Origin of the sequence: Chroogloeocystis siderophila 5.2 s.c.1, from assembly GCF_001904655.1 — a bacterium.
GTDB classification, from domain to species: Bacteria; Cyanobacteriota; Cyanobacteriia; order Cyanobacteriales; family Chroococcidiopsidaceae; genus Chroogloeocystis; species Chroogloeocystis siderophila.
Genome location: NZ_MRCC01000010.1, coordinates 1 through 57,671 on the forward strand (window position 1 = coordinate 1; position 57,671 = coordinate 57,671).

Genomic DNA, 57,671 nt, shown 5'->3' on the forward strand with positions numbered 1-57,671 from the left:
GGCTGCTGGTGACGCGACTCCTGTTGCTTTCACTGCTCCTACCATCCATGGCTAATTCGATAATCGAATAACAGTCAACAAAAAGCGCTCCTTTTCGCAAGGGGCGTTTTTCTTTTTATCGTGGTCACAGATCGCCTAGAACAGATAGGATAGTGGTAGAGTGACCAAGGAGAATAACAACGGTTTACGCACGTCCTTTAGCGCGTTTAATAGAACAACTACAGCGCTTGCCTGGAGTTGGTCCTAAAACTGCCCAGCGCTTGGCTTTACATATTTTAAAAAGATCAGAAACGGAAGTACAGGCTTTAGCACAAGCTTTAATTGATGCAAAGCAGCAAGTAGGTCTATGTTCTGTCTGTTTTCATTTATCGGCTGAACCAGTGTGTGAAATTTGTCGAAATACTAACCGTGACAATCATACTATTTGTGTGGTGAGTGATTCTCGAGATGTGATCGCTTTAGAAAAGACGAGAGAATATCACGGCAAGTACCACGTTTTGGGTGGTGTAATTTCTCCAATGGATGGTATTGGTCCAGAACAGTTGACAATTCAATCACTTGTACGACGAGTCAACCAGCAACAACCTAAAGAGGTGATTTTGGCGATTAGTCCCAGTGTAGAAGGAGAGACGACCACCTTATATTTAGGTCAGTTATTGAAGCCATTTACGCGGGTTACGCGGATTGCTTTTGGTTTACCTGTAGGTGGCGATTTAGAGTATGCAGATGAGGTTACACTTGCAAGAGCACTTGAAGGTAGACGAGAACTAGATTAGCTGCAAAGATTCAATATTTTATAAAAATTATCATATTGTTTCTATAGATGCTTCTACATAGTTAGAGCATCTTTTTTTTGAGAATTGGCACAAAGTGTACAGCAAAGCGCAGACTTAATCTCTATACTGCTGATTGTGAGAAGCGTTGAGCAAGCTTTTTATACTTTCATCTTACTTAGATATTTCTATCGGCTACGGTAGAAAAACTTCTAGCTGCATTAAATCAGTGTTAATTTTGTAACCAAAACTTTGCTGCACGTATAACATTTATCGTTTTGCATAAAGCGAATCAAACCTACGTAGAAAAACTGATTTCCTCTGCTCTAGAATTGAGGATACTGTAAGTGTCAACACTACTTAAGTGAGCACTGATTTAGCCAAAAGAGCTTGTATGATTTTTCAAAATATTGAGACGAATAGCGACGAACGTTGACCGCGATTAGGCAAAATGTAAGCTTTTGGGGCAGTAATAGCTTGTTAATGTAATGTTTTGAGGAACACATATCTTGAGTTAAATAGTGATTACCAGGGAGTTTGAGTGTTAGTTTTTTGCAATTGATGATCTCTACATTGTACAAAGCAGAAAGTTCTCAGGTGAACCATTTTGATTCAGAGCCACCGAAAATTTTAGTCGTGGACGACCACGCAGCAAGCCGGATGACCGCTGTTGCTCTTTTAGCAGTAGAGGGGTACGAGGTTTTAGAAGCGGATAGCGGGGCAGCAGCGTTAGAGCTAGTGATACGCAGTCAGCCGGATTTGATTTTACTCGATGTTATGATGCCTGGCATGGATGGGTTTGAAGTGTGTCGCCGACTCAAACAGGACGAACAAACTCGATTGATTCCTGTTATTTTTATCACAGCGCTAAACGATCGGCGATCGCGTATTAGTGGAATCGAAGCCGGCGGCGATGACTTTCTCACCAAACCTTTCGATCGGCTAGAGTTAGCGGCGCGTGTTAAATCGCTAGTCCGACAAAAATGTTTAAACGAAGATTTAGATCATGCTGAACAAGTTTTATTTTCGATTGCGCAAGCGATTGAAAGCCGCGACCCTAACACAGGAAATCATTGTGAAAGATTGATGGATTTAAGCACAGCTTTTGGTGAATTCCTTCAGCTTTCGCGGACGCAAATGCGCAATTTACAGTGGGGAAGCTATCTGCACGACATTGGTAAAGTTGGTATTCCTGACGCAGTACTGCTGAAAGCCGGAAAATTAACACCACACGAATGGGATACAATGCGCCAGCACGTTTTAATTGGTGAAAAAATTTGCTTACCTTTACGTACAATGCGCGGCGTAATTCCCATTATTCGCCATCATCACGAACGCTGGGATGGTTCGGGCTATCCTGATGGACTAGTAGGAGATCAAATTCCCTATCTTGCGCAGGTATTTCAAGTTATTGATATTTATGATGCGCTGACGAGCGAACGCCCTTATAAACGCGCATTATCAAGTACAGAAGCACTTCAAGTTATTGCAGAAGAAAGCACAAAAGGCTGGCGCAATCCTACACTTGTCAAGCAGTTTATGGAATTTATTCACTCGCGTGACGAATAATAGCGGTCATTTCTGGCGAACTTGCGCCAAGAAGACACAATCTCAAGCGGCACTTGGAGCAATTAGCTGATATTATTAACCCGACGAAAGCTCGATAGCTGATTATGGTAGCGGTAGCAATTTTAGCAGCAGGACGCGGCACGCGAATGAAATCCTCTTTGCCTAAGGTGTTACATCCTTTGGGAGGAAGATCGATTGTTGAACAGGTTCTTCAAAGTTTACATAAAATTTCACCAACGCGGTGTTTGGTGATCATTGGCTATCAGGCAGAGCAAGTCAAAGCATCGCTTACCGAGGTAGCATCTAAGCTGACGATTCCTTTAGAGTTTGTTGAACAAACCGAACAACTAGGAACAGGTCACGCGATTCAACAAGTCATACCGTATTTAGAGGACTTTACGGATGATTTACTCGTTCTCAACGGTGATGTTCCCTTATTACGACCAGAAACGCTACAAGATTTGCTGCAAACGCATAAGGAACGTCAAAACGCTGCAACAATCCTGACCGCGCAGTTACCAAATCCACAGGGCTACGGGCGTGTATTTTGTGATGAACATAATATTGTTCAGCAAATTGTTGAAGATCGCGACTGCTCGACAGCGCAGAAACAAAACTGTCGCATTAATGCTGGAGTTTATTGCTTTCGCTGGTCAGATTTAGCTGAGGTATTACCACGATTGCAACCAAATAATACCCAGAAAGAATACTATTTGACTGATACCGTCAATTTTTTAGAGCCTGTCATGGCGGTTGATGTAGAAGATTACCAAGAAATTCTGGGGATCAATGACCGACAACAACTTGCGACTGCCTATAGTATTTTGCAAGCACGAATCAAGTCGCAGTGGATGGCTGCGGGTGTCACGCTGATCGATCCTGCAAGTATTACGATTGACGATACTGTGCAAATCGAGCCTGATGTGATTATCGAACCGCAAACGCATTTACGCGGACAGACAGTGATTCAGTCAGGGTGTCGTATTGGACCTGGTAGTTTGGTTGAAAACAGCTGTATAGCTGAGAATGTGAGCGTGCTGTATTCGGTTGTAACCGATAGTAGCGTTGCAGCAAATACGCGGATTGGTCCTTATGCGCATTTACGCGGTCATGCGGTCGTAGGTGCAGGGTGTAAGATTGGTAATTTTGTTGAGTTGAAAAATAGTCAGCTAGGCGATCGCACGAATGTAGCGCATTTATCGTATCTTGGAGATGCTACGCTCGGAACGCAAGTTAATGTAGGTGCGGGCACGATTACTGCGAATTATGACGGCGTACAAAAGCATCCGACAAAAATCGGTGATCGCTCTAAAACAGGGGCAAATAGTGTTCTAGTTGCGCCGTTAACAATTGGTAATGATGTCACTATTGCAGCAGGTTCAGCAGTCACAGAAGATGCTCCTGATAATTGTTTGGTTATTGGTCGGGCGCGTCAAGTGATCAAACCAGGTTGGCGGTTGAAAGGAAGAGATCAGGAATTATAGGGGCATTGCCTTGCTCTCAGAAATTAGCAATGAAATGCCTCTAGTTTAGAGTAGTAGTAAAGCCATAAGCTGTCTATTTGAAATGGAAGAACTACTAGAGCTTCGGGAACTGCTACAGCAAGGTAAGGTTGATGAAGCTTTGCTGTTGGTGGATGAATTAGAAGACATGAGTCTGAGTGACAAAATCAATAAAATTGATAGCTATGGCGTGGTCTTACTCGTTCATCTTATTAAACAGCAGGCAGAAAAACGCTCAACCCGCTCGTGGGAAATTTCTATTGAAAATGCGGCGCGAGAAATTAGAAAACTCAATAAACGCCGCAAAGCAGGTGGCTGTTATTTATCGTCAGCCCAACTGCTCGAGATCCTCGAAGAAGGATATCAAATTGCACTCAAACGAGCTTCTGCTGAAGCATTGGAAGGGCGTTTTGAGGCTGAAGAACTTGCAAGCATCGTAGACAAGCAAACGATTTTGTCGCAGGCGATCGCGTTGATTCAGCAGTAACTCGTTAATTCCTCACTCGTCCATTCCAACGTATCGCCAACTTTTTCGCCGGTATGATAGGCAGCAAGTAGTACTTCGCTTGTTTTTCCCCAAGCGATCGCACCAGTTGCGTCAATTGCAATTGCGCCTAAATCGCGTTTGCGGTTGTATGCTTCGGTAAACGAGCGTTGCATCGCTTCTGGTAAAGCTAAACCATCGGTGACACGGACAACGATTCGCGCCGCTAAACACTCGTCAATAATATCTTCACCAATTCCGGTACAACTGACTGCTGCATCGGCTGTGGCATAATTGCCAGCAGGCATTGCAGAATCACTTACCCGCCCGATACGTTCAAAACCTTTACCGCCCGTTGAAGTTCCAACTGCTAAATGTCCTTGTGTGTCGAGGGCAACAACGCCAATTGTACCGCGTCCGGCATTGCTCGATTCAACCAACTCTTTTTCGGCAACGACACCCGCCATTTTTTTCTCAAAATTATCTTGTCGTTCCTGAAGCCACTCTTGCAACCGCAACTCAGTCAAAGCATCGTAACTAGGAATTTGCAATTCGCGTAACAACTCGGCTGCACCATAATCGGATAATACGCGATCTGCGGAAGTTTGCAGATTTTGTGCCAGATCAATCGGATGCTGTACCCGCGAGACGTTAATTACACCACTAAAGCGCTGGCAAACACCATCCATGAGTGACGCACTCATGCGAATTTGACCATCAGATTGCAGCACTGAACCTGTTCCAGCATTAAAGCGCGGATCGTCTTCTAATAATTGACAGCCATGAACGACAGCCTCAGCAGCTGTTGCACCTGCAAGTAATAGTGCATAGACTTCTTCGATAACTGAGTAGAGCGATCGCCGAATGATTTCTACTCCACCTTTACTTTTGAGGGAACTACCAGCCCCGCCATGAATAATTAACTTTGGTTGCACTCGTCATCCTAGAATTTTAGACTTGTGATTTTAGATTTTAGATTATCTACAAAAACGATTTAGTAATATATGGTAGATATTGCTCAATTTTTCTAGCTATGTGGCTTGGTAATTGGTAAATGATAAATGCTTTTACGACCTATTCCATTGCCATATTTATCTGTATTTGAGCGCCGCCGCCGACAGCGTTCAGAGCAATACTTTACATCATCCCAACAATCTGCCCATTTTTTTCGCCAAGTGAAGGGACGCTGACAAACTGGACAAATTTTTGTCGGTAAGTCTGATTTAGCGCGAGCTCGTGCCATGTTGAGTAAGTAATAGATGAGTAGTCTAATTTTAAGAAATATTGCGAGAAAAAAGTGATGGTAGAAACCGCCTTAACTGGAATACGAATAGTTTTAGTCGAACCAGCAGGGGCTTTGAATGTTGGCGCGATCGCCCGTGTGATGAAAAATTCAGGGCTAGAAAATCTTGTGTTAGTCAATCCGCAGTGCGATCCGCTGTCTGGGGAAGCGCAACTAATGGCGGTTCATGCAGTGGATATTTTAGAAAATGCAATCCAAGTTGCAACATTACCAGAAGCGCTAGTAAACTGTACGCGCGCGATCGCGACCACCGCCCGTGATCGCGACACGGGGATTACACTCGAACATCCACGTACTGCACTTCCGTGGTTAATCGAGCAAAACACTGCGCTGATTTTTGGACCCGAATATCGCGGTTTGAGTAATGAAGAATTAAAATATGCACAACGCTTTGTCCGCATTCCGACAAGCGATCGCTACCCGTCACTGAATCTTGCTGCATCTGTTGCAATCTGCGCTTATGAACTGTTTCAATGTGCAACGCAAACAGAAACTGCTTCGACGATCAATTCTGATGTAGCTTCGCTTGATATTTTAGAAGGCTATTATCAGCAATTAGAGCAAATATTACTCGACATTGGTTATCTTTACCCGCACACGGCTGCCAGTCGGATGCAAAAGTTTCGCCAAGTGTTCAATCGCACGCAGCTAACTACTTCTGAAGTCGCTATGTTGCGAGGCGTTCTGTCTCAAATACAATGGGCATTGCAGCAGAAAACCAAGGAACAAAGTTAATTCTCCGCCGATATCAGTACAAATGAACTATTTTGCATTATTTTAAGCTGTAATTGATCGCCATTTCTTCGTAGATTGGTATAAACTAAGTTGCCAACGCCACATATTTCCCAAAAAGTAAAGCGCAATTTTAGGGTGCTTGAGGAGTTAGACGTGAAACAGCTGTCTGCTACAGAGTTAAAGGTATCAAAAACCCCAGTTTCCGAGGGTAAAACTACAGCACGACGGGAAAGTCGCCTTTCGGATAGCAGCCAGCAAAAAGTACAAAATAAAAGTAGAAATCCATCGATATCGAGATCAGCATCAACTGCTAACGGGAAAGTACGTAAAAAGGTTGACTTACCCTTAAATCCGCAGGTTGTTAATCGAAATGCTAGGGCAAATCAGCCAAATTACACCAACAAAAACGCACCTCAAAATAATGTGGAACGCGAACCGTTAAGGCGGGTGCAACTACCTCAGGAAGCAACTGAGAAGCAACGTATTATTGAGCGCACTGTGATTGCACCGCGTCCGCAGCGCGAAAAACGCCGTAATCATCGAATCAATACCTTGACAAAATCACTGTTATATGCGTCAAGGGTATTAATTTTCGGGGTGGGAATTGCAGCGATCGCCGGAACTGTGTTGTCGGTATTAGATCCTACCAATCGCATCAAAGCCGAAGATGCGCAAACTCCAGTAGCACAGGAGGAAGTGACAGAAGTCGCAGTCGTTCCAGGTTCGGCGTTGCAGATGACGCAAGAAATGAGTTCGTTAAAAACAACGGTAGAACAGTTAGCGGCGAAACAAAAAAATCTCCTTCCAGGCGTCTTTTTCTTGGATCTAGACACAGGAGCGTATTTGGAAATTAATGGGAACTCAACTTTTGCTTCGGCAAGTATGATTAAAGTGCCAGTGTTGGTTGCGTTTTTCCAAGATGTCGATGCGGGTAAAATTCGCTTGGATGAACGGCTGACGCTGAAAAAAGAGTTGGTAGGCGGCGGTTCGGGAGATATGCAATACAAGCCCTTAGGAACAAAATTCACTGCACTGGAAACAGCCACCAAGATGATTACGATCAGCGATAACACCGCGACGAATTTACTCATTGAGCGCATGGGTGGTGCTGCTGCATTGAATGAGCGGTTTCTGAGTTGGGGATTACCAGCGACACAAATTCGGAACCTACTACCAGATTTAGAAGGAACAAATACGACAAGCCCTAGAGATTTAGCGCAATTGATGGCGTTAATCGATGATGGCAAGTTGATGTCGTTGCGATCGCGCGATCGCCTGTTAGATATCATGCGAGGTACCGTGACGAATACCTTGCTACCACGCGGTTTAGGTGAAGGAGCGAGAATAGCCCATAAAACGGGTGACATCGGCTCTTTAGTCGGTGATGTGGGCTTAGTGGATATGCCGAGTGGTAAGCGCTATATTGCTGTCGCAATGGTAAAACGTCCTCATAATGATGGTCGCGCTCAAGAACTCATTCGGCAAATTTCGCGTGCGGCTTATCAAGAATTGAGCAAACCGAACGTCGATCAAATTATGCGGACAACACCTTTTGTGACAACAAACCCGCCAGCAGGCAATTCAGCAACGACTAGCAACCCACAATCGACAACGAATTAGTAAATTAAAGTTGCTGCTGTGGGTGGGCTTGTTATTCAAGATTTATATCGCGACAATTTGTTTGTTACTTCAGGATAGTTTGGAAATGACTTGGTGACATTATTTGTCGCCTTCCCTATTTTAGTTATAGCTCTAATACTATCTGCGCGAGGTTCGCAGCGATCGCAACTTGTGTGGTTAGGAATGGTGAACTACACGCTTTATAACTTTGCATTCCACCTGTTTGGCACAGCTTACAATCGCTTCTTTCTCATTTATGTAGGACTATTCACGCTATCCATTTTTGCGTTGATTTTTGGGTTGGTGGGGCTTGATGTGAAGGAAATTAGCCAGAAGTTTCGAGCCAAAACACCTGTTAAATCGATCAGCACGTATATGCTGTTTGTTGCGATCACGCTTGGTAGTTTCTGGATTTTGCAATCGTTGAATTTTGTATTGACTGGGCAAGTTCCTGAAATCATTATTACTGTAGATGGCTACACTAACATTATTGCGGCTTTAGATTTGTCAATGGTGGTGTCGGTGTTCGCCTTAGGTGGAATATGGCTTTGGCAGCGTCTTCCTTGGGGATATGTGCTTGGTGCGATCGCAAATATCAAAGGTGCTACTTATACTTTGGCATTGACAGCAGCGACAATATCTGCGAATCAAGCTGGCGTAGGAGATACAATGCTCATTCCTGTGTGGGCGTTTTTGTCACTAGGTAGCCTAATTTCCAGCTTGCTATTGCTGGGAAATATGAATCCTACTACAAGCTAGTTATAGCAGGGGTCAGGGTTAAACTCCTCTCAGGGAAATCACTAGTGAGTGACTTCTTGCCCAACAGGAGTATCTAAGATAGACCAAATTTGCTGTAGTAGTGGTTCTAACCCTTGGTGAGTCGCTGCTGAAATTAGAAACGGTTTACTACTATGACGCTGGGCAAGTTCCTGGGCGATCGCGGCAATTGTTGCTTCATCAACAGCATCAATCTTATTCAACGCCAAAATTTGTGGGCGATCGGGTAATCCGCGTCCGTAGGCGTGTAACTCTTGCTGAATCGTTTGATAGTCAGCAACGGGATCTGTGGCGGTAGCGTCTACTAAATGCAACAGCAAACGAGTACGTTCGATATGACGCAAGAAATCATGTCCTAACCCTGCGCCCTGATGCGCACCAGCGATTAAACCAGGAATATCGGCAAAAACTGTACCATCACCCGTTGGTTTACGCACAACGCCTAAATTAGGGATAAGTGTTGTAAAAGGATAATCGGCGACTTTGGGACGGGCTGCGGAAAGCGCAGAAATGAGCGTTGATTTACCCGCGTTCGGAAGTCCAATAATACCAACTTCGGCTAAGAGTTTTAATTCGAGGCGTAGCAGGCGTTGTTCTCCAGGTAAGCCAGGAAGTGCATATTCAGGGGCGCGATTGCGGTTACTCAAAAAATATTTATTTCCCAGTCCGCCTTTACCACCAGCGGCGACGCACAACGTCTGTCCTGGTGCAACTAAATCGCCCAGAAGTTCATTCGTTTGGGCATCGTAAACAACTGTACCGCAGGGAACTTCGATTATGCGATCGCTTCCTGCAGCACCTGTGCGATTATTTGGTCCACCACGCGAGCCATTTTCTGCTTGAAAACGGTGCGCATACCGAAAGTCTAATAGCGTTTGTAAATTTTCTACTGCAACTAAAATGACTGAACCACCACGTCCGCCATTTCCGCCAGAAGGTCCCCCCGCTGGCACGTATTTTTCGCGGCGGAAGGCTACAATTCCATCACCTCCTGAACCTGCTTCAACTTCTATTTCTGCTTGGTCGATAAATTGCATAGTTTTTGGGAATGGGTAATGGGTAATGGGTAATGGCACAGCACTTAGCGTTTCTTCTGTTAGCATTTAGCAGTCAAATAAAAGCTAATAGCTAATAGGCAATAGCTAATCACTATGTTAATGACCAATTACCAGTTACCAGTATTAATGATTAACAATATTCGGTGACATCTTCATGACACTCATCAGCAAGATAGGACAACGCACGGAAGCGCAATCCGACAAGTTGCTCGTAAAGTGGGTTGAGCTTACACAGTGGGGGAATGTGAACTATCTTCTTGCCAAAGAGCGTAACGTCGCGCTCAAATGGACACTGCGGCGGAATCATTTTGCACAAAAAGCGGGCAACTTTGGGATCGTGAATGTCGAGTCCATCAAGCCAGTCGCGTACAGGATGCAAAACGTCGATCTGTGGTTGTTCGTCGGTGGGTAAAGTCGTTGTATCAGCAGCGGTAGGAACGTCACACAACGTTTGGCGCAGTGCCACAAGTGCTGTTTCTTGTAACCCCAAAGCTTGGCAGAATTGATGTATAATTTCATCTTCTACTGAGGAATACGTACCATCGGCGATCGCCACCATCACCGCAGTCCGTAAAAAGTTTTCTGCGGCAACAGTATCGTCTTTGAAAACGCTTGCTAGTTCTTGCGGGGTAATTTTTTCAAACGATGCTAAATCAGAATCAATAGTAAGTTCGTGCGTTAAAGCTGCAATGATTTCTTGCTCTTGAGGATCGAAGTTCCCATCCGCCCAAGCGATCGCGAGTAATCCTCGCAACCAAGCGACGACTTGTTCGTTGGTGTAAGGAGATTTGACAACGCTTGTCATAGTAATCAATACTTATAAATTAATTTTCCGAGACTATCCTAGCGCTGGTAGTAGCCTCACTGGCTGTAAACTAGAAAACCGAGTTGCTTGATTTTAGGCATAAATTTGTGACGCTACCAGAGTTTGGATTATTTCTCATTTCAATCCTAGCGAGCGTGGCTGGGCAATGGCTGCTCAAAGCGGGTGCATTAAAGCTAGGTAGAGTAGATGCGAGTAATTTTGTGAGTCATGTGTTAGGCATGATTACGATTCCAGAATTACTTGCTGGATTGACGTGTTATGCCTTGGGTGCGATTGTTTATATTTTGGTGCTAACGCGGGTTAAACTTAGCGTTGCGGGACCAGCGGTGGCATTAGTTTATGTTTTTTCGTTGCTGATTGGATACTTTATTTTTCGCGAAGCTATTCCTACTAGTCGATTAGTTGGCTTGGGGCTAATTATCTGTGGTGTTATTCTCGTGATTTGGAAAAGTTAGAGATAGCGCGCGAGAACTTCAGCGGTCGCTTGTCCTGTTTTTGCCCAGTTGAAATTATTTGCCCTGACACGACTTTGTTCAGAAAGCCGCGATCGCAATCCTGATTCGGTTGCAACCGCTTGCATGGCGGCGGTTATTTCTGCGGTGTTGTAAGGATCGACTAATAGCGCGGCGTCGCCTGCAACTTCGGGTAACGAAGAAACATTCGAGGTAATTACTGGAGTTCCACACGCCATCGCTTCTAATACAGGTAATCCGAATCCTTCCCACAAGCTAGGAAACACCAGCGCGATCGCTTGATTGATAATTGTCGGCAAATCTTGATATTTCACATAGTCAAGAATTTTGACGCGATCGCTGATGTTGAGTTCGGCTGCTACTGTTTGTAATGCAGGAGTATAACGCGGATCGAATGGGCCTGCTAGCCATAATTCGTAGTCGCGTGGCAATGCTGCAAAAGCAGTAATTACCCGCTGCAAGTTTTTGTAAGGATCGTGGCGTCCAATGTAGAGGAAATAGTTACTTGTTGGTAAATCGAGAAAGCGAAAGTGGTTAGCATCGTGCGCTAATAAGATTGACGTAATTTTATCTGGCTTGATGTTGTAAAAGTGTGTGAGGTCCTTCGCAGTGGCAGTGGAAATGCAGAGAATATGTTCAGCTTGCGCTAGCACTTGAGGAACGTAATAGCGAAAGTAAAGCGTCAGCGGAGAACGTGAGGGAAAGTGTAAAGGAATCAAGTCGTTGACGTTGACAATGTAACGACAATTCGTCTGTAGCGGGGCTTCGGGTACGGGGGAAAATAGAAGACGCGATCGCAGTTCTTTATATATTTTGGGAATTTGCAGTTGCGTCCACAACAAACGACGAAAATGACCCAAGCTGCCATAATCTGGAGTGAGATTTGGTGGAACTGGGTAGTACTCAGCTTTTAAAGCTTTTGGGCGCGCCTCTGAGGAAATCAGTAGCGTGGGTTGGAGTGGCTGTAAATGTGGAAATAGGTTAGCCGCGTAGGTTGTTATTCCTGTTGGTTTTTGGGCAAGAAACGATAGGTTCACTAATAAGGAATTTTGCAAAATGATAGCAAGTATCTTAAATAAAGTATTGTTCCGTATATTTTACCAAACGCTACTTGCGGTTTTACAAAAATTAGTATAAAAGCATAGAAAATCAAACGCATTAATCTTAGAAAAAGAGTGAAACAATTTGTATATTTTTCTATGGTTATTAAATAACTATATGTACTATATTTAATCTTGTTAAATATATTTTTATTTGTAATTGAAGATGGTTGATGAATGACTTGAAATAGTTTTGTAACTGCAACAATATGCCCTTGTTGCGCGTATCTTTGGCAAAGTTCAAAGTCTTCGTAATAAAGGAAATATCTTGAATCAAATTGCGGACATTCACTAAAATTGTTACAATTAAGAATCAAACTACAGCCAGAAACCCAATCACACTGAACGTAGGCTGCGTCTGAATTACTTAAAATGTCTTGAGTTGAAATAGTGCCAGTAGCGCGACGAAAACAACCACCAGCAAACCAAATGTCATTGTTGGGCGTGTAAATAATTGTACCGAGTATTGAAACTTCTGGATAGGTTGCAAAAAAACAATTCGCTTTTTCCTGAATGTTTTCTATAAAATAAGCATCAGGATTAATAATCCAAACAATGGCATTTTGATTCTGAGAATAAATCCATTGCAATCCTAGGTTACAAGCTTTTCCAAAACCAATATTTCCCCCTGGTTCAAGGATAGTAATATCTTGCGATTGGAGAGAACGAATAGCAATATCGTCAACTGAATTATTGACAATTACTACTTTACTGAGCGTATTAGAATTATTAGGAATTGATGCAATTAACTTCGTTATAAGCGATGTTGAATAATAATTAACAGTTAGAAAATAGATCACGCTAGTTCAATTTGGCAGTCATCACCGACTAGAAAACGCAAGGCTTTAGGGCGTCTTGCTGCTACCGTTAGTTGTGCGCGCTGCCCAATAACACTATCAATAATACGTTGGTGAATGCGGTCAATTTTTGCTCCTTGTAGAACAACACTATGTTCGATATCTGTCTCGATAATTGTGGCTTGGTCGGCAATACTACTGTAGGGACCAATAAAACAGTTTTCTAAATAGCAATTACTACCAATGACGACAGGACCGCGTATTGTACAGTTAAGGACTTTGGAACCAGAACCAATTTGCACACGCCCAATAACTTGACTGTATGAATCGACCTCACCAAGATTAGAAGTTTTCAGATAGGTATCGAGAATCAGGCGATTCGCTTCTAAAAGATCATCTTTTTTTCCGGTATCCAGCCACCAGCCTTCGAGTTGACACGCTGAGACTTGCTTTTGTTGATTAATTAAGCACTGAATCGCGTCGGTAATTTCTAATTCTCCTCTAGCAGAAGGTTGAATACACGCGATCGCTTCATGAATTGTGTGAGAAAAGAAGTAAACACCGACTAAAGCAAGATTTGAAGGGGGAACTTGTGGCTTTTCAATTAACTCTAAAACGCGCCCGTATTCATCGACTTTGGCAACACCAAAAGCACTAGGATTCGATACAGGACGCAATAAAATTAAGGCATCGTGCTGTTTTTGGGTAAACTGCTGGAGAAAATAACTTAAATCTCCTTGCTGAATTAAGTTATCACCCAAATACATGATAAAAGGATCGTCTTTCAAGAAAGGTTGGGCAATTTGAACCGCATGAGCCAAACCAGCAGGTTTATCTTGGAGGATATATGTAATATTGGCGCCAAAGCGATCGCCGGTTCCGGTTTTATTCTTGACTTCGCGTCCTGTTTCTGGACTAATGATAATCCCAATATCAGTAATTCCAGCGGCAACGATTTCTTCAATACCGTACCAAAGAATTGGTTTGTTGGCGACGGGTACAAGTTGTTTAGCACCAGTATACGTTAGGGGACGCAAGCGAGTCCCTTTACCGCCGGAGAGAATCAGCGCTTTCATAGCTATTTGTGTAAAGTTCTGCCAGCATTTTCCTAAGTCCTTGTCGCCAGTGAGGCGATGGAGTTCCCAAAACTTTGGTTATTTTCTCACACGCGAGAACCGAATATGAGGGTCGTTGCGTTAACGTCGGATATTCAGGCGTTGTAATCGGAATTACGTGCTGAATTTTGAGAGGAAAGCTTAATTTCTGCGCTTCTTCAAAAATTGCGATCGCAAAATCGTACCAGCTAGCAACACCACTGTTGGTATAGTGATAAATTCCGGTTGGGATTGGGTTGATTTCGAGTAATTGCGCGATCGCACGAGTTATATCGCCTGTCCATGTTGGATTTCCGATTTGATCGGCGACGACACGAATTTCTTTGCGATCTGCACCGAGTCGCAGCATCGTTTTGACAAAGTTATTACCGTGACTACCGTATACCCAAGCTGTTCGTAAGATAATGTAGCGATCACAGTTATCTTGAATTGCTTGTTCGCCAGCAAGTTTTGATCGTCCATAAACCCCTAAGGGGTTTGTCGCATCAGTTTCTTGGTATGGATGACTTTGACAACCATCGAATACGTAATCTGTAGAAATATGAATTAGGTGCAAATTTGATTGTTGTGCTTCTGCGGCGAGAATACCAGGGGCGATCGCGTTAATCGCGGTTGCGAGTTCCGGTTCGGTTTCGGCTTTGTCTACCGCTGTGTATGCTGCGGCGTTGATAATGATTTGAGGCTGGACTTTATGGATAATCTGACGCAGGCTATCAGGTTGGGTTAAGTCAATCGTTGGACGTCCCACCGCAGTGACATCTGCAATCGGTGCAAGATAGCGTTGTAGTTCTTGACCTAATTGACCTGTGTTACCAATCAGTAAAATTGACGGTCTCATGCAGTTAATTTACAACAGTCTGGCAATGCGGATATCATAGCGGATTGTGTAGGAACTTATGGCAATCCTCAATTATTTATGAGAATCTCTCTTTGTGTTTACCTTGCAAGAAGGCTACGCCAATGTGGTTCGTTCCAAAAAAGAACGTACAATCAAGCAAAGACTTCAGCTTTATGAAATAGTTGACCTGCTTGGTCTTTCTGTGAAAGTATAGGTGGAGTAGAAATAGTCCAATCAATTGCCAGATCTGGGTCATTCCACAAAATACAACGTTCGTGCTGTGGTGCGTAGTAGTCTGTCGTTTTGTAAAGAACTTCAGCGCTAGGAGAAAGAACTAGAAAGCCGTGGGCAAAACCTGGAGGTATCCACAATTGACGTTTATTTTCAGCACTCAAGATACAACTAATCCATTGACCAAAAGTTGGAGAACTTTTGCGGATATCTAACGCGACATCCAGAATTTCGCCAGTGATTGCGCGAACCAGCTTACCTTGTGGCTGCTGAATTTGATAGTGTAGTCCCCGCAGGACGTTTTGTTGCGATCGCGAATGGTTATCTTGGACAAAGTGCAGTGACACTCCCACTTTCTCAGCAAAAGCTTTCTCGTTGTAGCTTTCAAAAAAGAAGCCGCGATCGTCACCAAAGATTCGAGGCTCAATAATTAAAACATCAGGTATCTCAGTCGGCAATATATTCATCTTCTTGCACTTTTTACAGACAGACCAACCCAGCTAAATACGCCATAGATTCCTGCAATGAGAATAACTATGATATGCATTACAATACCAGCAGTCAGCGTGTGATAGGAATCATATCCTAATAAAGTAAAACCAAATACCCAACCAGCCTCTAGTGTTCCGATGTTACCCAGTGTACTTACTGGTAGTAGCTGAGTTAAATTAGCTAAGCTTGAACCTAATATGACTTCTGATAAAGACATTGAGAAGCCAAGCGACTGTAGAACTACCCAAAATAAAATAAATATTGTCAACCACAATAAGATTGAGTAGCTAAAAAGTTTTAAGTGAAGTGAAATTTGGCGATAAATAATTAACTCATCGTAAAAGTTTTTGATAAGAGTTTTCAATTTTAAAAATAAGCTACCTATTTTCCTAGATTGAGTTATTCCTCGCCAAGCTTGGGCAATTTGCTGATTTTGTTGAATGAGTACAGTTAATAAACCTACAAGTAGAGCGATCGCCAGTAACACTAAAACTAACAAAGTGACCCAATAGCTAGCTATTCTTTTCTGTGCTACAGCAAATCCTATACCCAAACATACTATAGTTCCCAATGCTAAAGCATCATGAATTCGCGTTAATAATAGTGAGGCTACAGAGCTAATATAAGGATAGTTTGAATAACGTTTAAGTAAAATAGGTAAACTTAGTTCACCTGATCGCACTGGTAAGATATGATTAAGAAATTGGTATATACAAGTAATCTCAAAAATAAGCAAGGATGAAATTCTTGCTTTAATTGAAAGCAGTTCTAGAAAGCGCAATGCTCTTAATGCTTGGGTAATTCCTACTAGTAGAAATATTTTTGATACACCTAATACACCAACTTGAGACAACGCAGATAAAATATCAGAAGGATTTAGGATAGTCCCCAACAAAGCTATTAAGAAGATAGTAAAAACTATACTCCATGCTTTTTTACTACGGACTAGACGATCGACCATTTTGTTATTTAGTTTGCGCTAGAATCACAGTCCAAGGCAATAGTGCTTTCACAGTTAAAATCTTAAACTTTGCTTCTACCAGTTTGATAAAACCTCGACGCGACCAGTGTTGAATATGTCCTGGACTGTTACCAAATTCAGTTAAATAAGCACCGCGTAAAAAATTCAGTGTTCTAAATATCGGTTCTCTTGGAACACTAAGAATACAGTAAGGTGTGGCAACGCAAGCAAGCTTTTCTAAGCCGAGTTGGGGATGTTCCAAATGTTCTAACACTTCACAGCATACAACTAAATCAGCTTGATCTAGATCATGCAAGTTGTATATACTTTTTTTCTCAAAAGATATCCGAGAATAATTGACTCGACTTCTTGCAATGTCAAGAATTTTATCTGAAATATCGACGCAATGTAATGATGCGTTTGTTTGACTCAGTATTTGAGTAACGTGACCTTCACCGCAGCCAACTTCAAGAATAGTTTGAGGGTTTATTTTGCTGACAAGTTCTGTAATAGCTTGATCGAACTGGTACAGTAAATATTTTCCTACAGGATTTCGCATTTCATACTTATTCGAGCCAGTACCAACAACGATACCATCCTCAACGAGGGGAAAATGGCGATTTTGCTTCATGTTCAACCGTTTGAATACTAACGAGATAATTGCAAATTTTCGTCGATCACTTCAGCAACTTGTTGTTCTAAGCAGTCTGAGTGCGAGTATCGTGTTAATAACTCTGCTAGTATTCCTAAAGAAATTAATTGAACTGCTAGAATTGTGGATAGTATGCCGAAAAATAAAAGTGGTCGATTACCGATTGGACCTAAACCCAAAAACCATAAAATGACGAGATAGATAAGAACTCCACTGCCTAAAAAACCAAAAAACAAGCCTAATTTACCGAATAAGTGTCCTGGTTTATACAAGTAACGAGTAATCACAAGTACGGTTAATAAATCAATTAAACCGCGCGAATAACGTTCCCATCCATATTTGGACTTTCCATATTGTCTACTAAAGTGACAAACAGCAACTTCTCCGACTCGAAAACCTAAACTATGTGCAAGTACTGGAATATATCTGTGGAGTTCGCCATAGAGTTTGATACAGTCTAAAACTTCCTTGCGATAGACTTTAAAACCACAGTTAAAATCATGCAAAGGAATCCCCGCAATTTTTGCAGTGACTTTGTTGTATATTTGCGAAGGTAGAGTTTTTGAGATGGGGTCGTTTCGGCGTTGACGCCAGCCCGAAACGAGATCAAAGCCTTCTTCTAATTTGTTTAAAAATTTAGGAACCTCAGCCGGATCGTCTTGGAGATCAGCATCAATTGTAAAAATAATTTTTCCTTTCGCTCGCTTGAATCCAGCAAAAAGTGCAGCGGATTTACCAAAATTTTTGCGGAGTTTAATCGCCTTAATTTGTGTAGGATATTGATGCACTAAATCTTTAATATAAAACCAAGAATCGTCACTACTTCCATCGTCTATAAAGATAATTTCGTATTTACTTAGTCTTTCCTTTGTCATGACTTTTTGAATTTTTTCTGACAAAGGAACAACGGTCGCTTCTTCATTACATACAGGAATTACAAAGCTAATACCAATTGACATATTAATTTAGTTTGAATGGGGTTCATTGAGCTTGTAAACGTTTTGTAACCTGATCCAGTCTTTTTGGTTTGCACTCGTATACGCAAACAAGGTTTCATCTTCTGGGGAGAGGTGAACGTATCCTTTCCAGCCAGAAAATGCGTAAGACGTTCCTAGGGATTGAGCAACGTCTGGACGAGGAAACCCTGTGAGCGCAAAACCACGTATGATGTTATCTTGATTTAAGATGGCAATGCAGTTGAGACGACGATGATTGCGATCGCCTACCCAGCCTTCAACTTTGGCAATGTCGGGTGTCAGCTGAGTCAAGCGATCAAAAAAACCTGGTAATGTCCTTAGTACTGGAGATTTGGGTACTTGGGAACCCAGATACGGGTTGACTGTACAAAAGCTGTTATGGAAAGGTTGATGAAATGGAACGAAACCGTGTTGTTTGAGCGCAGTTGTTAAATTGAGGAATTGTTCAGGAGAGGGTGTAATAACGTGCTGAACAATATCTGTATCAGCAACACCGAGTTGAACTGACAGAGTTACCAATGGTTGTAAGGAAGCTGTGCGGGCAATCATTTGAGCGGCTTCAGTTCCAACTCTGTACATCGACAGAATCAAAATGGTTAATCCTGCGAATAAAGTTATTAGTAGTTGCCAATAACTATTATCATTTAGTCGAAATTTTTGCAACCCTGTGAGGACAATCACAGTCCAACTTAACCAAAATAGACTAGGCAACGAAGCATAGCGCGAAACAGTTGCAGATTCTAGCCCAAATCCAGAACGACTCATCGCCGCCATCAACGCAGTGCCAAGAACATAACCTTGTAAAGCAAGCCAAGGTAGCCATGACGTCCGAACCCATTTTGCTTGCGGTGTTAGCCAATAGCCTGTACAGCAAATTGCGATCGCACAACCAACAACACCGATAATAAAGGCTGTATGAATATTCAGCGTAAAAATCGCGCCTAAATACGTTGGAATGTATGCAAAGAGATCGCGAATACTCAGCGACAACGGTGGATGGTAGTATGGCGTTTTGTAACTCAGGACATAAGTACCACCGATAGCGATCGCCGCGACAAAGTATAATACCACTACCCGCAGCGGTAAACGCATCAATACTACAGCAGTACATAAAACTGGCAATACCGCAAGCGCAGTACTATACGTTAACGCACCAAGGGCAGCAAAAAATAGGCTAATAATTGCCCATAATATCTTTTGCGAGCGAACTAGCTTTGATAGACAAAAGATCGCGGCGGTAACAAACAGATTTGCTCCTATCCAAGCCACACCACTAAAGCCTCGCATCCAATTGTGTGCGGCTGCGGGGGTAAAGCAAAAGACTGAGATACAAAAAATTAAGCTGACAAACAAAAACCGCGATCGCAGTAGCTTTTTTGGAAGCAGCGCCACTAAAAATATGGCTTGTATGCACGCAAACAAAAAAGTGATGCACGACAACCCGATATTTGAACCTTTTGTCGCCATCATGTTGATAGCGTAAATGATTGCTGGAATGAAAACTACGTGTTCATTCGCACGTACTAACCAGTCGGTAGGATGTGGGGAAAAGCCATTGATTGAATAAAAATGACTAATAATATTCCAGTAATCATAGGTAGAAATTTCGCCCGACTGCGTAATCCAATAAAAAATATAAGCAACTGGTAGAAAAATAACGATCAAGGCAACAGCGCGAGTAAGTTTATGTTTGTAAGGCATACGATTGTTCCTCGTAGCTGCTGAAAAAATATAGGATGTTATGCGATCATTTTTAATAGCTTACCGTGGATTCTCATTGAACTATTTAATGCTTAGAGTATATTGCTTAAAAGTAATACCACTGATTGTCTCAAGAGTAGAACAAATAATAGGTTATAATCTTTACAAGTGTGTCAAAGATGCGGTAGATTAGCATAAACATTGCTCTATTGTGCTAAACAATTTTTTATTAAGTTATTATCGCGTTATCACTACTTCGCGGGTAGTTGTTAATTGTGTAGCTTCTCTTGCTTCCGAATCGTAAGCCCACGCTTTAAGCATTAGCGATCCCTCTGGTAATGTAGAAGCATCAAAATTTATATTCCAGCCAGAATTAGCGAACGCAGAATTATTTAAAACTTTGGCGACATCTGGTCTTTCTACATTCACTGGAGCAACGGCAACAACAGCATTGTTGTCTCCATATGTAATAATGACGTTATCTGCTGGTCTTCCTTTATTGGTAAGAATTGCCCACCCGTAGACATTTATTGGCTCAGTTCCAGACACTTCTATGCGCGGAGCATTGGAACCATTAACACCATCAAAGAAGCCTTGAGCACCTGTGGAAGTTGTTCTAAAATTAATTTCTCCTACATTAGTGACTCCAGGAATACTGACACCAGCGGGTAGTTCCGTTGTTTGTGGAGGTGTTGTGGTAGTTTGATTAGCAGGAGCGCAAGCAGCTAAGATAATTGTTGCGATCGCGCTTAAAGAGGTTGTCTGTAGAAACTTTTGAATTCTCATAATTTCCTTTTCTACCTAGCAAATTGGTTATGGCTATGAATTATGATGCTCCGAATCATTTTTGCAAGCCACCAACGTTGATAAGGTAGGTATGCAAAAAGTGCTTTTGGTTTTAGATTGCTAAAAAGTTTACTACATAACTTGCTAAGATTCTCTTTTCGCACACAAAATAAGATATATTTATTATTTTGAATACCTATGCGATTGATTTGCGAATAATGACAATAAATTCCATTTGATTTTTTTGCAGCAATTCGAGTTCAATTGGTAAAGATAAAGAATTTCGGCAGTATAGTAGTAATTCTAAAAATTCTATTTGTGTCCAAACATGAAAATGTATGCTGTAATTGATGTCAAGTAAATTCTTTGCTCTAGTCGCAACGTCGCTATCCGCAGCTTTTTCAACAAGTCTCGCCCATTCTTCGTAGTGGAATTGCTCTGACCAGCTTCCGCCTTCTTCATAGTCGCGAATAATGTGTTCGAGTGGAGTTATGGGTCGATCGCAGTCGAATGTATAACGTTTATCTGGTACAGCAATATATAAAACTCCATCAACTTTTAAGACTCTTAACCAATTTTCTAAAGAAAATATTGGGTTCTGACAATGTTCGATAACATGATTAGCAATGACAAAATCTAGCGATGTGTCGGGTATTGAAGTCAGCTGTTCGCCGTCATCGATAATATCTGGCTCAACGAATTTATAGGCGGTTAACTCTGGATACTGTTGTCTTAATTGCTCAATGGTAATTCTATCGACGTAATGAATGTCTATATCATCGGGAACAGGTAAAGGTGAATGTAAAGCACCTATTTCAATACCTGTACCTGTTAAATATTTAGCAGCAATTTGGCGACGTAAATCCTTGTCTACACTAGCGGGATCGCTTGATTTTTTATTTGAGAAAAGGAAGTTAAGCTTACGTACTAATGTAGTAACCGAGCTATTCACTGCCTTCAATTTCATTGATGACTCGACTTTGTTGAGTATTTAGCATAGAGACTGCTACCAAGTAAGATAACTGAAATTGACATTTAATTTTGTCTATGTGTTTACATTACATAGCTATACATTAAGACTGTAGTCTTCGCGATCGCGTGTTAAGTTAGGGCTATAACAAGGATCGTTATCGATGATTTTTCGCCATTTACTCAGAAGATAATCCGCCTCTTTGCGGAGTCTAGCCATTTTTTCGGGAGTATCTTCATAACCTCTACTTTTAGATTCGTAGTGGTATAAAACGACGTGCGGTAGATAAACATTTTTGTAGCCTAAATTGCTCATTTTTAGACATAGATCGATATCGTTGTAAGCAACAGCTAAAGTTTCATCAAATCCACCAATTTCTGCAAAAACTTCGCGCCGACACATTAAACACGCGCCAGTAATCGCCGAATAGTTATTAACAGTTTTTACCTGACATACGTAACCTGGTGTTGTTGCTGGAAAGTGACGATGACTATGCGCCGCAACACCGCCTAACCCTAATACGACACCAGCGTGTTGAATCGAATTATCTGGATACAACAATAGCACCCCTACTGCGCCAATGGATGCTCTTTGAGCTTGTTCTACCATCGCTTCGATCCAGTCGGGTGTAACGACTTCAGTATCGTTATTTAAAAATAGTAAGTAATCTCCTTCGGCTTTACCCGCAGCGTAGTTATTCAGATGAGAATAGTTAAAAGGAATATCGAGCGGATAACATTTGAAACGTTCTGGCTGTCGCTCTAACCATTGCGAAATGATGTTTAAGGTTTTTTCTTCAGTGCTACCGTTATCTATGACGATAACCTCGTAGTTAGGATAGGTGCTTTTTTGAAAAATTGATTCTAGGCATTTATTCAAAATCGTGCCGAGGTTGCGCGTGGGAATAATAATACTAACTCGCTTGTAGTGAGAAATTTCGTACCGCACGCTATAGTTTCCAGGAAATTCAGGAATTCCAGTTACTCTCCCTGGTTCATGACGTCGCGTTAACGCTTCGGCGATCGCTTTTTCGGCGGCAATATGTGCATAGGATTTGACACTCGCCACACCGGCGGCGGTTGATTCAGGATGAACTCGCCAGTGATAAAGGATTTTAGGTATGTGAAAGATGTTCGTGGTTTTTTCCGTTAGCCGTAAAACCAAATCATAATCTTGGCTACCTTCGTAACCGACGCGAAAACCACCAATTTGCTCGACTAGCGATCGCCTGTAAGTTCCCAAATGACACGTATACATTCGTGATAGAAACGAATCAGGACACCAATCAGGCTTGAAGAATGGATCTTGAAGGCAATTTTGTTGATCGATCTTATCTTCATCTGAGTAAATCATATCGGCTTCGGGATGCCGGTTGAGCAGCAAAGCCATTTCATATAAAGCATCTGGCGTCAGACAATCATCGTGATCGAGTAATGCGACAAATTCTCCTGACGCTAACTCTAAGGCAGAATTAGAAGCACGCGAGATATGACCATTTTCTTCGCGAAACACAACTTTTATTCGCGGATCTTGACGCGCATACTCTTCTAACACTGACTTCACATACGGTTTAGTCGAAGCATCATCAGCAATACATAATTCCCAGTAAGGATATACTTGCTCTAACACCGAAGCGATCGCTGCCCGCAAAAATTGTTCTGGCGGATTGAATACGGGCATAATTACGCTGATGATAGGCTTGTAGGGAAAGATTTCCACCGTTTCAGCCATTTTTTTTAAATCGGCTTCTCTAGGAAAATTCTTGCTTAACCAGCGCGCGTATTGTTCTTGATGGGGCGCAGCGATCATCCCGACTTCAACAGTTGCGGGTGAAGTATCAAGCTTGTAGTAGATTTTCTTAGCGGCTTGTGAGAGGGCGTACCGCGTACCTTTGACACGCAACACTGCATAATAATGTTTGAGCCGTGATAACAAACTGATTGGTTTAACTTTGGCACTCGCAAAGCTTAGTAATGTCGCTTCGTGACGCGCCGCATTGTATGCCCAGGCTTGAAGCTGAATTTTTCCGCTTGGGAAATCTGCAAGATTAAGCGTTGCACTCCAACCTGATTTTTGGTAAGCAGGGTTACTGAAAGCTTGCGCGACATCTGGTCTTTCGGAATTAACCAAAGCAACTGCAACTAACTGACGATTTTTACCGTAGGTGATGATGACGCAATCTGCGACTTTTTCTTCATCCGGCAAAATTGCCCAGCCTCTTGCAATGACGGGCGTTTCCTTAGGGACTTTGAGCGCGGTAGGGTTGACACCATCAATGCTATCAAAGCAGCCATTTAACGTTTTTGGCGCGGTGTTGAATTTAATTTCTTTGAGATTGAGATGGAAATCGTCAGTACTATTAACTGGTGCTGGTGTGATAGATTTTTGCATGGTTGATAGACGATCGGTGCGGATGAATTGCTTGAAGCCAAGCCACAGATTACGCAATCTCCAGAATTTACTACTCTCTATTGCCTGAATATGTGACCGCGATCGCACCAGATCAGCTTGTGTTTGTTTTAGCTGTGATTGTGAGTGTTCTAATTCCGTTTTTATTTGCGCAAGTTGTAGCTGTGCGTGTTCTAATTCTTCGTGCTTTTGCTGCAATTGCGATCGCACGAACGCTGATTCGGCTTGTAAGTGCTCGATTTGCCATTGCGATGTTTCTAGTTGAACTTGTGTTTTTTGCCGTTGAATTTGGAATTGTTCAACTTCTGATTGCGCTTGTTCTAATTGCGATCGTGAACTTTCTAGTTCCTCCTGAATATGCTGTATTTGCGATTGCGAATTCTCTAGTTCTACTTGCATATGTTGCAGTTGTACTTGCGTTAGATCCAATTGCACAACAAGTTGCGAATATTGTTCACTTAACTCTGTGTATTTGCTTTTATGATCGCCTGGATAAGCGCGTAAGATAAATTGCAGCGTTTCCGTTTCTGCTTCTTGTTCTAATTTTTGAATAAGTTCGTTACTAAAATCTGCTTTGTTTAACTGCGGAATTAATGGTGCATCTGCAAAGATTGGCAGTTTTGTTCGCTCTAAGACATCGATAACATAACCTGTCTTTTCAAATAAATCTTCTACCGTTTTTTTCGTAAAAAAGCGTAAATGAGTGTTGTCTAAAATTCCTAATTCTGTATATTCAAATTTACCTTGCAGCAAAGCCAATCGAATTGATCCGTGCGCAATGTTAGGAATAGAAGCAACAACAAATCCGTCAGGGCTTAACAAATGCTGAGTTTCTTTTAGCACTCTCCACGGATCGCGCAAGTGTTCTAAAACATCACCAAAGATTGCAACATCAAAACTTTGTGGCGGTAAAATTTCAGCAAGGTGAACGATATCTAAATCAGCAACAACAACTTGCTTGCAGTAGTGTTCGGCGATTTTTGCCGCTTCTGGATTGATTTCAACGCCTGTAACTTCACACCCCTGCTGTTGTAGTAAGCGTGCTAGATACCCTGTAGCACAACCAAAATCGATAACTCGCTTGTTTTCTCCAACTAAATAGTATATTTTTTTTAAACTATGGTTGTCATCTAAACTTTCTAAAGTGATATTTTCAGCGGCAGGATAGTTTTTATGACTAAAATTCATACATTTTTCATGCCTGTACTTGCACGGCGGACACGTTAGAGATGCGGCTTACCTCAACTGACATCGGTAAATCGACTAACGCATGAATGTTCTTACCTGTATCTGGGGGTAACACTTGAAAAACAAGGGCATTGTCGATCCAATCAAAAGTCACCGAAGTATAATCTTCTGAACCAGCAACGGTCACACTGTAGGAAACAGGTCTTAACGGTAGTTTAAATTTAAATTGCACTGTGAATTTCTCGCCTGGAGATAACTTGCCAATTTGCAAATTTTCCTCCCACGTGTTACTGCCAATAATTTCGTTACCATTTTTATCGCACACAAAAAAGCCGACAATGCATCCTTGTAACGGCTCATAAACTACCAAATCTACGACGAGCGTTACCTCTTCATTAAAGTTAAAAACTAAATTGTCTCTAGAATATTCTCCTAAAGAGTTTAAAATCTTCACATCTTGAATCAAAGCCTTGCGGTTTCCGCGTCGATGTGGCTTCTTACTGTTGTTACCTTTACGATCGCCGATGCTGCGTGTAAATTCGGGTAGTTCTCCCTTAAGGCGATCGCTTGTATCAAAAGCATCGTGTCTTTCTACCAGCGTTGGCTGTTCAGCATCATTAAGTAATCCTAGTTCTTCTTGTGTGACGAGTTTCATGTACTCGATAATCACCGCATTTGGGGAACCTGTCGTGTAAATTCTGCCTTCATGCAGCATCACGGCGGAGTTACACAACGTTTTGACTGCACCCGAATCGTGCGAAACAAACAACGTTGTCACGCCAGAATCCATCAAAGCGCGCATCCGGCGCATACAGCGATGCTGAAAAACAACATCACCAACTGCCAAAGCTTCGTCCACAATCAAGACTTCAGGATAAACATTCACTGCAACCGCAAACGCTAAGCGAACGAACATTCCGCTAGAGTAAGTTTTAACTGGTTGGTCGATAAAATCTCCAATATCAGCAAAACCAGCAATTTCATCAAATTTTGCTGCAATTTCTTGATGGCTCAAACCCAACAAGCGCCCGTTAAAAAAGACATTCTGTCTTCCAGTAAATTCTGGATTGAAGCCACTTCCTAGTTCTAGGAGCGCTGAAATTCGTCCATTAACACTGACTTGACCGGTCGTCGGTTGAAGTGTACCAGCAAGAATCTGAAGTAATGTACTTTTTCCCGAACCATTGCGCCCCACAATGCCCAAGGTTTGTCCTTTTGGGACTTCTAAGTTAATGTCGCGTAATGCCCAAAATTCATCAGCTGAACTTTGATGCGGAAGCAAGATTTCCTTCAAACGATCAACTGGGCGTGGGTACCGTTTAAAGCATTTGGAGACATTATTTAGCGAAATTGCGATTTCACCCATGATATTTATGCCCAAAATGGCAACGAAAACAGTCAATGACGATTGTGTTTGTTTCTAGGATATTAGAGCACATCCGCAAACGCTGGGCGTAGTCGCCGATAGACAGCAAAGCCAAAACAAAAAACGACGATAGAAGCGATCGCCGCAACGCTTAATTCGCCTCCGTGTCTTAATTCGCCAACTAAAACCAAATCGCGATAGGCCTCAACGATCGCCGTCATCGGATTTAGCCAAAAAATCCAGCCGCGCCACGCTTCGGGAATCAACGATGCTGGATAGATAATCGGCGTAGCATAAAACCACACATTAATTAATAATCCGAGAGTTTGCGGGACATCTCTTAAAAAGACAGTCAAACCCGCTGCAAGATATCCTAAACCAGCGGTGAGTAGTAACTGTGGTAGCCAAACAATCGGCAATAGCCACAGCGTGCTATGAACGGTTTGTGATGCGATTCCCACTAATAAAATTAAAACAACAAGTCCCAGCGAACTTTCGATAAAAGCCGAACAAATTGGCACTAAAGGTAACAATGATAAAGGAAAGACAACTTTTTTAACTAAGTTTTGCTGCGCGATCACCGAGGTAGCAGCTGGAAAAAAACCATTGAGGAAAGCTGTCCAAGGTAATAACCCTGCAAACAACCACAAACCAAAAGTAATATTATTTTCGGGCAAGCCTTGAACACTCAGCTTGACACGCAGCACAATTGAGAAAACGTAGGTATAAATGAGTAACTGCGATAATTGATTTAACAAAGGCCATAAGTTACCTAATACAGAACCTTTGTATTTCGCATCAAGATCTCGCTGGACAAGCGATCGCAGTAAGTCTAACTTTGCCCACCATTGCTTACTAACCGAGAATAAGCTTCTAGCGCCCGCTTTTCGGACAACGCCTTTGATTGTTTGTCGCAATTTTCACATCCTCGCCCACTACCGACACACCGTATTTGACACTAGGCTATCGAGCCACGTTTTGAAACGATTTTGATTTAGCTTACCTCTCATCCTAAATAAATCAGGTAGTTCGCTTAGGTGCTACTAAGCACAAGATTGTATCGGAAATTTTGGATAACGCAATACTTCGTTAAGATATCTAGCGCTTGAAAAGGGTCAGGGGTCGGAGGTCGGGGTTTAGGAGAAGTATTAATATTTTGGCAAATGCTGACGTACTTAGGGGTAAAACGATCAAAATCTAGCGATGAACAGCGCTTGTCACCTAAGTTTTCGCTACACTGAGTCATGGTTCACTTGCGTTGTAAGTTGGAATGGAAATCGGACAACAAGTTAAGGTCTGCCGTTTAAGAGATCGAGTATCACCGCTGATTGTCAAACGTTTAGGTAAAATTGGTACGGTTAAAGGCTTCAAAATGCTTGATGGAAGTAGCGTTGGTGTCGTCGTTCAATTTGAAGACCAGTTTGCGACTTGGTTTTTTGAAGACGAACTCAAAGTTATGCAGTAGGGGTGATACTGGGGGTAGCTGTCCCTAGCTATACATAACTAAAAGTTAACCTCCTCAAAGAAAAACTGCTAAGGAAACATTGTAATGGCGCTGATACTGACCTTTTTAGGCAAAAGTGGCAGCGATCGCCAAAAAATTGCGATCGCTGCTGCCAAAAAATTCGCAACCGAAGGCAAACGCGTCCTCTTAACCGGACGAGATACCGGTCCTGGGTTGAGTTTACTTCTCAATGCCTCGATGAGTTCAACACCGCAGCAAGTATTTCCCAATCTGGAAGCGGTGCAACTTAAAACCTCTAGCTTGCTAGAACGTAGCTGGGAAGAGGTCAAAAAACTAGAGGCGCAATACCTGCGGACACCGATCCTCAAAGATGTCTACGGGCAAGAATTGCCAGTTTTACCAGGAATGGACAGCGCTTTGGAACTCAATGCGTTGCGCGAATACGATGCTAGCGGCAAATACGACGTTATCATCTACGACAGCAGTGGCGACTCGACCACGCTGCGGATGCTAGGAATGGCAGAAAGCTTGAGTTGGTATGTACGACGTTTTCGGCAATTATTTGCGAATTCTGATTTGGGTAAAGCGATCGCGGACTCGCCGTTTATTCAACCGTTGATTAGCAGTTTTTTCAACGTCAACTGGACAGCAGATAACTTTGCGCAACCTACCAACCAAATTAATAACATCCTCGACCAGGGTAAAGCCGCGCTTGCTGACCCCAAACGCGTTGCAGCGTTTTTGGTAACAACAAATGACCCGCTAGACATTGCAAATGTGCGTTATTTGTGGGGTAGTGCGCAACAAATTGGTTTAATTGTAGGTGGCGTTATACTGCATTCGGCGGATACGACGCTTGCGAGTTTATCAAATGAATTTGACCCCTTACCTGTTACGGTTGTCACTGGCAGTGCTTTTGATGACGAGCAACTGATGAACGCCTTGCCAGATTTTGCACAGCAGGCACAGCAAGCTCCTAAACCGATCGAAATTGACGTTGCTACTGGTCAAGTCCGCTTATTTTTGCCTGGCTTTGATAAAAAACAAGTCAAACTGACACAATCAGGACCAGAAGTTACCGTAGAAGCAGGCGATCAGCGGCGGAATATCTTTCTACCTCCTGGTTTGAGTGGCAAACAAATTGCTGGTGCCAAATTTCAAAACAACTATTTGACAATATCTTTCTAGAAGCTGTCAAGTAAATTATTATGTCTAACTCAACTCCTCCACCGTTTCAGCCTGCTGATGAGGCACTCAACAAAACTCCAGATGCTGTAGATATTAATCCTAGTACCGCAGCACCGAGCGCACCTGCTAATCGTAGCGCCAAAACACGGCAACTACTAGGGATGAAAGGTGCAGCGCCAGGAGAAACATCGATTTGGAAAATCCGCTTGCAACTGATGAAGCCGATTACTTGGATTCCCCTGATTTGGGGTGTCGTTTGTGGCGCGGCTTCGTCGGGAGAATACACCTGGACGTTAGAAAATGTCTTGAAAGCAGCAACGTGTATGTTACTGGCAGGACCTTTACTGACGGGTTACACGCAAACACTCAATGATTTTTACGATCGCGAAATTGACGCGATTAACGAACCCTATCGCCCGATTCCTTCAGGGGCAATTTCTGTCCCGCAAGTTGTGAGTCAAATCTTGCTATTACTCGCTGCGGGAATTGGTTTAGCGTTTGTTCTTGATCGCTGGGTTGGTCACGAGTTCCCAACAATTACACTGCTAGCACTAGGCGGTGCGTTCTTAGCCTATATCTATTCTGCACCACCGTTGAAACTCAAGCGCAATGGTTGGCTGGGTAATTATGCCTTGGGTGCTAGCTACATTGCTTTACCGTGGTGGACAGGTCATGCTTTGTTTGGGGATTTGAATTGGACGATCGCGATTCTTACCTTGATTTACAGCATGGCTGGCTTGGGAATTGCGGTTGTGAACGACTTCAAGAGTGTCGAAGGCGATCGCCAGTTGGGACTCAAGTCGCTGCCTGTGATGTTTGGCGTTAACACCGCTGCGTGGATTTGTGTCGCCATGATTGATTTATTCCAAGCAGGAATTGCTGCTTATTTAATTGGCATTGGCGAAAATCTTTACGGCGCAATTCTACTATTGTTGTTGATTCCGCAGATCACGTTTCAGGATATGTATTTCTTGCGCGATCCGATCCAAAATGACGTCAAATATCAAGCCAGCGCGCAACCCTTCCTTGTTTTAGGAATGCTTGTAGCTGGGTTGGCGTTGGGTCATGCTGGGGTGTAGAAGAGGTCAGGAGCGAGGAAGTCCCGCTCCTAATCTTCGTGACGTAACTGCCATGCAGCACCAAATGCTGCACCTGCACCTGCAATAAAGCCAGTACTGATTCCTTGTAGCGTATTTGTTATAGGATCTTGAGTTAAACACTCAGTTGTGACTTGAGGCGCTTTTAAACACTGTTTGCTTTCTGCCCAACTTGCAGTTCCTCCCAAAATGACTCCTGATGCACTGCAAGAAACAACTAATAATAAGAGGCGCTTGGCTTTTCTATCCATAGATAGATACTAAAAGTAATAAATTGTTGTAGCTTCTCCTTAATTTACCACTGAAATTTGTAATTTCAATCTATTTCTAAATCAAAAAGTAAGCGAGCGTAGACATTCAAAGGATCGTTTATGGCGTGTAAGACGGCAATTTCTTCTTGAAGTTTCTGTAATTCGGATTTTAGCGGGGCTGGAAGAAAGGATCGCTCTAAAGGATAATCTTGCACCATTAGGCGAATTGGGCTGGCTAGCTGTGCCAAAAGTCTGGCTTCAAAAGTTCGTACTTCAGGATACTCTTGCAATTGCCAATCATCGCCTAGCTTGGCTTGTGCGGCTGCGTATTGAATTGCGGTATCAATTCCACCGATTTCATCAACTAAGCCAATTTCTTTGGCGGCGACACCTGACCAAACTCGTCCTTGAGCTATTTCTGCGACTTTTGGTAACGGGAGTTTGCGGGCTTTGGCGACTCGATTCAGGAATATATCATATAATCGTTCGGCTGTGCGCTGCGATCGCGTGAGTTCTTGATTTGATAGCGGACGCGCGATTGTTTGGCTATCAGCGTAGCGACCTGTTTTAACGCTATCCCAAGTGATACCATTATCATTAGCTAGCTGTTGAATATTAAAGCGCAGCCCAAAGACACCAATAGAACCTGTGACAGTGTTCGGTTCAGCAAAGATGCGGTTAGCATCCGTCGCAATCCAGTAACCGCCAGAAGCTGCATAATCGCCCATTGAGACGACAACAGGTTTAACTTGGCGGGTGAGTTGCAACTCGCGCTGAATTTCCTCAGCAGCTGTTGCGCTTCCACCACGACTATTTACCCGTAAGACAACAGCTTTGACTTGATTATCTTGACGCAGCGTGCGGATAATTCGGGCAAAGCGATCACTTCCTACTTGTCCGGCGCTTCCTTGTCCATTAACAATAGCCCCTTCAGCATAAACAACCGCAATTTTGTTGCGCGAGTTGCGTGCGGTGCGCGTTTTCTCATCTAACTGCGCATAACTTGGTAAGCTGATTTGCCGAAACGTGCGGCTTTCTTGCGATTCCCCAGTTAATTGCTTTAATCGCTGTAAGACTTCATCAAAATAGGCAACTTGATCGACTAAACCACTTTTTTGCGCTTCATCGGGTAACAAAATACCTTGATTATCGGCGATCGCTTGCAGTTGTGACGTACTTACGTTGCGGCTATTACTCACTGCATTTAGCCATTCTGTCCATAGATCGCCTAATAGGCGCTGTAATTGTTCTCGGTTTTCGGGGCTTAGCTGCGATCGCGTAAATGGTTCAACCGAACCCTTAAATCTACCAACCCGAATGACTTGGACGCCAACACCATACTTCTCTAAAGCCCCAGCAAAGAAAACAGGTTGATTGCTCAATCCGCTGAGTTCCATCGCCCCTAAAGGATTCACAATGACTGTATTCGCGACCGAACTGAGGTAATAGTCTTTTTGTCGCCAGTCTGTATTGTAAGCAACAATTGTTTTTCCTGATGCACGGAAACGTTCTAGTGCTTGACGCACTTCCTTAAGCGTCGCAAAGCCAGCACTACTACTTGCTGTGGTACTGCGACTGCCATCGAGATACACGCCAACGATCCGACTATCTTGCTGCGCTTTTTCTAAAACATCTAGCACTGTGCGTAAACTAACGCGATTGCTTTCTTCACTGGATAACGCTCGTTGTAAAATTGCACCAGGACTCGCATTTGGTGGCGCGTCAGTAATATTTAAAGATAAATCAAAAACAAGGACAGATTGCTCTTTGAGTTGTGGTCCAGTATCTCGCGATGCGACTGCCACAAGTAACAACAGCAACCCACCAGTACTGATACCAACAAAGATTAATAATCCTAGTATGGTTCCTACGATACTGGCAAAGGTTTGTTTAAAAAAGTTGCGCATTAAAGAGGGGTCAGGGATAGAGAAAAACCTGAATCTAAACGGGTTGGATACTTTATTGAGTACCCTAGCAAAGACCGAACTTATTTTAACGAAGAAATTGGGAATTAGGGTGATTTTCCGATCTTGGTCTGATCCCTGACCTCTTTTAATTTAGCTCCTATCAGATTCTTGTTGCGGCGTTTGAGCGGTTTTTAACGCTTCTACGAGCTTCGTTAAAGCGTATTCCAACTCAAAGCCAGGATCGCTTGCTACCCAGCCATCGGGTGTTAAATGCCGCGTTTCAAAGTGTAAATGCGGTCCTGTGGAATTCCCTGTGCTTCCGACAAGTCCGATGACGGTTCCTTGTTTGACCCGTTCGCCTGGCTGGACAAAGATTTCGGATAAGTGACCGTAGAGCGTTTGTTGTGGAATATCCCAAGGTGTTTTGTCAGAACTCTTTGTGGGTTTTTCATGTTCGAGGACAACAGTTAAACCGTAGCCGCCTAAAAAGTTAGCGATCGCAACACTTCCTGTATACGCAGCTAAGACGGGTGTTCCTGTGGGCGCGCCTAAATCAGTTCCGGTATGAAAACGGCGATCACCTGTAATCGGATGAATGCGCCAACCGAATAACGAGGTAATCGGCGCAGGGATGGTTAGCGGAAAGAGTAAACCCGTATTGCGAGTCTTCACTCCTTGCTGCATTCGATTGTAGTAAGCTTGCGTGCTAGGCGAGACACTTTGATTCACAAGTGCGATCGCTTGTTGAATGTATGCTGGTGGTTCTTTGGTACCACTTTTTGTATAACTCGCGCTACTACCACGCACTGGCGATACACTTGCAATTTGAGTGCTTTTTGGTATTTGTGTCAACGCGTTACGCGATCGCGGGTTACGAATGGCAACATTAATACGTTGAGGTGCGGTCTGACAAACACTTGCAGCACCTTGCCCGTTGCGGACAACGGCGCGACATCCTGTAGAGCGTTCTGATAGCACAACCGCACTAGGCGGTTCATAAGTTCTCGTCGCACCAATACTATAGTTTGTGGAGTCGATATGCGATCTACTAAAGTCTGGTGTAGGGTTAGTCGCATTTTGGCTAGTAGTTCGCGGTTTTTGTGCTGTGGGTGCAGTTGGTAGAATTGTCTGCGGGCGTTTTTGAGGAGTAGATGCGCGCGGAACCGCTGGAGTAGCAAGTTTTTGGCGTAATCTTTCTACTCTGGTTTGATGCGCAGCTGCTGAATTGGTTGGGAAAGCGGTTGTATCTTCCTTGATAGGTACAACAATGCTATCAATACTTGCTTGTGCCGATGCGGGTTGTTGACTCAGGAGGCTAACTATACCAAGACAGGTCAAGCTTGGTAATAGCAGCGAACGCCGCCCAAAATAGGATGAAGGCGCGCTGGCGTTTTCGTTTCCCTGTTTCATTCATTCCTCTCAGTTGCTGTTAGTTCGCCTTGGTGGAAAATTATACTGGTTTGTCTTGTGTCAGGAAAGAGGGTAAGGTGTAAAGTCTTGATGCTGCGTTGTCTGTAGCTGTTAGAATAGCTTGAACTGTAGCTGATTTAAACTTACTTTGATGTTGGGTGATAGGTAATGGGGAGTTACTCGTTAAGAGTGTTGAGTTATGAGTTACTTTCCTCAATTCAAAACTTTTCTGACCCAATTACCAGTTACTAATGACCAGCCTTTCGATGACGTTAATTTTCACGTATTTACTTATTATCGATGCATACTTGGCACTGGCAAACTTGGCAAGGCTTACCATATCTCACTTGTAGTCTTTTGGAACCGTGGTTGCATGGTTTTTTTACTCAGCATTTTTGGTCGCGATCTCCCGCAGAACTCGTTAAGGTTCTGCACCCAACCGCAGCAGCTTATCGGGTAAAACAAGTTCACGGCAATATTGTTTTAACGCCTTCACAAATCAAAGAAGCAATGAACGCAGAAAATGACTTGCTACCACCGGCTGATGGTGTCGTCACAGAACAAGCTTTGCAATCAGTTTGGGTAGCCAGTGCTGATTGTACTCCGGTGTTGATTGCAGATTCTCAAACTGGGCAAGTTGCGGCGGTACACGCAGGGTGGCGCGGTACAGCAGCTAAGATTGTGCCAGTGGCGATCGCGCGTTTGCAAGCGCAGGGGAGTCAGTTAGTCGATTTGCGTATTGCTTTAGGACCTGCGATTGCGGGTGCAGTTTATCAAGTTTCGACTCAAGTAGCGGCGCAAGTCGGAGCAAGTATTTATGCTGCTAGCGCTGAGGAATTGATCGTAAATGCCTTGCAGCGTTTGCCCGATGCACCCATCCTACAAGATCCTGAACCAGAGCGCGTGCGCCTAGACGTGCGACGCGTGATTGCGCTTCAGTTAGAACATTTGGGAATTCACGCTGAACAAGTGGCGATCGCGCCTCATTGTACGTATCAACAGCCAGAGTGTTTCTTTTCTTACCGCCGCGACCAGCAAAAAAAAGTTCAGTGGTCAGGAATTGTGAGTAGATAACAACACTATTGCTTGTTAGTCTTGTATAATTTATCAAAGCTAAACTAATATTTCTAAGTAATAACCGAAGTTGTAGATTTCTAAAAAGTCTATGGAATCAGCACTTAACGGATACTTCGTATTTTCTTGGCTAATTTTTACAATATTTTTATAATAAATTGGCTTTAATTTGGTTAAGCTATAAGCATATTCAGGGATAACTAAATTAAACTCTATATACCGAACTATGCGCCTTTAGAGATAATTCTCCAAAGGCGCTTATAATCTGAGAAAATTAGCTAGTTTAAATAAATTTTTAAATTGAAAATCCGAAGAGCTATACATCAAATAACTCAACTATCTTGGCAAAATATTTATGCAAATTAAATGCGTAATATTGAGTATAGCCGTTTTGATCTGAGATGAATTTATTTTCGAGGCATTTTCTGATTGTTAGGCTAGCATAAAACTAATATCGCTTGCCGCTTCAGACAGCAATCACTTAATCTCTTGTGTTTTGCTAAAGATAGGGTTTTTATGTAATTCCTAATGCTAGAAGTCTTATACTGCAAGGATATCAGCTAATCTAAGCAATGTTCTATGAGCGCTAAGTCCAAATTGCAACTACCATGAATGAATACTACTATTTTAACTTCACTAATCTCTTTTTCAAAGATCATAGTTCTTCCTATGTAAACTAATACGCTTGACTATTTCAGAATAACTAATATTACTGTATAAGTTAGGTGTAGAAAGTACTGAAAGTTGTATGAAGAGTCATAATATCATGCATAATTCATTTTTGACGAAACAGTAAAAAAACAGTCAATAAAATGTAATAAATAGCAAAAAAAACAGGAGAGTTAATGATTTAGTTGAATATTATATTAAGGTGTATAAAATACACGAACTTAAGCGAATTTTTAAAGTTGCAACTCGCTTGATGTAATATTGAAATCTAGCTTGGATAAAAAGAGTTTTAACTTTTGGATGAAAAACAGCTTATACTTATGTCTGATCCCTAATACATACCTCAGTGTTTCCCTGCGATCTCTGTAGCAGATTTACCATTTGAGGAATTTGGCGATTCAAGATGAACTTCAGCGTGGGGAACATTCATTTGTTCAACATGTGTTGGGTTCGATAAGAGATTTTTGGAAGAAGGCGCAGGCATCCACAGTGCAAGGATACCTGTTACACAACTCCAATAGAGAGCAGTATTTTTTTCCTCATCAATATCAGTGCGGGCTAGCTGAAAAAGGCTAAAAACTAAAATAACGAAACTAAAGAAAAATTGAATGACAAATCTTAACGAGTAGATGTCTCGAAAGGAAAATGGTTCTGATGTTGAACGAATCTTGTTATCCATAATAAACTTCCTCGTCTTCAGTTATGCTTAATTGATGAAACCTCGTGCATGAATTGCAGATGCCTATGATTGAAGTACTCTACAAAGGTAGACTTTGTTTATCTAGTAGTATTTTTGTACTATATTAAGATAGATAGTTGAGAATTTGCTTAAGAGCTACTACAAGTCTTCTAGAGAAATTACGCAAAAAGGGAAAAATCTTGAGTTGATGCGATCGCACCTAGCGCCAATTCTCTCAGTTATGTCGCCAGTGGTTAGCCACTTTTGCTCATCCGCATTAAAAATGACGAATAGGTTTTAAGCACTAAACTTATTGAAATAGTTGCTAGCGCTGAATTTCTCTGATTTTGCGAACAGCTAGTTGGTGGTTGTTGGTATCTGCTTGAGTGTAAAACAGTTCCGCAGCTTTTTGTAAATCGTTGATTGCGCCTTGTTTATCTCCGCTGTTGAAGCGCGTTATACCGCGATGATAATGAGTCATGGCAAGATTGTATACTGAGCCTTGACGATTGCCTCGTAGTCGCGATCGCTCTGAGGAGGGCATTTGATTGAGGACTTGAATGGCTTGAGTATACTCTGCAATGGCTCCTGTTGCATCTCCACTATTGTCACGGTGCAAGCCACGTTGACGATAAAGTTGCGCGAGGTGGAGGTAGGGATCTTCAAGGAGAGGGTTAATCTTAATTGCTTGGGTGTAATCAGCGATCGCGCCTTGCCGATCTTGCGCAGCCAACCGCGCCGTACCACGATTGTTGTAGATTTGTGCATGACGGGGGTTAATTTTAATCGCTTGCGTGTAATCGGCAATCGCGCCTTGCGCATCTCCTAATGCTAAGCGGGCTAAACCGCGATCGTTGTAAGCATCGGTATGATTTGGATCGAGCTTAATTGCCTGCGTATAATATTCAATTGCGCCTTGCTTATCGCCTTCGAGTTGATCTTTGAAAACTCCTTGATGGTAATACTCCTCAGCAGTCATCGCTGTAAGTGGTGATTGCGCGTAGGTAGTCGGAATTTCATTTAATGCAGTAGTAATTCCGAAAAGCAGGCACGTCGTTAGTAAGGTTTTATAAAGACGAAGCATAATACAGTTAATTTATGGTTTTGCAAAGGTGGCGATCGCTCGCATTGACATTAGAATTTGTTGTTAAGTAATCACTTAGCCAGTTGCAGCCTTGTGCAACTAATTGATTTAAATCGAGAGTCCACTGACGCACAGCGTTATCACTGCCAACCGCAACCAAATTCTTGCCATCGGCAGTAAATTTTACGCCCAAACTCTGTGCTTTTACTGAAAAAGATCCTAAAAGTTGACCGTGAATATTCCACAATTTAATTGTTGAGTCGTCACTGGCGGAAGCAACAAGCTTACCATCGGGGCTAAAGCTGACATCGTTAATCCAGCCACTGTGTCCTTGCAGCGTAGTGATTAATTTACCATCGAGACGCCACAGCTTAACCGTATTATCGACACTTGCAGACGCGAGAAGTTGACCATCAGCGCTGAAACTGACATCACTGACAGCATCGTTATGTCCTTGCAGTGTGTTAATTAATTTACCATCAACGCTCCACAGTTTCACCGTAGCATCTTTGCTAGCAGAGGCAACAATTTGGCTGTTCGGGCTAAACGCGACATTATTGACCGCATCTTGATGTCCTTGTAGCGATCGCACTTCGCTACCATCACGCCGCCACAATTTTACCGTTTTGTCATCACTTGCCGAAGCAAGCAAGTTACCATCAGGGCTAAAACTGACGCTATTAAGCCAATTCTTGTGTCCTGCAAAAGACTTCAAAACAACACCATCACGACTCCAAAGTTTGATGATGTGCTGCGCGTGGATAGTTTTGGCTTGGAGTTCAACAGAGTTTTCAGCAGTGGCGATGCTACCATCAGGACTAAAACTGACTTGGTGAAAAACATCGTCATTTTCTTTTAAAGTTTTTGCTGCGTTAGTATTGCGGTTCCACAGTGTCACGGTATTGTCACGGCAAACTAAAGCGATATCTTGTAGATTTGTACTGAAACTGACACTAATCGTCTGCGGACATTCTTGGGCGATGATAGGCTTTTGTTGTAAACTCCAGAGTCGTAGTGTGTTGTCTACTCCGGCGGAAACTAGCATCCCGCTAGGAGTAAAACGGACGTCATTGACAGGGGCGCTGTGTCCTTTAAAGGTTTCTAGTTCTCGCTCGTCGTTCCACAGCTTTATAGTGAAATCATCGCTTGCTGACGCTAACAGCTTACCATCAGGGCTAAAACTGACAGAATTGACAGGGGCGCTGTGTCCTTTGAGTGATTTGATTAAATTGCCTTCTCGACTCCAAAGTGCAATTGTATGATCGCGGCTAGCAGTTGCAAGCATTCCATCAGGGCTAAAACTAACGCTAGTTACTCCGCCGTTGTGTCCTTGTAGCGTTTTAACTAAAGTGCCATTTATGTTCCAGAGTTTGACGCCATCGTCACTCGCCGATGCTAAGATTTGACCATCACGGCTAAAACTGATGCTGTTGATTGAGCTAGTGTGTGCAGAAAGCGATCGCACGAGTGTTCCATCGGGATTCCACAATTTAATCGTTGCATCGCCGCTAGCGGAAGCAATTAGCTTACCGTCAGGACTAAAACTAGTGACTGTTGTACCCTGTTTTTGTAGCGTTTTAATTAAAGTACCATTTAGGTTCCAAAGTTTGATACCATCGTCACTCGCCGACACTAAAGTTTGACCATCAGCACTAAAACTGATGCTGTTGATTGGGTTCGTGTGTGCAGAAAGCGATCGCACGAGTGTTCCATCGGGATTCCACACTTTAATCGTTGCATCGTCGCTTGCGGAAGCGATAATTTTACCATTAGGGCTAAATGCGATCGCATTTACACTGTACGTGTGTCCGACAAAGCGGTTGCGTTCTTGCATTGCGGACAGGACTTGCTGTAATGTACTTGCAGTTTTGACTTGCAGTTCGTACGGTACTGCTAACGTTTGCTGTACTTGCTGTGCTGCTTTTATGCTGATGCTTAAAGCTTCTAATTGCTGGTCAGCACTTAATAGTGCCGTAGATAAAGAGTTTAAACTTTCAATTTGGATATTTTGGCGTTGTACATACGCAATTCCTGCTAAGCCACAAGCTGTAAATCCGAGAACACTCATGACTCCTGCGGTAAGTTGGGCGCGTTTAAGTCGGCGTTTGGTTTGCAAGTGTTGTTGTTGTCGGGCTTTTAAACACGCAGCCATAAACTGTTGCGTTTCTGGCGATAATTCATCCGCGCACTTGACGTAGATTTCTTTGGCTTCTGCGAGTCGCACGCCATGCAAGAGAAAATCAGAATGCTGTTGATTTTGCTTCCACAATGATGCTGCTTGTTCGATTTGGCGTTGAACTTGTAAGCGAGTACGGTTTTCTTCCAGCCACCAGCGTAAAGTTGACCAATGGCGAATTAAAACTTCGTGCGCGATTTCAATCGTAACTTCTTGTTTCAGTGTTGCTAAGGAAACTTCTGATGATGCACTTCGGCTTTGTCCGACAGGATATTCATCGCAGTTCACGACGATCAGCTTAGCCGCAGTTAACGCTTGCAAGGTTCTGTCTACAAGCGGTGCGGGATATTTCGCCACTGTCATTTCTGACTTATTCACGCGCCGTCGCGTGTCTTCTGTACCGTCTCCTAATTGCGTTAAAGTTAGAAAAATCCATTGGACGCAGGCTTGGGCTTCGGGTTCGAGGCTGTCGTAAACGGCTTGGGCTTTTTTTTCTAGGACGCCTTTGAGTCCGCCAATCTGCTGTTGATACGATTGTAAGGTTAAAACTCCACCTTGGCGATACAACCACAGTTGCTCTAAAACAAATTCGAGTAGCGGTAAATCTCCAGCGGAGTGCGGTAAATCTTGCAGGAGAACTTGGACTAATTCAGGTTCGACGTGCAATCCAACTTGCTGGGCTGGTTGTACAATCACCTGACGATAATCGTCGCACGTCAAGCACGGTGGAACTAACACACTCGATTGTTGCAACACAGGTGCAAGCGACGGCGCTTCTAGACACGCGCCTATAAAGTCAGCACGGAGCGTAATCACAAGCTTAAACCGATCCGCAGCATAATTGACAGCACCAAGAAGAATATCTAAAAATTGTTGGCGATCGCCGCTTGCACTTAATGTAAAAAGTTCTTCAAATTGGTCTACAACAAGGACAACCATCGGTTCTGGACGAGTGCGTAACCAGCGAACAAAGCCTTCAATTCCTAGGTGTAATAACCCCTCCAGTTGCAGTGCTTGATAAGCTTTTTCTTTTTCGGTTCCTGCTTCTACAAGGCGCTGTACTAATGCTGTCATTGGTTTTGCCCCAGGGCGAAGACTTCCTATCCACCAAGATTCGCTTCCTGGTAATTGTTTACCTTGTCGCAACTGTGTGATTAAGCCAGCTTGCACAACCGAAGATTTACCACTTCCTGAAGCCCCAACGACAGCTAAAAAAGCACGTTGACTCAGTTCATTAATGAGTTTTTGTGTAAGTGCTTCGCGTCCATAGAAATACAGGGCGTCGGCTTCGCCAAAGGCTTTTAATCCCATGTATGGGCAAAGTCCTAAATCAAAGTCGTCGCTATCTCCACCACGCGAAACAATAACTCGGTTGGGCAAAACTTCGATGACACCTTGGACACCTGATAGCCAGACATGAAGTGAGTCTGTTCCTGCAAGTTCTACCTGAAGTTGCGCAATCCACGCGGCGACGGGTAATCCGGTTTGGGGATCGGCTGTCGTTAGGGTTTTTAAAAGTGCTTGGGTAAATTGTTCGGGTACGTCGAGGGGAGATGCTGCTGCGATTAAGCATTGTCCGTGTTGGAAACCTAGTTGCAAATCTTCTACCCAATCTGCAAGCGAAGTAGCTCCTGGGCAATCTAGCACGATAATTTGTTGTGCAATATCCGATCGCCGTAGTTCTTGACGTAACCAAGACCGCGAAAGTCGCACGCCATCACCTAACACAAGCCAAGAGTCGCCTTCGGTGGTTTCTTCGATGCGTCCGCGCAAGTATAAAAATGCGGTGGTAATATTGGGTGATGAAGATTGTAGATGCGGCGATCGCAAGTATTCTTGAATTGCTTCGCGTACCTGTGACAATTCTTTTCCTGGTCGTGGTAAATACTCTAGTTCAAATTGTCCGGCTTGGCGTAATACTTTACTAAGTTCTACCGTTGCTTGATAGTTTGATAATCCGTTAATCACTAACGCCTGTCGCGGATGCGTTGCACCGGTATTTGCACAACTCAATCCTAAAACAAGTTCTCCTATTCCTTCAACAATCCGTTTTGGTGTTTGGATAGGATATTCTGAATGAAGATTAGTTTCGCCACGGCTACGCTTTTGCTGATTAATTAACCGGAGTTGTTGATTCGTTTTATCGACATACTGCAACGTGCGGTGATAAACATATTTATACAGTCCATCAACTTCAATCACGCCTTGCGCATCGGCGGCTTCTCCACGCAAGCCACGAATCAGAAAATAAGTAAAGACTCCGTGTCCTAATTCGGGAAATTCCCACGATTGTTGACCTTGATCACACGAAAGTAACGCATAAAATCCTTTACTTTGTGTCGCGCGTTGTCGTAGTAATTCAACAAGTTGTGAAGTCGGATTTTGCAATAAAGTTGTATTATCTCCTCTTGCTCCAATTAATGTCATTCCGCCACTGTGACACGCATCGAGCCATATAAGTTGTTGTGTCGCTGCACATTCTCCTAACATTCCCAATAGTTCAGGCATTCTCCAACCTGTGTTAAGCAAATCATCTTTTCGGGTATCTGCTAAACATAAAACTGCTTGCTGAGTTTCTGGTTCAAGAAAACCATGTCCTGAAAAGTAAAACAGCACTGTGTCTTGCGTGCGGGCAGCAGAAATAATATATTTCAAACTACTTTGGACTGTGGATAATTCTGGTGTTAAAGCCGCAAAATCGTGATGAACGATAACTTCTTTATCAGGAAATTTTTGTGTTGCAACTGCTAGCGCCTCAGTTAATCCTTGACAATCTACTGCGGAATAGCGCAGCGTAGGGATACTAAAATCGCTGTATTTGTTGATACCGACTAACAGAACCCAGAGCTTTGCTTTGCCGCTTTCTAGGTGTATTGAGCGACTTGTACCCACACTAACTGGAGACATGGCTGTAATACCGTTTCATTTTAAAGTTGATACATATGGGCAGCAGAGGTGCTCGCGGTGCAGAGGAGAACTTATTTGTAGCTTTTATTGAGTAAAATGGTCTAACGTAAAGGCAATAGCAAGTTACAGGAATTGATTTGCAGTAAATTAATTAGGGATATCTTTTATATACCGTTGAATTCTTAGTATTTACTGAAAATTTTCTTTAAGAATTATGTCAGTTTGTTTGCTAGAAAGAAACTATATCAAAACTTCATAAAAGATAGATTTTTTCAGTTAATTTTTGCTGGTTAATAATTCATACATTGGCAAATTGAAACTGAGTTAGTAAATGTAACGAACTCTTGACCAGAAATGAATTCGCTGTAGTCAGCTAAGTTATCGAGTCCGACAAGATTGAGGAGAATTTCAGTACCTAGCCAAAACGTTGTTTTGAGTAACATTTTTTTCCAGTTAATTGCCATCACTGCACCACCTTGCAAACTGAAACAATCCCTGCGTTGGAGGTTGTATTGAACCAATAGGGTTGCTTTGGGTGGTTTATGCAGCTAAGTGAGCGAAGTCCACCTTCGTGGACTAATGAGTCTCTTTAGCTATGGTTTCAACCTTTCGTGGAACTAATATTTATTTAGTAATACTTAGCAACAGTCTTATTGGCAAGATATAACGTTTTGTCCAGGATTTATAGTAGTTGTAGGTGTTGCAGCGATTAACATAATTTCACCTTTGTTGTTAGTTGCCCAGTTTGTTGCTTCTACAAGAGGAGTTGAGGTGTTGCGGGATGTGGGTGCAATCGCTTCTGTAATACCTGTTGTAGCATCAGAAAAACGCCAATCTTGCCACACATCATCACTATTGAGAACTTCTCCAGGATTTGGCGGTAAACCACCGCGCCCCGTCACGACCAATTGACTTTCATTCGCCACATTTTCAGCCGCACAACCTTGTGCAATCAGTCCTGAAACATCAACTAAATTTTGTGGTAACACAACTGCACCACGACTCGGATCGACATCTGGGGTATTAATAACAACTTCACCGCTTAATTCTGGGTTGGTTTGGGAAATTGCCGTGATATCACTACTAGAAAGTTGAACAGGGTCTAGCTGTACTGGATCGCTGGTTCCTAACAAAGTTTGTAAATCTTCTAAGCTGCGTACTATTAAGCCAAAGATATTTTGTGCATCGATTGTGACTTTTCCTCCTTGTCCGAGAAACGCATTCGCTTTGATGTCATTATTTTCATTGGGTGCAGCAATGATAAATCGGGCATTGTTGATAGATATATCGCCACCATTTCCTCCAGCGCCTTCAATCCCTGCTGTTGTAGAAATTTCACTACTGCGACGTAAAAACAAATCTTGCACGTTTAGATTAATATTTCCACCTTCGCCTGAAGCAGTATTCGCGACAATTTCTCCATTATCTAAACGGATAGTTTGAGCATCTACTTGCAAAGTTCCTGCACCTTGAGCCTCTGGTGTTTCGTTGACACTACTCACCGCCACGATCGCGCCATCCCGAACAATTAATTCATCGGTTTGAATCTTTAAGTTTCCTCCGCGACCAGTCGCATCAAAAATCGCTGGTAAGCCAGTTCCTGGTAGTCCTCCAGAATTTGCAAACAAACCCGATTTTAAGTTTTCACCCTCAACATTAACAGTGCCAGCGACTTCGATAGATTGTGCTTCTTGGATAGTTAAATTTCCGGCGTCTCCACTACCAAATGTTGTCGTTTGCACAACTGCACCATCGCGAATGCTTAAGCGGTCTGTCGTAACTTCTAAATTTCCTCCATTGCCACTAGAACCTTCTTCAGCGCTAGCAAATAAGCCGCTAGGGAAAGGTAAACCCGCATCACTTATTGGTTCACCTTCTGGTGTACGTGCAATGCCAACTACTTCAATTTCTGAAGCTCGAACAGTTACATTTCCTGTATTTCCTGCACCAACAGTAACCGAGCCTATCTGTGCGCCGTCTTGGATAATCAGCCTATTTGTAGTTAGCGATAAGTTTCCTGCTGCTCCTGTAGCATTGTTATCAGACCGAGTTAATAAACCACTAGGAATATATTCAAAATCACCATTTTCTTGTGGAATTTGAAACCCACCAACTACTTTTACAGATTCAGATGCAGTTATGTTTAACTCCCCTCCGTGCCCTTCACCAAGAGTTTCAGCTAGTACTTGTCCATTTATAATAAGCAGTTTGCCGGTTGCAATAGTTACGTTTGCACCGATACCGTTATCCGTCCTAGTACCTATTAATGAGGAGTTTATGGTCAAGTCCGAAGCATGAATAAAGATTTCTCCTCCGTGTTGACTTTCAACCGCTGCAATTATAAAAGAGCCATCAGCGATCGCCACTTGCTTGCCTTGTATTTGGATGTTGCCACTAGCTTCCCCACTGACATCTACAATAGACCCTTGAGATAGCTCGACATTTTGAAAATTTTGTACTTGTGTATATCCTAAAGACCAACCGCTGTTTGTCGGATTCAAGCTGACGAAACTAGAACTAGCAACACTACCTAACTCAATACGTCCCGCTGGTGCAATCATAAATCCACCTTCTAGCACTACATCACCGCCTACGAGTGCTAAAGTTTTACTAGGTAGTATTTGTAAACCTATTTGTGATTGATTCAAGAGCCTTCCAGGATTGACTCCAAACTGCAATCCTACAGGAACACTCATACTTAGTAATGGTTCGATTTGACCAAGGTCAGTACTAAACTGAGTATTGTCAGCAAAGTGAAGACTACTCGCTGTACTTACAATAAAAGACCCACCAATATTGAGTGAAGCATTAGAACCAAAAGTAATTCCCTTCGGATTAAGTAGAAAGAAATTAGCAGAACTGACCGCACCGTTTGGTTGCAGTACTTCAATCAATCCATCAATATTGGAAGGCGCACCTGTAACGCGAGTAATGACATTTTCGATTTCTGGTGCAACATCTTGAAATGAAGCTATGCCATTTGTAGGAACTGAAAACTCGCTAAAGCTGTGATACAAGTTGGAGCCAGTTTGAGTGCCACCTGTAATGATGCTATTAGCGTCTTCTGTAGTAACGGTCGAAGAATTTCGTAAGGTCTGATCTCCTGTAATTTGTGCTTGCAGCGGACTAGATACAGCTAAAAATAACAAAAAACTGGCAGGATACGAAAAAGACTGGCAACGCAGTTTCATATTTAAATTTAGGAAAATAAAGTAAATAGTATTATTTTTATAAGCAACAACTCTAGCATTTTGGTGTAAAGATTTTTTCAAAGTAAGAGCAATATTTAAATTAATTGCTTTTATAATATAAACTCCACGTATCTAATCGCTACTTGAGTAAATACAGGCAACTCTTATTTAGGATTGCCTTAGCTTTATCAAAAGCTTATGTGACCAGTACTATCTACTAGACAATAGTAATGTCTAGACTAGGAACAAAATTTAAATCCAACTGTAGCGAGGCAAACTGGGTGCCATTGTAAGATAGAGCACCCGTTGAACTACTGAAGAAGAAATTGTCGTACTGATTTGATCCTTGTGTGATTCCAAAACCACTTGCAGAGACTTCAATCTTATCGCCTTCTAGATAATTGAAATCTTGAATCGTATCAACTCCTTCAAAAATATTTTTAAAAACAAAGGTATCTGCACCGAGACCACCGACAAGCGTATCGTTACTCTCTCCACCTTCTAAGCGATCGCTTCCATCACCGCCATTCAGGTAGTCATTACCACTGTAACCGTTAAGGAAGTCATTACCACCGTACCCATAAATGTAGTTACTGCCTCCATTGCCTTCAATCTTATTAGACATGTCATTGCCATAACCATCAAGATCGGCGTACTGATTTGTAGCCTCGTTATATCCTGTCAATTCTAGGTGATCTACGTAGATTCCTAATGCATAGCTGATAGAAGAAATAACCGTATCTACACCACTTTTTTGGTATTCAATAACAATATCGTTAATGCTATCTACGATATAAGTGTCATTGCCAGCACCACCATCCATCTGATCATTGCCAGTACCACCGTCTAGGTAATCGTTACCTAAACCACCTATTAAGAGATCGTTACCTTGCTCTCCTGCAAGCCAATCATTACCATCGCCTCCTACTAGGGTATCTTTCCCTGTTCCACCAACTAGAGTGTCTTTACCTACTCCCCCATTAAGAGAGTCGTTATTATCTAAGCCGTATAGTAAGTCGTTACCATTATCACCATTTAGTTTGTCGTTACCAGACCCACCATAAAGTTGATCGTTACCCAAGCCACCGTATAGCGTATCTGCACCAGCTTCACCATACAGTGTGTCATTACCACCTTTGCCATAGACAGTATCATTGCCTTTTTTAGCGTAGATCAAGTTTTTAGCGTCAGTACCATTTAAGATGTTACGAGCATCAGTGCCACTAATTGGTGCAGGTCCTTTGTTGTCCTCAATAACAATGATTGCTGTTTTAATACTACTATTAGCTTCTAGGTTAATTTTTGTTTGATAACTTCCACCGACAGGTATAGACTTTCCCTTAAATTGATTTTCTTTAAACGTATAAGTTTCTGATGTAAATCCTACATCTCCACCTTGAATTTGAAGTATTATAGTGTCAGTACTATCCGGCGGAACATACTCATCAAGATTGTTTCCTGGATTATTGTAAATTATAATAGGTATACCTGAGTTCACATAGTTTGTTATGTCAAAAACTGGTTCATCAACTCCAACTTGATCTTCTAGAGATTGAATGGGAATTCTGTAATCGTAGTGTTCATTAGAAAATTCACTACCTGAACGTATACCGCCACCCCACCAACTAGATAGTTTTGTATAAACCATAATTGTCTCTCCTAATACATTATCCTGAAAATTTAGCTTTTTAGAGTTTAAACGACTCGCATAGATTAGAAATTATCAAACAATATATAAAGCTTACAATATACAAGTATTATCAATACTTACCTTTTATTCTTAAAATGCAACGACACAATATCTAAATTAGTAAAACTAATAAGAATTTGTACAATTTTACTAAATTGAGCCAATCAATCTTTAAAAAAAATAAAACGTTACACTACTACTCTTTTTGCAAGCATCTCAGCTTACTAGTATTTTAATTTTTGCTTGTAATTTTAAAGACAGTAAATACATATCAATTTATCTAATAGGTAATTAAACCACACCTTGCAAAAATTAGCAGCTAGAAAAAGTTAGAAAAATTTAGTAACTAGGACAGATGACTTGTTAATAAAATATAAAAACCAGGGAGTATATATGAAATGAACATTTTTCAATAATTCCGAATCTTTTCTATTTTGGCATGAATTGTTGTAAAGTATTTGTAATAAACTGACACATTTTTACTGAAACAGAAAATACTCCACTTTGTAGCACTTTAAATTATGACTCAACGTCATCTATTGTAGTTTTATATGATGCATCACTCTCTTTGAGAATAATATCGAGCAACTCTATCACTTTGCAGTAGTACGCAACCACCAAAACCTAAAATGCCAAACTATATCTTCCTGATGGATATGTATGTGTCGGATAAGCACACGCCATATACTGATCCATCATCACAACTACGCCAGGATTAGCACTGCACGCAGTTAAACTTAAACCTTTAGCTGCGAAAGAAGCATTAATCTGCGCGCCGATCACAGGCGAAACAGGCTGAGAGGGGTAATTCCCAGGAGTGCCAACATTAAAAACATTGATCGTCAGGTTAGCGTTAGTAGCGAGAGTTGGATTTTGTTGGCTAATCGCAAAGATCTGAAAACCGTTTGTTAGTCTATATGTGCCAGCAGGATATTGTGCATTAGGTGCTGCACAAGCAGCTTGTTGATTCAAGTTTACCCATACTGCTACGACTCCAGGACCACATTTTGTAGGATTCAAGCTGTGTTGAACGAGGAGTTGATCAATTTTATTTCCTCTAGCACTTGCAGAGTTGGGAGTAACGGTAAATGCAGCAGCAACTAGCGAAACAGACAGAAGTGAAGTAGCAATCTTGTTTAGTAGCATCGCAGATTGGCGTCCTTTGAAAATGCCTTCACTCACTTAATAGGTTTGGCTTTGTTGTTTTATGCAGTTGTTTGGTAGAAAATCGCGTCTTTGACTTGGGTCATTCAGTAATAGCCGTGAGAAGATATAAGGATAATTATCTCGACTGCAAACTTTTTTCCTGGCTTTGGTGTCAGTAACTGCTTCATGCGTTCTCGTCAAGATATTGTTGAGATCTTTTCGTCTTTTATCCAGTTCAATGCCGATCGCTTTAGCAATTGGGCGACTGATCCTAAACTGCGACGAAGTATGCAAAATTCTTTGGCGCGATCGCCGCAAGCAACAATAAAGGAAAACTTTTGGGCGCTTTATTGGTATAAACTGTGGCTAGTACAACCGCAAAGCCTTGCATTTGGACACTTGTATGCTTACTTACAAGAAGCTGGTTACTGGGCGGCGCAAAGTGTTGTAACGAATTTTACGAGTAGCCAACATACGATCGCTGATTGTTTTCAAATTGTGATCGCCAAAGTTGATAAAATTCTCCAAGGCTTTAACTCGCAGCAAGGCTATAACCTGAAAAACTACGCGAGTGCGATCTTTACTAGCACCATCAAAGAAACCCTCCGTCAGCGTCAAGAAGTCGATATTTGTACAGATTGGAGTTTACTGCGCAAACTGAGTCATAAACGACTAGAAGCCGCATTGCAAAATGCAGGAATATCACCAGAAAAAGTTACCAGTTACCTGCTAGCGTGGAATTGCTTCAAAACAATCTATATTCCGACACAAGCAAGCGCAACGCGACAACTTGCAAAACCTGATTCAGCAACGTGGGATGCGATCGCTAAGTTGTACGATTCGCAAAATCCTGGTACACCCGTCCGTCAAGCAGAAACACTAGAACAATGGATGCTAGCGTGTGCCAAAGCTGCGCGTTCTTATCTTTATCCTACTGTTGCTTCGATTAATACTCCTAAACCAGGACAAGATACGGGGGAATGGTTAGATAATTTACCCGAATTGCAAGGCGAATCTTTACTTACAAATATCATTACGCAAGAAGAAATAGAAAGTAGACAGACGCAGCAAAAGCAAATTAGTGAGGTGTTAGTAGCTGCGATCGCTCAACTCGATATGCAAGCACAACATATATTGCGACTTTACTACGGTGAAGCGCTAACGCAACAGCAAATGGCTGTACAGCTTGATATTAAACAATATACAATTTCGCGGCGGTTGACAAAATGTCGAGAAGAATTGCTAAAAGCACTAGCACAATGGTGTAAAGATTTGCATATTTCGCTAACTTCCGACGTACTAAAAGATATCAGCGCAGTTCTAGACGAGTGGCTACAAGGTCACTATGGCCAAACTGATATGGCAGCGGGCGTGGAGGACACCTCCGCGACATTAGCTGACCTGAAATCTCCAAGGGAGTAATCGATTATGACATTTGATTCGCTTCTCACAGCGGCTAAGCCTACTCAATTATGGCTCGAAATCTCTCCTGACGATCAGTCTCAAGCTTGGCAACATCAGATGTATTCCACTCCTAGTAGTCGTTGGAACGCTACTTTAAATTGCATTACGCTCAATACTTTTTTATCTTGGCTACGCACAGAATGCGCCCCACAAGCAAAAGTTTTTCCTCATCGGGCGGCTTTAGCAAGTATTTGGGAATTTGTCAACGGTGTCGCCATTGTCTGGGAAACAACAAAAATAGTACTGATTCCTAGCGAAACAATTGATACAGTAGAATTACGCGTACCGCAAGAATGGATTGATATCCCTGAATGGACAGCAGATTATTACTTGGGAGTGCAAATCAATCCTGATGATCGCTGGATAAAAGTTTGGGGATACACAACACACCAGCAACTCAGAACAAACGGACATTATGATGCAAGCGATCGCACTTACAGCTTAGATGAAGATGAACTCATTGCAGACATCAATATTCTCTGGGTTGCGCAGCAACTCGGCATTACCGAAGCAACAAAAAGCGCGATCGCACCTTTAGCACTACCGCAAACCCAAGTAGAAAATTTAATTCAGCGTTTGGGCAATCCTGAGATTATCATACCGCGACTAGAGATTCCCTTTACCATTTGGGGAGCAATCCTGGCGCATGGTGGATGGCGACAGCGCTTGTACGAACGCCGTCAAGGATTACCGGAGCAATGGTCAATTTTACAGTGGTTGCGATCAGGAATTTCTGATGTGGCGCAACAAATTGGTTGGCAACAAGTCGAACTGCAACCGAGTTTGGCGCGATCGCGTTCTCTAGAAAGTACACCTGCATCTGTAGCATTATCTCGTCAACTTGTCATTGCAGGACAACAATACGAGTTACGCATAACGCAACAAGATGCGGAACAATGGCGCTTTGAATTACGCAATACTTCGATGGGTGCTTTAATTCCTGAAGGCATCAAATTAAGATTGCTAACCGAGGATTTACAAAATTTTGAGAACAATGAAGATACGGCTACAACAGCCGTTGAACAAATATTTGTCGAAGTGGCACTTGAACCTGGCGAAGGAATTGTCTGGGAAATCGAACCGACTCCCGAAGGCTATGAAAGAGAGATCCTCAGGTTTTGAAACGCCTACAAACTAAATGTGCGCAGCAGCACACTCTACCGGAATTTTTAGTGTATTAGACCACGGAGGTGGTCTTTGTCTGACTAGCTGCAACTTTAGTCGCCAAGCGATTTATGTTAATTATCTATCATCATCCTACAACCAATTGCCTACTAAAACATACGCTGCCCAGAAGTAGGGATGTTCGTATTTGGAATCTTTTAATAAAGTTTGTTGCGCGCGACGTAGTGCCTCGGCTTTGGTAACACTCGTGTTAGCATACTCTTTGTAAAATTGCCCCATCAGCGAAGCTGTCGCAACATCACTCACAGACCACAGTGTTGCTAGTGTACTACGAGCACCAGCGCGTACAGCCATACCCGCAAGCCCTAACGCGGCGCGTTTATCTCCGGCAACGGTTTCACACGCACTTAAAACAAGTAATTCAATCGCCTTTCGCCGATTATCTCCTCTCGTCCGCAAAATAGTATTTAACTCATTGACATCAATTTCGCTATCCCAGCTAAGAATAAATGTTTCTTCAGCTTTAGAACTAAACTGTCCGTGAGTTGCTAGATGGACTACCGGAACTGGAGAAGATTGAACTTCATTTTGCAGTGTATTTGTTGTAAATTCCTGATTGAGGAGAACGCGACTCGGTACTTCAGATTGAATTTGTTCGAGTTCGAGTTTAACATTAGGAAGCGCCGCAAAGCTTTCGCGGGCTTCGGTAAGTCCTGCGGTTAGGGCTTTGAGTCTTTCTCGCGCTAGTGGCTGCGGATCGAGAAGTTGTAAGCCTGGTGTAATGGCAATGCTGTATTTTTCGACTAAATACTGTTGACCGTCATACAGTACTCCCATCGGAATATTACGCATCGCGCCATCTAAAACAAACACAATCGTTTTTACGCTACTGTTTTCTAAATCTGTGGCTACTGGGCGAATTAACCAATTGTAGACTTCAGCCGCAAAGGGTAAATACCGGCGCGATGTTTGCGTAAATACGGTTTGACGCAATCCTTCAACGATACTTTCGACGCGGTTGGCGGGTAAGGGTGTCGCGTAGTGGCGTAGTGGTTGCTTGGGGAGTGAGACGATAACTTCTAAGCGATCGCCTAAAATAATCGGATAAAGCACCGCAGCAGAAGAATCGACTTGATCGATTTGTACGGGGTGAGTATCTAAACACGCAGTGCGAAAGAAGTTTTCAATTTCAGCAACTTGCAGCGCTTCGATTGTATCCCTTGCTTGCGCGATTTGACTTGTGGTGGATGGCGATCGCAGCAATAAACTCACTAACTCGCGATACACAGGTTCGACACTATCACGAAACGAAAATTGCAACTCTGGGTTAATTCCAACCAAGTCGTTGCGCAAAGACTTAAGGCTACTGACGGCATCGGTATAAGATGCGATCGCTTGTTGCGTTTTACCTGTAACATTGAGTACGCGACCTAACTGCCATTGCCAACGATAGGCAATATCTGAAGCATTAATTGTTTGCGCGAGTAACAATGCTTGCTCAGTAAGTTTTTGCGCTTCAGACCACTGCTGCGTTTGTTGATATAATGCTCCTAAATAACCGAGGGCTTGCGCCTCAGCGCGTTGGTCTTGTAATGTTTGGGCTTGTTGTACAGCAGTTGCTAGAATTTGCCCAATTTCTGACCAAGATGGTAGTGAAGATAATTCCGCCTGGGCTTTTTCTCCCACTATTTCATTCACACACTGCTGCACAATTGGGGAAGATTCTACTTGTGTTTGTCTTTGTTGCTGTTGCTTCAAACAAAGGAGACTTTGTGCTAAATTGATGCGGCTATTGACTGCGGTACGACTTGTAGGTATGCTAGCTATTAAACTTTGGATTTCTGGTAATAAGGCTTGGGCGTCCAACACTTGCTGCGTTTCTACTAGTAAACTCAGTTGATTAAGCCGCGCTTGGATTTTTTGGCTAGGAGAGTTTGTAACGCTAGCAGCTTGTTGATAGTAAATCAGCGCAGCTTGTGAGTTTTGTTGGGCGCGTAGAGTATTAGCGAGACTGAGTAAAGCAGCGCTTTCGTTTTGAGGAGATCGCACTTTTTGCGCGACGGCTAAACTTTCGCGTAATACGGTTTCAGACTGCGGTAGATCGCCAATTACGCGTAAAACGTTACCTAAACTCCGTAAACCCGTTGTTTTAATTAAAGAATCTGGTTGTTGTTGCAGTGTTTGTTTAACAGAATTTAAGTTGGTCAAAGCACGGCGATAAAGACCTAAGGCTTTAAGCGCTTGGATTTGATTAATTTGGCTACCGATGCTCCCTGCGTGATCACCAATCCTATCATAAGCCGTTGTTGCTTGTTGCCAAGTTTCTAAAGCTTTTTGGGCTTGTCCTTGTGCAAGTTGCAAGTGTCCTTGAGTATTCAGGGCTTGGGCGAGTACAGGTAAATATTGCCCATTGGGCTGCGTTGGCAAAAGTTTTAAGCTGTCTGCGATCGCAGATGTGGCAAGTGTCCACTGTCCGAGTTCTTGATAAACCAGCGTAAGATAATTGAGTGCTTGGGCTTGATGGCGGCGATCACCTTCACTACGAAATACTGCAACAGCTTGTTGTAAAACTTTTACTGCTGCGCTAAATTGTTCATCTTGGTATAAATTAATTCCTTGTTGCATCAGTTGCATTGCGTTGGTATCTGCTGTAACAGCCATAACAGGAAGTGTGGCAGAACTCAAGATGACGAGAGGTGTCAAGGTAGCAGCAGCCCAGATCAGTGGTGAGTATCTAGCAGACATAGATGTTAAGTTAATTGCTTGCAAATAGTATTCGTGCCGTCGTCAGTAGCGATCGCACTTTTAACCCTGACTAAGCTGTCATCATTTTTTATAAAATAAGTATTAAATTTTACTAACAATCTAAATTTCAATCGTGTTGTCAATAGTATATAAGAGCTATCTCAGGTTTGGGTAATTACGTATTATTACGATTTTAAAAGGTTGGCGATCGTACAAAAGCAACGCGATCGCGTGCCTCAGTTTTAGCACGGTATAGTGCTGTATCCGCAGCGCGTAAGAGTTCTTCTGGAGTAGAACCATGTTCGGGAAAGCAGGCAATTCCTAACGAAAGAGTGATTTCACTAAGGAGTTGGCGATCGTGCCGCACTTTCAACTGCTTAACTTCTTGCCGGAGTTGCTCTGCGCGCTGATACGCCACCTCTGGAGTTGTTTCAGGTAAAATTAGCATAAATTCTTCACCGCCATAACGGCAAGCAATATCTGATTGACGAATCGAATCTTGCAAAACTTGCGCTAATTTTTGTAAAACAAGATCGCCGGCTTTATGACCAAATGTGTCATTGAAGCGCTTGAAGTAGTCAATATCAAGCATGATAATTGCTAGTGGTTGCTGTTGGCGATCGCAGCGACAAAGTTCTAATTCGAGCGACTCTACCATGTAACGACGATTAAATAACTCGGTTAAGGGATCGCGAACACTTTGATCGCGCAACGTTTCGCGGAGTTTGACGTTTGCTAAAGAAAGTGAAATTCGTTCTGCTACGGCGATCGCAAGCTGTTGCTTGACTTGTGTTAGTTGCCCAGATTCTGGCGAACTTAAATACAGCATCCCTAGTGTTTCACCTTGCGCCATCAGTGTTATGCAGAGTGATTCAGCAGGCAATAAGTTGTGATTAATATGTTGGCAGCATAAACTGCTACAGGTATTCTTAACAAAATGCGATTGCCCGCGCCGTAGTGCCCAACAATCATCCGGTGCAAATAAGTTATGACTCGTTAGGGGGGCTGAGCCCCACGTTGTCACCGCTGTAAACAGATTTTGTGGTGCATTATTCAAAAACACAGCACCCGTTATTTTGGGAAATAGCTGCGGCATAAGGGTAGCGATCGCGCGACAAGCTTCCTCAACGGTAAGACACGCTTGAAAAACATCACTCATTTCTGCAAATAGCGCAATCTCGCGGTTACGTTGTTCCAGATAATCCACCAAATCTTTAAGTTGCGCGTTTGCTTGCTGTAAAGCGGCTTCTGCTTGCTTGCGGTGGGTAATGTCTGTAAATGAGCCAACCATGCGTACTGGCTTACCTGCTTCGTCCCACAATGCTTGACCGCGATCTAAAATCCATTTGTAAGTACCATCTTTGCACAGTACGCGATGCTCAGAGATATAGAAAGGTGTTTTTTTGGCAAAATGGTCTTGAATTACTTGTTTTACCCAGTCAATATCGTCAGGATGGGCGCGGAATGTCCATTCATCTAAATGATCTGCAATTTCATGCTCTTTGTAGCCTAACATTTCTTTCCACCGCGCCGAAAAGAAAACTTGATTCGTTTTGACATTCCAATCCCAGATGCCATCATTGTTTCCACGCAAAGCCAGTTGCCAACGTTCTTCACTTTCTCGCAGCGCATCTACTGCTTGTTTACGCGCTGTAATATCCTGAATTTGCGCAATGAAGTATAACGGATCGCCGTGCGAATCGCGTACTAACGAGACGCTTAAAAGTATCCAGACAATGTGCCCTAGCTTGTGAAAATAGCGCTTTTCTAGCTGATAAGTGCGAATCTCGCCTGATAACAATTGACGCGCGTAATGCAAATCGACATCAAGATCCTCTGGATGCGTAATTGCTTGAAAGTTAGTTGCCAATAATTCTTGCTCTGAATAACCGACAATCTCGCATATGGCACGATTAACTTTTAGCCATGTTCCATTGGGTGCTACTAGTGCCATGCCAATGGCTGCATAGTCAAACGCACTCCGAAAGCATTCTTCACTTTCTCGCAGCGCCTCTTTTGTTTTTGCTAACGCATCAAGCGCCTGTTTATAATCGACAATTTCGCTTTTCAGTTCTTGGTTAGCAACTTCAATCGCCTTAACACGTAACATTGCTTTGTCTTGATTGCGTTTAGCAATGTCAGCAAGATGTTCTAATTGATTTTGTGATTCGCATCGAACTTGTACTTGGTATTGCGTAAAGAAGCTTGCTAAATTCGGTTCTTCGTTTAAGAGTAGCGCAAGATAGTCTTGGACTCGTTTGTCGGCTGCGTATTCATTGGCAACTTTAGGGTGCGCTTCCATCCACGCATGACAGGTTTTGATGTGGGCAATTAATATAACTAAGTATTGATAATTTTCAGATCCTAATATTTGTGCCAATTTAGTTTGGTAGTATCCAGAAACATCTTTTCCGAGAAAAACGAATGCTGAACAATAAATGAGGCTGGCTTCGATCGCCGAATTTAAAGACAAGCTTATTAAGTTATCTGTTGCATTGGCAAGCACTCGAAAATGATTATTGATCTCGATTTCTGCTAAGGGAAGCGGTGATTCGAGCAACGTTAAGACTTCTGTGGCGTTCATCCCTAATGGGTACAACGAGCAGCTATGGCACATAATACAGTAGGGAACGCGACAATAACGCGAGAGGTAGGCAAAAAGCTTTTCTTTAAATAAAGTTGGTAAAGGATTATTGAGATAGGCGCTGCAAGTTTGCTGCCAAAGGTTTTCTAAGATCTTAGAATTCTGCTGTGCAGGCTTGAAGAAGGGAGGGAAAAATCCTAGTTTTTCCTCAATCTCAGCTTTGATTTGCTCACTCGTGCGCATAAAGTAGCTTGACACTGCCTTAATGGATAAACTGATTTATGGAAAAGAGACTAGAATCGCCACATCTGTAATAATTTATCGATTAAGCGATCGCGCATCAGCACCCTTTTTAAGTATTCCCGCACTTTAACTTTTCCTAACTCTCTTCGTCAATTCTCAGCAAAAAAAGACAGCTATATTTGGGCTGAAAAGATAGGCTCTTTACAAAATTTACTTAATGTGCTTATACTACTCTGTAATGAGCAATGCTTCAGGTGATCGCTACTCTAACTCCCCACGACAAAATTTATATTAGGCATCTGGTCGACTGACAAAACTCTGAAACGCGGCGGTTAGAAACCGCTGCTGCAAAGGCGAAACTCGCCTACGTGGGTTAGAACCTCGGCTGTTAGTCTGCAAAGGCATACTTTACCTGGGTAGGCGCGACTTATAGTGGCTAGCCACAAAAGATTTGTCAGTCAATCAGATTAGGCAGTGTAGATAGTACTAAGCGTTATTAATTCTACTCAACTCTAGTTGACTCGCGATGCGCATTGCGTTCGATATATTCTCTACTTGCCGCACCACCATCAATCTGAACTTGAATTGCAGGTTCATATCCTTCTGCAGCACTACGAGCTTGCGCTACACTCGATAGCAAGACACCATAAATAACTTTAGAAAAGATATCTGCCATTGTATAGAGAAACTGTCGTGTTACGGCTGCCCATGCCCCCCATGCTGGGAAAGCTTTCCAAGCCCAAGGAACTAAGTATGCTAATGGATAAAGCGTCCAGGCAACTAAAATTAACCACCAAACTGTCCCCATAGTTTTATAGGCTTGGTGAGGTAAATTTTCGCGCGATTTGAAGATTAAATTCCCTACCATGTAGA

At 42.6% G+C, this 57,671-nt stretch carries 44 protein-coding genes and 1 pseudogene (1 of these 45 running past the window's edge); 14 read left to right on the plus strand and 31 right to left on the minus strand.

Annotation, left to right across the window (positions count from 1 at the left end):
* Window positions 1–173: 173 nt before the first annotated feature.
* The 4 genes from recR to NIES1031_RS13115 all read left to right on the plus strand — a co-directional run bounded on the left by recR (window position 174) and on the right by NIES1031_RS13115 (window position 4,331).
* Window positions 174–776 (plus strand): recombination mediator RecR, encoded by a 603-nt coding sequence (recR, locus tag NIES1031_RS13100; RefSeq protein WP_073549870.1) that lies wholly within the window; start codon window positions 174–176, stop codon window positions 774–776.
* Window positions 777–1,334: 558 nt separating this feature from the next.
* A complete protein-coding gene (locus NIES1031_RS13105; RefSeq protein WP_073549872.1) occupies window positions 1,335–2,342 on the plus strand; it encodes a response regulator in 1,008 nt (335 codons plus the stop codon).
* Window positions 2,343–2,446: 104 nt separating this feature from the next.
* On the plus strand, window positions 2,447–3,826 hold the full coding sequence (glmU, locus tag NIES1031_RS13110; protein WP_073549873.1) for a bifunctional UDP-N-acetylglucosamine diphosphorylase/glucosamine-1-phosphate N-acetyltransferase GlmU: 1,380 nt from the start codon (window positions 2,447–2,449) through the stop codon (window positions 3,824–3,826).
* Between the two features lie 82 nt (window positions 3,827–3,908).
* Window positions 3,909–4,331, plus strand: a complete 423-nt coding sequence (locus tag NIES1031_RS13115) for a DUF29 family protein (protein ID WP_073549874.1) — start codon at window positions 3,909–3,911, stop codon at window positions 4,329–4,331.
* Here the strand turns inward: NIES1031_RS13115 and NIES1031_RS13120 are convergent.
* Both NIES1031_RS13120 and NIES1031_RS13125 read right to left on the minus strand, forming a co-directional pair.
* Window positions 4,322–5,263 carry an isoaspartyl peptidase/L-asparaginase gene (locus NIES1031_RS13120; RefSeq protein WP_073549875.1) on the minus strand — a complete coding sequence of 314 codons (942 nt, stop codon included), beginning with the start codon at window positions 5,261–5,263 and terminating at the stop codon, window positions 4,322–4,324. The two genes, NIES1031_RS13115 and NIES1031_RS13120, sit on opposite strands and share 10 nt — an antisense overlap.
* Window positions 5,264–5,430: 167 nt before the next feature.
* Window positions 5,431–5,571 (minus strand): annotated as a pseudogene (locus NIES1031_RS13125) (DUF2256 domain-containing protein); the annotation flags it as partial.
* Window positions 5,572–5,628: 57 nt separating this feature from the next.
* Here NIES1031_RS13125 and NIES1031_RS13130 point away from each other — a divergent pair.
* From NIES1031_RS13130 to NIES1031_RS13140, 3 genes are all read left to right on the plus strand, one after another.
* Window positions 5,629–6,366, plus strand: a complete 738-nt coding sequence (locus tag NIES1031_RS13130) for an RNA methyltransferase (protein WP_073549877.1) — start codon at window positions 5,629–5,631, stop codon at window positions 6,364–6,366.
* A gap of 153 nt (window positions 6,367–6,519) precedes the next feature.
* Window positions 6,520–7,986, plus strand: coding sequence for a serine hydrolase (locus NIES1031_RS13135; protein WP_073549878.1), 1,467 nt, complete (start codon window positions 6,520–6,522; stop codon window positions 7,984–7,986).
* 93 nt (window positions 7,987–8,079) lie between these two features.
* A complete protein-coding gene (locus NIES1031_RS13140) occupies window positions 8,080–8,745 on the plus strand; it encodes a hypothetical protein (protein ID WP_073549879.1) in 666 nt (221 codons plus the stop codon).
* 41 nt (window positions 8,746–8,786) lie between these two features.
* Here NIES1031_RS13140 and obgE read toward each other — a convergent pair whose 3' ends face one another.
* Both obgE and NIES1031_RS13150 read right to left on the minus strand, forming a co-directional pair.
* Window positions 8,787–9,800, minus strand: a complete 1,014-nt coding sequence (obgE, locus tag NIES1031_RS13145; protein WP_073550068.1) for a GTPase ObgE — start codon at window positions 9,798–9,800, stop codon at window positions 8,787–8,789.
* A 151-nt stretch (window positions 9,801–9,951) separates the two neighbouring features.
* Window positions 9,952–10,626 (minus strand): Mo-dependent nitrogenase C-terminal domain-containing protein, encoded by a 675-nt coding sequence (locus tag NIES1031_RS13150; protein ID WP_073549883.1) that lies wholly within the window; start codon window positions 10,624–10,626, stop codon window positions 9,952–9,954.
* A gap of 107 nt (window positions 10,627–10,733) precedes the next feature.
* Here NIES1031_RS13150 and NIES1031_RS13155 point away from each other — a divergent pair, with 107 nt between their 5' ends.
* Entirely contained in the window at window positions 10,734–11,102 is a 369-nt protein-coding gene (locus tag NIES1031_RS13155; RefSeq protein WP_073549884.1) for a DMT family transporter, read from the plus strand.
* Here the strand turns inward: NIES1031_RS13155 and NIES1031_RS13160 are convergent.
* The 14 genes from NIES1031_RS13160 to NIES1031_RS13230 form a co-directional block, all read right to left on the minus strand.
* A complete protein-coding gene (locus NIES1031_RS13160; RefSeq protein ID WP_218596802.1) occupies window positions 11,099–12,181 on the minus strand; it encodes a glycosyltransferase family 4 protein in 1,083 nt (360 codons plus the stop codon). The genes NIES1031_RS13155 and NIES1031_RS13160 overlap by 4 nt on opposite strands.
* Window positions 12,157–13,020, minus strand: a complete 864-nt coding sequence (locus NIES1031_RS13165) for a glycosyltransferase family 2 protein (protein WP_073549887.1) — start codon at window positions 13,018–13,020, stop codon at window positions 12,157–12,159. The genes NIES1031_RS13160 and NIES1031_RS13165 overlap by 25 nt, the downstream gene beginning before the upstream one ends.
* Window positions 13,017–14,093 (minus strand): glucose-1-phosphate thymidylyltransferase, encoded by a 1,077-nt coding sequence (locus NIES1031_RS13170; protein ID WP_073549889.1) that lies wholly within the window; start codon window positions 14,091–14,093, stop codon window positions 13,017–13,019. Before NIES1031_RS13170 ends, NIES1031_RS13165 begins: the two co-directional genes overlap by 4 nt.
* Window positions 14,065–14,970 carry a dTDP-4-dehydrorhamnose reductase gene (gene rfbD / locus NIES1031_RS13175; RefSeq protein ID WP_073549890.1) on the minus strand — a complete coding sequence of 302 codons (906 nt, stop codon included), beginning with the start codon at window positions 14,968–14,970 and terminating at the stop codon, window positions 14,065–14,067. The genes NIES1031_RS13170 and rfbD overlap by 29 nt, the downstream gene beginning before the upstream one ends.
* Before the next feature lie 152 nt (window positions 14,971–15,122).
* Window positions 15,123–15,668 carry a dTDP-4-dehydrorhamnose 3,5-epimerase gene (gene rfbC / locus NIES1031_RS13180; RefSeq protein ID WP_073549891.1) on the minus strand — a complete coding sequence of 182 codons (546 nt, stop codon included), beginning with the start codon at window positions 15,666–15,668 and terminating at the stop codon, window positions 15,123–15,125.
* Window positions 15,665–16,654: a lysylphosphatidylglycerol synthase transmembrane domain-containing protein gene (locus NIES1031_RS13185; RefSeq protein ID WP_073549892.1), complete on the minus strand. Its 990-nt coding sequence runs from the start codon at window positions 16,652–16,654 to the stop codon at window positions 15,665–15,667. The genes rfbC and NIES1031_RS13185 overlap by 4 nt, the downstream gene beginning before the upstream one ends.
* A gap of 4 nt (window positions 16,655–16,658) precedes the next feature.
* Entirely contained in the window at window positions 16,659–17,285 is a 627-nt protein-coding gene (locus NIES1031_RS13190) for a class I SAM-dependent methyltransferase (RefSeq protein ID WP_073549893.1), read from the minus strand.
* Between the two features lie 17 nt (window positions 17,286–17,302).
* Entirely contained in the window at window positions 17,303–18,265 is a 963-nt protein-coding gene (locus NIES1031_RS13195) for a glycosyltransferase family 2 protein (RefSeq protein ID WP_073549894.1), read from the minus strand.
* A 6-nt stretch (window positions 18,266–18,271) separates the two neighbouring features.
* Window positions 18,272–19,984, minus strand: coding sequence for a hypothetical protein (locus tag NIES1031_RS13200; protein WP_073549895.1), 1,713 nt, complete (start codon window positions 19,982–19,984; stop codon window positions 18,272–18,274).
* A gap of 237 nt (window positions 19,985–20,221) precedes the next feature.
* The gene (locus NIES1031_RS13205) at window positions 20,222–20,770 is read right to left on the minus strand and encodes a hypothetical protein (protein WP_073549896.1); all 549 of its coding nucleotides are present in this window, start codon (window positions 20,768–20,770) and stop codon (window positions 20,222–20,224) included.
* 196 nt (window positions 20,771–20,966) lie between these two features.
* Window positions 20,967–21,722 carry a methyltransferase domain-containing protein gene (locus tag NIES1031_RS13210; RefSeq protein ID WP_236738831.1) on the minus strand — a complete coding sequence of 252 codons (756 nt, stop codon included), beginning with the start codon at window positions 21,720–21,722 and terminating at the stop codon, window positions 20,967–20,969.
* Window positions 21,723–21,836: 114 nt separating this feature from the next.
* Window positions 21,837–25,337 (minus strand): glycosyltransferase, encoded by a 3,501-nt coding sequence (locus NIES1031_RS23375; protein WP_084544342.1) that lies wholly within the window; start codon window positions 25,335–25,337, stop codon window positions 21,837–21,839.
* Between the two features lie 7 nt (window positions 25,338–25,344).
* Complete coding sequence (locus NIES1031_RS13225; RefSeq protein ID WP_236738832.1) at window positions 25,345–26,631, minus strand: ABC transporter ATP-binding protein; 1,287 nt, start codon at window positions 26,629–26,631, stop codon at window positions 25,345–25,347.
* Window positions 26,632–26,765: 134 nt separating this feature from the next.
* The gene (locus NIES1031_RS13230; protein ID WP_218596798.1) at window positions 26,766–27,620 is read right to left on the minus strand and encodes an ABC transporter permease; all 855 of its coding nucleotides are present in this window, start codon (window positions 27,618–27,620) and stop codon (window positions 26,766–26,768) included.
* Window positions 27,621–27,973: 353 nt separating this feature from the next.
* On the opposite strand from NIES1031_RS13230, the gene petP reads away from it, so the two are divergent.
* The 3 genes from petP (at window position 27,974) to chlG (ending at window position 30,435) form a co-directional block, all read left to right on the plus strand.
* Complete coding sequence (gene petP, locus NIES1031_RS13235) at window positions 27,974–28,168, plus strand: cytochrome b6f subunit PetP (protein WP_073549899.1); 195 nt, start codon at window positions 27,974–27,976, stop codon at window positions 28,166–28,168.
* An 84-nt stretch (window positions 28,169–28,252) separates the two neighbouring features.
* Window positions 28,253–29,356, plus strand: a complete 1,104-nt coding sequence (locus NIES1031_RS13240) for a Get3/ArsA fold putative tail anchor-mediating ATPase NosAFP (RefSeq protein ID WP_073549900.1) — start codon at window positions 28,253–28,255, stop codon at window positions 29,354–29,356.
* A gap of 20 nt (window positions 29,357–29,376) precedes the next feature.
* Window positions 29,377–30,435 carry a chlorophyll synthase ChlG gene (gene chlG / locus NIES1031_RS13245; protein ID WP_073549901.1) on the plus strand — a complete coding sequence of 353 codons (1,059 nt, stop codon included), beginning with the start codon at window positions 29,377–29,379 and terminating at the stop codon, window positions 30,433–30,435.
* 29 nt (window positions 30,436–30,464) lie between these two features.
* Here the strand turns inward: chlG and NIES1031_RS13250 are convergent, their stop codons facing one another.
* The 3 genes from NIES1031_RS13250 to NIES1031_RS13260 all read right to left on the minus strand — a co-directional run bounded on the left by NIES1031_RS13250 (window position 30,465) and on the right by NIES1031_RS13260 (window position 34,021).
* Window positions 30,465–30,704 carry a hypothetical protein gene (locus NIES1031_RS13250; RefSeq protein ID WP_073549903.1) on the minus strand — a complete coding sequence of 80 codons (240 nt, stop codon included), beginning with the start codon at window positions 30,702–30,704 and terminating at the stop codon, window positions 30,465–30,467.
* Between the two features lie 65 nt (window positions 30,705–30,769).
* The gene (sppA, locus tag NIES1031_RS13255) at window positions 30,770–32,611 is read right to left on the minus strand and encodes a signal peptide peptidase SppA (protein WP_073549904.1); all 1,842 of its coding nucleotides are present in this window, start codon (window positions 32,609–32,611) and stop codon (window positions 30,770–30,772) included.
* A 150-nt stretch (window positions 32,612–32,761) separates the two neighbouring features.
* The gene (locus NIES1031_RS13260; protein ID WP_073549905.1) at window positions 32,762–34,021 is read right to left on the minus strand and encodes a M23 family metallopeptidase; all 1,260 of its coding nucleotides are present in this window, start codon (window positions 34,019–34,021) and stop codon (window positions 32,762–32,764) included.
* Window positions 34,022–34,321: 300 nt separating this feature from the next.
* On the opposite strand from NIES1031_RS13260, the gene pgeF reads away from it, so the two are divergent.
* On the plus strand, window positions 34,322–35,095 hold the full coding sequence (gene pgeF / locus NIES1031_RS13265; RefSeq protein ID WP_073549907.1) for a peptidoglycan editing factor PgeF: 774 nt from the start codon (window positions 34,322–34,324) through the stop codon (window positions 35,093–35,095).
* 1,012 nt (window positions 35,096–36,107) lie between these two features.
* Here pgeF and NIES1031_RS13270 read toward each other — a convergent pair.
* The 7 genes from NIES1031_RS13270 to NIES1031_RS13300 form a co-directional block, all read right to left on the minus strand.
* Window positions 36,108–36,443 carry a hypothetical protein gene (locus tag NIES1031_RS13270; protein ID WP_073549908.1) on the minus strand — a complete coding sequence of 112 codons (336 nt, stop codon included), beginning with the start codon at window positions 36,441–36,443 and terminating at the stop codon, window positions 36,108–36,110.
* A 325-nt stretch (window positions 36,444–36,768) separates the two neighbouring features.
* A complete protein-coding gene (locus NIES1031_RS13275; protein WP_073549909.1) occupies window positions 36,769–37,527 on the minus strand; it encodes a tetratricopeptide repeat protein in 759 nt (252 codons plus the stop codon).
* 7 nt (window positions 37,528–37,534) lie between these two features.
* Window positions 37,535–42,610, minus strand: coding sequence for an nSTAND1 domain-containing NTPase (locus NIES1031_RS13280; protein WP_073549910.1), 5,076 nt, complete (start codon window positions 42,608–42,610; stop codon window positions 37,535–37,537).
* A 290-nt stretch (window positions 42,611–42,900) separates the two neighbouring features.
* The gene (locus NIES1031_RS24405) at window positions 42,901–43,074 is read right to left on the minus strand and encodes a hypothetical protein (RefSeq protein ID WP_178378136.1); all 174 of its coding nucleotides are present in this window, start codon (window positions 43,072–43,074) and stop codon (window positions 42,901–42,903) included.
* 186 nt (window positions 43,075–43,260) lie between these two features.
* Window positions 43,261–45,801 carry a beta strand repeat-containing protein gene (locus NIES1031_RS13290; protein ID WP_073549912.1) on the minus strand — a complete coding sequence of 847 codons (2,541 nt, stop codon included), beginning with the start codon at window positions 45,799–45,801 and terminating at the stop codon, window positions 43,261–43,263.
* Between the two features lie 217 nt (window positions 45,802–46,018).
* Window positions 46,019–47,449, minus strand: coding sequence for a calcium-binding protein (locus NIES1031_RS13295; protein WP_084544343.1), 1,431 nt, complete (start codon window positions 47,447–47,449; stop codon window positions 46,019–46,021).
* 666 nt (window positions 47,450–48,115) lie between these two features.
* Window positions 48,116–48,673: a hypothetical protein gene (locus tag NIES1031_RS13300; RefSeq protein WP_073549913.1), complete on the minus strand. Its 558-nt coding sequence runs from the start codon at window positions 48,671–48,673 to the stop codon at window positions 48,116–48,118.
* A 150-nt stretch (window positions 48,674–48,823) separates the two neighbouring features.
* Between NIES1031_RS13300 and NIES1031_RS13305 the strand changes: the two genes are divergently transcribed.
* On the plus strand, window positions 48,824–50,059 hold the full coding sequence (locus tag NIES1031_RS13305) for a sigma-70 family RNA polymerase sigma factor (RefSeq protein WP_073549914.1): 1,236 nt from the start codon (window positions 48,824–48,826) through the stop codon (window positions 50,057–50,059).
* A 6-nt stretch (window positions 50,060–50,065) separates the two neighbouring features.
* Complete coding sequence (locus NIES1031_RS13310) at window positions 50,066–51,223, plus strand: DUF1822 family protein (RefSeq protein ID WP_073549916.1); 1,158 nt, start codon at window positions 50,066–50,068, stop codon at window positions 51,221–51,223.
* A 135-nt stretch (window positions 51,224–51,358) separates the two neighbouring features.
* Here the strand turns inward: NIES1031_RS13310 and NIES1031_RS13315 are convergent, their stop codons facing one another.
* The 3 genes from NIES1031_RS13315 to NIES1031_RS13325 all read right to left on the minus strand — a co-directional run.
* Window positions 51,359–53,971 carry a CHAT domain-containing protein gene (locus tag NIES1031_RS13315; RefSeq protein WP_073549918.1) on the minus strand — a complete coding sequence of 871 codons (2,613 nt, stop codon included), beginning with the start codon at window positions 53,969–53,971 and terminating at the stop codon, window positions 51,359–51,361.
* 193 nt (window positions 53,972–54,164) lie between these two features.
* Window positions 54,165–56,798 carry a diguanylate cyclase gene (locus NIES1031_RS13320; protein ID WP_073549919.1) on the minus strand — a complete coding sequence of 878 codons (2,634 nt, stop codon included), beginning with the start codon at window positions 56,796–56,798 and terminating at the stop codon, window positions 54,165–54,167.
* 502 nt (window positions 56,799–57,300) lie between these two features.
* Window positions 57,301–57,671: the 3' end of a bacteriorhodopsin gene (locus tag NIES1031_RS13325; RefSeq protein ID WP_073549921.1), read on the minus strand. The gene runs 601 nt beyond the window's last position; the window shows 371 of its 972 coding nt (coding positions 602–972); its start codon lies off the right edge, out of view — the gene reads right to left on this strand; the stop codon is at window positions 57,301–57,303.

Excerpts from the sequence above, each read along its gene's own strand:
- NIES1031_RS13105 (WP_073549872.1), top strand. The coding sequence starts at position 1,335 with ATGATCTCTACATTGTACAAAGCAGAAAGTTCTCAGGTGAACCATTTT.
- glmU (WP_073549873.1), top strand. The coding sequence starts at position 2,447 with ATGGTAGCGGTAGCAATTTTAGCAGCAGGACGCGGCACGCGAATGAAA.
- NIES1031_RS13115 (WP_073549874.1), top strand. The coding sequence starts at position 3,909 with ATGGAAGAACTACTAGAGCTTCGGGAACTGCTACAGCAAGGTAAGGTT.
- NIES1031_RS13130 (WP_073549877.1), top strand. The coding sequence starts at position 5,629 with ATGGTAGAAACCGCCTTAACTGGAATACGAATAGTTTTAGTCGAACCA.
- obgE (WP_073550068.1), bottom strand. The coding sequence starts at position 9,800 with ATGCAATTTATCGACCAAGCAGAAATAGAAGTTGAAGCAGGTTCAGGA.
- NIES1031_RS13150 (WP_073549883.1), bottom strand. The coding sequence starts at position 10,626 with ATGACAAGCGTTGTCAAATCTCCTTACACCAACGAACAAGTCGTCGCT.
- NIES1031_RS13170 (WP_073549889.1), bottom strand. The coding sequence starts at position 14,093 with ATGAAAGCGCTGATTCTCTCCGGCGGTAAAGGGACTCGCTTGCGTCCC.
- rfbD (WP_073549890.1), bottom strand. The coding sequence starts at position 14,970 with ATGAGACCGTCAATTTTACTGATTGGTAACACAGGTCAATTAGGTCAA.
- rfbC (WP_073549891.1), bottom strand. The coding sequence starts at position 15,668 with ATGAATATATTGCCGACTGAGATACCTGATGTTTTAATTATTGAGCCT.
- NIES1031_RS13185 (WP_073549892.1), bottom strand. The coding sequence starts at position 16,654 with ATGGTCGATCGTCTAGTCCGTAGTAAAAAAGCATGGAGTATAGTTTTT.
- NIES1031_RS13190 (WP_073549893.1), bottom strand. The coding sequence starts at position 17,285 with ATGAAGCAAAATCGCCATTTTCCCCTCGTTGAGGATGGTATCGTTGTT.
- NIES1031_RS13195 (WP_073549894.1), bottom strand. The coding sequence starts at position 18,265 with ATGTCAATTGGTATTAGCTTTGTAATTCCTGTATGTAATGAAGAAGCG.
- NIES1031_RS13200 (WP_073549895.1), bottom strand. The coding sequence starts at position 19,984 with ATGCCTTACAAACATAAACTTACTCGCGCTGTTGCCTTGATCGTTATT.
- NIES1031_RS13205 (WP_073549896.1), bottom strand. The coding sequence starts at position 20,770 with ATGAGAATTCAAAAGTTTCTACAGACAACCTCTTTAAGCGCGATCGCA.
- NIES1031_RS23375 (WP_084544342.1), bottom strand. The coding sequence starts at position 25,337 with ATGAATTTTAGTCATAAAAACTATCCTGCCGCTGAAAATATCACTTTA.
- petP (WP_073549899.1), top strand. The coding sequence starts at position 27,974 with ATGGAAATCGGACAACAAGTTAAGGTCTGCCGTTTAAGAGATCGAGTA.
- NIES1031_RS13240 (WP_073549900.1), top strand. The coding sequence starts at position 28,253 with ATGGCGCTGATACTGACCTTTTTAGGCAAAAGTGGCAGCGATCGCCAA.
- chlG (WP_073549901.1), top strand. The coding sequence starts at position 29,377 with ATGTCTAACTCAACTCCTCCACCGTTTCAGCCTGCTGATGAGGCACTC.
- NIES1031_RS13250 (WP_073549903.1), bottom strand. The coding sequence starts at position 30,704 with ATGGATAGAAAAGCCAAGCGCCTCTTATTATTAGTTGTTTCTTGCAGT.
- sppA (WP_073549904.1), bottom strand. The coding sequence starts at position 32,611 with ATGCGCAACTTTTTTAAACAAACCTTTGCCAGTATCGTAGGAACCATA.
- NIES1031_RS13260 (WP_073549905.1), bottom strand. The coding sequence starts at position 34,021 with ATGAAACAGGGAAACGAAAACGCCAGCGCGCCTTCATCCTATTTTGGG.
- pgeF (WP_073549907.1), top strand. The coding sequence starts at position 34,322 with ATGCATACTTGGCACTGGCAAACTTGGCAAGGCTTACCATATCTCACT.
- NIES1031_RS13270 (WP_073549908.1), bottom strand. The coding sequence starts at position 36,443 with ATGGATAACAAGATTCGTTCAACATCAGAACCATTTTCCTTTCGAGAC.
- NIES1031_RS13275 (WP_073549909.1), bottom strand. The coding sequence starts at position 37,527 with ATGCTTCGTCTTTATAAAACCTTACTAACGACGTGCCTGCTTTTCGGA.
- NIES1031_RS13280 (WP_073549910.1), bottom strand. The coding sequence starts at position 42,610 with ATGTCTCCAGTTAGTGTGGGTACAAGTCGCTCAATACACCTAGAAAGC.
- NIES1031_RS24405 (WP_178378136.1), bottom strand. The coding sequence starts at position 43,074 with ATGGCAATTAACTGGAAAAAAATGTTACTCAAAACAACGTTTTGGCTA.
- NIES1031_RS13290 (WP_073549912.1), bottom strand. The coding sequence starts at position 45,801 with ATGAAACTGCGTTGCCAGTCTTTTTCGTATCCTGCCAGTTTTTTGTTA.
- NIES1031_RS13295 (WP_084544343.1), bottom strand. The coding sequence starts at position 47,449 with ATGGTTTATACAAAACTATCTAGTTGGTGGGGTGGCGGTATACGTTCA.
- NIES1031_RS13305 (WP_073549914.1), top strand. The coding sequence starts at position 48,824 with ATGCGTTCTCGTCAAGATATTGTTGAGATCTTTTCGTCTTTTATCCAG.
- NIES1031_RS13310 (WP_073549916.1), top strand. The coding sequence starts at position 50,066 with ATGACATTTGATTCGCTTCTCACAGCGGCTAAGCCTACTCAATTATGG.
- NIES1031_RS13315 (WP_073549918.1), bottom strand. The coding sequence starts at position 53,971 with ATGTCTGCTAGATACTCACCACTGATCTGGGCTGCTGCTACCTTGACA.
- NIES1031_RS13320 (WP_073549919.1), bottom strand. The coding sequence starts at position 56,798 with ATGCGCACGAGTGAGCAAATCAAAGCTGAGATTGAGGAAAAACTAGGA.